Annotated in this window: 36 protein-coding genes, 1 pseudogene and 1 riboswitch (1 of these 38 only partly in view); of the genes and pseudogenes, 16 read left to right on the top strand and 21 right to left on the bottom strand. The window is 72.8% G+C overall.

Going from position 1 to position 47,478, the window contains the following annotated elements; genetic code table 11:
- The 11 genes and pseudogenes from IF02_RS0110005 to IF02_RS0109960 all read right to left on the bottom strand — a co-directional run.
- Window positions 1–306 (bottom strand): annotated as a pseudogene (locus tag IF02_RS0110005) (sulfate ABC transporter substrate-binding protein); the annotation flags it as partial.
- Between the two features lie 212 nt (window positions 307–518).
- The gene (locus tag IF02_RS0110000; RefSeq protein ID WP_030155442.1) at window positions 519–1,859 is read right to left on the bottom strand and encodes a sulfate adenylyltransferase subunit 1; all 1,341 of its coding nucleotides are present in this window, start codon (window positions 1,857–1,859) and stop codon (window positions 519–521) included.
- Between the two features lie 2 nt (window positions 1,860–1,861).
- Complete coding sequence (gene cysD / locus IF02_RS0109995; protein ID WP_030155441.1) at window positions 1,862–2,815, bottom strand: sulfate adenylyltransferase subunit CysD; 954 nt, start codon at window positions 2,813–2,815, stop codon at window positions 1,862–1,864.
- Window positions 2,812–3,399: an adenylyl-sulfate kinase gene (cysC, locus tag IF02_RS0109990; RefSeq protein ID WP_267880915.1), complete on the bottom strand. Its 588-nt coding sequence runs from the start codon at window positions 3,397–3,399 to the stop codon at window positions 2,812–2,814. The genes cysD and cysC overlap by 4 nt, the downstream gene beginning before the upstream one ends.
- Entirely contained in the window at window positions 3,399–4,097 is a 699-nt protein-coding gene (locus IF02_RS0109985) for a phosphoadenylyl-sulfate reductase (protein ID WP_030155437.1), read from the bottom strand. The genes cysC and IF02_RS0109985 overlap by 1 nt, the downstream gene beginning before the upstream one ends.
- The gene (locus IF02_RS0109980) at window positions 4,094–4,273 is read right to left on the bottom strand and encodes a hypothetical protein (RefSeq protein WP_030155436.1); all 180 of its coding nucleotides are present in this window, start codon (window positions 4,271–4,273) and stop codon (window positions 4,094–4,096) included. Before IF02_RS0109980 ends, IF02_RS0109985 begins: the two co-directional genes overlap by 4 nt.
- On the bottom strand, window positions 4,270–5,979 hold the full coding sequence (locus tag IF02_RS0109975) for a nitrite/sulfite reductase (RefSeq protein ID WP_030155434.1): 1,710 nt from the start codon (window positions 5,977–5,979) through the stop codon (window positions 4,270–4,272). The genes IF02_RS0109980 and IF02_RS0109975 overlap by 4 nt, the downstream gene beginning before the upstream one ends.
- Before the next feature lie 229 nt (window positions 5,980–6,208).
- Window positions 6,209–6,292: a putative leader peptide gene (locus tag IF02_RS36200; RefSeq protein ID WP_351782709.1), complete on the bottom strand. Its 84-nt coding sequence runs from the start codon at window positions 6,290–6,292 to the stop codon at window positions 6,209–6,211.
- Between the two features lie 162 nt (window positions 6,293–6,454).
- Window positions 6,455–7,018 (bottom strand): GNAT family N-acetyltransferase, encoded by a 564-nt coding sequence (locus IF02_RS0109970; protein ID WP_030155433.1) that lies wholly within the window; start codon window positions 7,016–7,018, stop codon window positions 6,455–6,457.
- Between the two features lie 5 nt (window positions 7,019–7,023).
- Complete coding sequence (locus tag IF02_RS0109965; RefSeq protein WP_051696086.1) at window positions 7,024–8,289, bottom strand: GAF domain-containing protein; 1,266 nt, start codon at window positions 8,287–8,289, stop codon at window positions 7,024–7,026.
- A gap of 358 nt (window positions 8,290–8,647) precedes the next feature.
- Entirely contained in the window at window positions 8,648–10,336 is a 1,689-nt protein-coding gene (locus tag IF02_RS0109960) for an acyl-CoA dehydrogenase family protein (RefSeq protein WP_030155431.1), read from the bottom strand.
- A gap of 17 nt (window positions 10,337–10,353) precedes the next feature.
- Here IF02_RS0109960 and IF02_RS0109955 point away from each other — a divergent pair, with 17 nt between their 5' ends.
- Entirely contained in the window at window positions 10,354–11,487 is a 1,134-nt protein-coding gene (locus tag IF02_RS0109955; RefSeq protein ID WP_030155430.1) for a YihY/virulence factor BrkB family protein, read from the top strand.
- A 37-nt stretch (window positions 11,488–11,524) separates the two neighbouring features.
- The gene (locus IF02_RS0109950) at window positions 11,525–12,277 is read left to right on the top strand and encodes a helix-turn-helix transcriptional regulator (RefSeq protein ID WP_037835902.1); all 753 of its coding nucleotides are present in this window, start codon (window positions 11,525–11,527) and stop codon (window positions 12,275–12,277) included.
- Here the strand turns inward: IF02_RS0109950 and IF02_RS0109945 are convergent.
- The gene (locus IF02_RS0109945) at window positions 12,214–12,633 is read right to left on the bottom strand and encodes a VOC family protein (protein ID WP_030155428.1); all 420 of its coding nucleotides are present in this window, start codon (window positions 12,631–12,633) and stop codon (window positions 12,214–12,216) included. The two genes, IF02_RS0109950 and IF02_RS0109945, sit on opposite strands and share 64 nt — an antisense overlap.
- A gap of 311 nt (window positions 12,634–12,944) precedes the next feature.
- Between IF02_RS0109945 and rsgA the strand changes: the two genes are divergently transcribed.
- Complete coding sequence (gene rsgA / locus IF02_RS0109940; RefSeq protein WP_030155426.1) at window positions 12,945–14,066, top strand: ribosome small subunit-dependent GTPase A; 1,122 nt, start codon at window positions 12,945–12,947, stop codon at window positions 14,064–14,066.
- A gap of 83 nt (window positions 14,067–14,149) precedes the next feature.
- On the opposite strand, the gene IF02_RS0109935 is transcribed toward rsgA, so the two are convergent.
- The 3 genes from IF02_RS0109935 to IF02_RS0109925 all read right to left on the bottom strand — a co-directional run bounded on the left by IF02_RS0109935 (window position 14,150) and on the right by IF02_RS0109925 (window position 16,173).
- Window positions 14,150–14,530, bottom strand: a complete 381-nt coding sequence (locus IF02_RS0109935) for a PPOX class F420-dependent oxidoreductase (protein WP_030155424.1) — start codon at window positions 14,528–14,530, stop codon at window positions 14,150–14,152.
- 94 nt (window positions 14,531–14,624) lie between these two features.
- The gene (locus IF02_RS0109930) at window positions 14,625–15,107 is read right to left on the bottom strand and encodes a DUF456 domain-containing protein (RefSeq protein ID WP_030155422.1); all 483 of its coding nucleotides are present in this window, start codon (window positions 15,105–15,107) and stop codon (window positions 14,625–14,627) included.
- A gap of 88 nt (window positions 15,108–15,195) precedes the next feature.
- Window positions 15,196–16,173: a helix-turn-helix domain-containing protein gene (locus IF02_RS0109925; protein ID WP_030155421.1), complete on the bottom strand. Its 978-nt coding sequence runs from the start codon at window positions 16,171–16,173 to the stop codon at window positions 15,196–15,198.
- A 199-nt stretch (window positions 16,174–16,372) separates the two neighbouring features.
- Between IF02_RS0109925 and IF02_RS0109920 the strand changes: the two genes are divergently transcribed.
- From IF02_RS0109920 to IF02_RS0109905, 4 genes are all read left to right on the top strand, one after another.
- A complete protein-coding gene (locus tag IF02_RS0109920; protein WP_030155419.1) occupies window positions 16,373–20,149 on the top strand; it encodes a S8 family peptidase in 3,777 nt (1,258 codons plus the stop codon).
- A gap of 1,232 nt (window positions 20,150–21,381) precedes the next feature.
- Window positions 21,382–22,293 carry a protein phosphatase 2C domain-containing protein gene (locus IF02_RS35435; protein WP_030155417.1) on the top strand — a complete coding sequence of 304 codons (912 nt, stop codon included), beginning with the start codon at window positions 21,382–21,384 and terminating at the stop codon, window positions 22,291–22,293.
- Window positions 22,294–22,354: 61 nt separating this feature from the next.
- Window positions 22,355–24,097, top strand: coding sequence for a pyruvate dehydrogenase (locus tag IF02_RS0109910; RefSeq protein WP_030155415.1), 1,743 nt, complete (start codon window positions 22,355–22,357; stop codon window positions 24,095–24,097).
- Between the two features lie 200 nt (window positions 24,098–24,297).
- Complete coding sequence (locus tag IF02_RS0109905) at window positions 24,298–24,717, top strand: ATP-binding protein (RefSeq protein WP_078621991.1); 420 nt, start codon at window positions 24,298–24,300, stop codon at window positions 24,715–24,717.
- 36 nt (window positions 24,718–24,753) lie between these two features.
- Here IF02_RS0109905 and IF02_RS0109900 read toward each other — a convergent pair whose 3' ends face one another.
- Both IF02_RS0109900 and IF02_RS0109895 read right to left on the bottom strand, forming a co-directional pair.
- Entirely contained in the window at window positions 24,754–25,815 is a 1,062-nt protein-coding gene (locus IF02_RS0109900; RefSeq protein WP_030155412.1) for a DUF2637 domain-containing protein, read from the bottom strand.
- A gap of 204 nt (window positions 25,816–26,019) precedes the next feature.
- Window positions 26,020–26,871 (bottom strand): (2Fe-2S)-binding protein, encoded by an 852-nt coding sequence (locus tag IF02_RS0109895; protein WP_030155410.1) that lies wholly within the window; start codon window positions 26,869–26,871, stop codon window positions 26,020–26,022.
- Window positions 26,872–26,951: 80 nt separating this feature from the next.
- On the opposite strand from IF02_RS0109895, the gene IF02_RS0109890 reads away from it, so the two are divergent.
- On the top strand, window positions 26,952–27,695 hold the full coding sequence (locus IF02_RS0109890) for a GntR family transcriptional regulator (protein WP_078621990.1): 744 nt from the start codon (window positions 26,952–26,954) through the stop codon (window positions 27,693–27,695).
- 45 nt (window positions 27,696–27,740) lie between these two features.
- Here IF02_RS0109890 and IF02_RS0109885 read toward each other — a convergent pair whose 3' ends face one another.
- Together IF02_RS0109885 and IF02_RS0109880 are read right to left on the bottom strand one after the other, a co-directional pair.
- Complete coding sequence (locus IF02_RS0109885; RefSeq protein WP_030155407.1) at window positions 27,741–28,529, bottom strand: hypothetical protein; 789 nt, start codon at window positions 28,527–28,529, stop codon at window positions 27,741–27,743.
- 178 nt (window positions 28,530–28,707) lie between these two features.
- On the bottom strand, window positions 28,708–30,387 hold the full coding sequence (locus IF02_RS0109880; protein WP_030155405.1) for a PucR family transcriptional regulator: 1,680 nt from the start codon (window positions 30,385–30,387) through the stop codon (window positions 28,708–28,710).
- A 255-nt stretch (window positions 30,388–30,642) separates the two neighbouring features.
- Here IF02_RS0109880 and IF02_RS0109875 point away from each other — a divergent pair, with 255 nt between their 5' ends.
- The 7 genes from IF02_RS0109875 to IF02_RS0109845 all read left to right on the top strand — a co-directional run bounded on the left by IF02_RS0109875 (window position 30,643) and on the right by IF02_RS0109845 (window position 40,364).
- Entirely contained in the window at window positions 30,643–31,539 is an 897-nt protein-coding gene (locus tag IF02_RS0109875; protein ID WP_030155403.1) for an FAD binding domain-containing protein, read from the top strand.
- Window positions 31,540–31,541: 2 nt separating this feature from the next.
- Window positions 31,542–32,150: a (2Fe-2S)-binding protein gene (locus tag IF02_RS0109870; RefSeq protein ID WP_030155401.1), complete on the top strand. Its 609-nt coding sequence runs from the start codon at window positions 31,542–31,544 to the stop codon at window positions 32,148–32,150.
- Window positions 32,151–32,152: 2 nt separating this feature from the next.
- Window positions 32,153–34,558 carry a xanthine dehydrogenase family protein molybdopterin-binding subunit gene (locus IF02_RS0109865; RefSeq protein WP_030155399.1) on the top strand — a complete coding sequence of 802 codons (2,406 nt, stop codon included), beginning with the start codon at window positions 32,153–32,155 and terminating at the stop codon, window positions 34,556–34,558.
- A gap of 368 nt (window positions 34,559–34,926) precedes the next feature.
- On the top strand, window positions 34,927–36,390 hold the full coding sequence (locus tag IF02_RS0109860; protein WP_030155397.1) for an NCS2 family permease: 1,464 nt from the start codon (window positions 34,927–34,929) through the stop codon (window positions 36,388–36,390).
- A gap of 74 nt (window positions 36,391–36,464) precedes the next feature.
- Entirely contained in the window at window positions 36,465–37,628 is a 1,164-nt protein-coding gene (locus IF02_RS0109855; protein ID WP_030155396.1) for an XdhC family protein, read from the top strand.
- A 103-nt stretch (window positions 37,629–37,731) separates the two neighbouring features.
- Window positions 37,732–39,057 carry a YncE family protein gene (locus IF02_RS0109850; protein WP_234318145.1) on the top strand — a complete coding sequence of 442 codons (1,326 nt, stop codon included), beginning with the start codon at window positions 37,732–37,734 and terminating at the stop codon, window positions 39,055–39,057.
- A gap of 68 nt (window positions 39,058–39,125) precedes the next feature.
- Window positions 39,126–40,364, top strand: a complete 1,239-nt coding sequence (locus tag IF02_RS0109845; RefSeq protein ID WP_030155392.1) for a GNAT family N-acetyltransferase — start codon at window positions 39,126–39,128, stop codon at window positions 40,362–40,364.
- A gap of 33 nt (window positions 40,365–40,397) precedes the next feature.
- Here the strand turns inward: IF02_RS0109845 and IF02_RS0109840 are convergent, their stop codons facing one another.
- Both IF02_RS0109840 and cobN read right to left on the bottom strand, forming a co-directional pair.
- Entirely contained in the window at window positions 40,398–42,629 is a 2,232-nt protein-coding gene (locus tag IF02_RS0109840; protein WP_030155390.1) for a terpene synthase family protein, read from the bottom strand.
- Window positions 42,630–42,872: 243 nt separating this feature from the next.
- Entirely contained in the window at window positions 42,873–46,484 is a 3,612-nt protein-coding gene (gene cobN / locus IF02_RS0109835; RefSeq protein ID WP_030155389.1) for a cobaltochelatase subunit CobN, read from the bottom strand.
- Window positions 46,485–46,516: 32 nt separating this feature from the next.
- Window positions 46,517–46,654, bottom strand: a riboswitch (cobalamin riboswitch).
- Window positions 46,655–46,793: 139 nt separating this feature from the next.
- On the opposite strand from cobN, the gene cobG reads away from it, so the two are divergent.
- Window positions 46,794–47,478: the 5' portion of a precorrin-3B synthase gene (gene cobG, locus IF02_RS0109830; protein WP_234318144.1), read on the top strand. 662 nt of this gene lie beyond the right edge of the window; only the first 685 of its 1,347 coding nucleotides appear in the window; its start codon is at window positions 46,794–46,796; its stop codon lies off the right edge, out of view.

Below are 47,478 nucleotides of genomic sequence, written 5' to 3'. Positions count from 1 at the left end.
GATCTCGGACGGGCCGGCGTTGAAGGACTGCGGCTTGATCGCGGTCGCGCCCAGTTCCTTCTGGATCAGGCCTTCCTGGAGACCGACCAGCGCGGTGGCATGCGTCAGGTTCGGGAAGTACCCGATACGCACCTCGGAAGCCGACAACTTCTTGTCGCCGGCGGGAGAAGCGGGCGTCTTCGCGTCCGCCTTCTCGGCCTGGGAGCCGTAGCCGCACGAGGCGAGCGCGCCGATCAGGAGCGGCAGGGCGGCAGCGGCGGCGATACCGCGGCGCACGGTCTTACTGGTGGTGCTGGTGGCAGGCACGGGAGGGCTTCCTCTCGTAGCGTCATCTCATGACGCACGTCTTCGTCTGTGCAGCAAGGACAGGTACGGCTGGTGGGGGGTGAGGGCGCGCATGCGGTGCGCGTACGTCATCGCGCACATCGCGCCACTCCTCCCTGGCCGCTGCCGAGGCGGCCGCTGCCCACGCGGCCGCCTTCCTTGGCGAACGTGGAGTAGATGTCCGAGGGCATGGGCTAGAAGTCCCAGCCTTCGTCATCCGCCTGGACGGTGGTCCGGGCCTGGGAGGCGAAGGACTCGCCGGCCATGCCCGCCGCCAGGGTCGTGCCGTCGGCCGGGTCGATGAGCAGGAAGGACCCGGTACGGCGCGAGTCGGCGTACGCGTCGAGCGCGAGCGGCTCGGCGGTCCGTACGACGACGCGGCCGATGTCGTTGGCCACCAGCTGCCCGGGGTTCGGGTGCTGGGAGAGGTCGTCCAGGGTCAGCCGCGAGGGGATCTCCTTGACGATGGCCTTGACCGTGCGCGTGGTGTGTTTGAGCAGCACCCGGGCGCCGACGGAGAGGGGCTGGTCCGCGACGTGGCAGACGGTCGCGATGACGTCCTGCGTGGTGGCGGGCGGGTTCGCGGACGGCGCGATCAGGTCGCCGCGCGAGATGTCGATGTCGTCCGCGAGACGGACCGTCACCGACTGCGGGGCCCACGCGATGTCAACGGACCCACCCAGGGCGTCGATCCCCGAGATGACCGACGTACGGCCCGACGGCAGGACGGTGACGGCCTCGCCGACGCGCAGCACGCCGGAGGCGATCTGGCCCGCGTAGCCGCGGTAGTCGGGGTGCTCGGCCGTCTGCGGGCGGATCACGTACTGCACCGGGAAACGCGCCGGGCAGGCCGTGAGGTCGTGGCTGACCGGGACGGTCTCCAGGTGCTCCAGCACGGTCGGGCCGCCGTACCAGTCCATGTGGGCGGACGGCTCGACCACGTTGTCCCCGGCGAGTGCCGAGATCGGGATCGCGGTGATCTCCGGGACGCCCAGGTCGGATGCGTACGCGGTGAACTCGGTGGCGATCTTCGCGAAGACCTGCTCCTCGTAGCCCACCAGGTCCATCTTGTTCACGGCCAGCACCACGTGCGGCACGCGCAGCAGGGCCGCGACGGCGGCGTGCCGGCGGGTCTGCTCGATCACGCCGTTGCGGGCGTCGACCAGGACCACGGCCAGGTCGGCGGTGGAGGCGCCGGTGACCATGTTCCGCGTGTACTGCACGTGCCCGGGGGTGTCGGCGAGGATGAACCGGCGCCGGGCGGTGGCGAAGTAGCGGTACGCGACGTCGATGGTGATGCCCTGCTCCCGCTCGGCCCGCAGGCCGTCGGTCAGCAGCGCCAGGTCCGGGGCGTCCTGGCCGCGCTGGGCGGAGACGGCCTCGACGGCCTCCAGCTGGTCCGTCAGGACCGACTTGGAGTCGTGCAGCAGCCGTCCGACCAGCGTGGACTTGCCGTCGTCGACGGAACCGGCGGTCGCGAAGCGCAGCAGCGTCGTCGTCGAGACGTCGGCGAACTGCTCGGTGGTGGAGGTCATGGCTAGAAGTACCCTTCGCGCTTGCGGTCTTCCATCGCGGCCTCGGACATCTTGTCGTCGGCGCGGGTCGCGCCCCGCTCGGTGAGCCGGGAGGCGGCGATCTCGGTGATCACGGCGTCCAGCGTGGTGGCGTCGGAGTCGACGGCACCGGTGCAGGACATGTCACCGACGGTGCGGTAGCGGATGAGGCGCGTCTCGGGCGTCTCGCCCTCCTTCGGGCCGCCCCACTCGCCGGCCGTCAGCCACATCCCGTTGCGCTTGAAGACCTCGCGCTCGTGTGCGAAGTAGATCTCCGGCAGTTCGATGGACTCGCGGGCGATGTACTGCCACACGTCCAGCTCGGTCCAGTTCGACAGCGGGAACACGCGGACGTGCTCGCCGGGTGCGTGGCGGCCGTTGTAGAGCTGCCACAGCTCGGGGCGCTGGCGGCGCGGGTCCCACTGGGAGAACTCGTCGCGCAGGGAGAACACGCGCTCCTTGGCGCGGGCCTTCTCCTCGTCGCGGCGCCCGCCGCCGAACACGGCGTCGAACTTGAGCTGCTGGATCGCCTCCGTGAGCGGGACGGTCTGCAGCGGGTTGCGGACCCCGTCCGGGCGCTCGCGCAGCTTGCCGGCGTCGATGTACTCCTGGACGGAGGCCACGTGCAGGCGCAGGTTGTGCTTGGCCACCGCGCGGTCGCGGTAGTCGAGGACCTCGGGGAAGTTGTGCCCGGTGTCCACGTGCAGCAGCGTGAACGGCACCGGCGCGGGCGCGAAGGCCTTGAGCGCCAGGTGCAGCATGACGATGGAGTCCTTGCCGCCGGAGAAGAGGATCACCGGCTTCTCGAACTCGCCCGCCACCTCGCGGAAGATGTGCACGGCCTCCGACTCGAGGGCGTCGAGGTGCGACAGCGCGTAGGGCGCGGAGCCCAGGGAATCGTCCGCTGCCTCGTGGACGTGTGCAACGGTGGCCGTCATGCCAGACCCCTCTCGGTGAGCAGCGCGTGCAGGGCCGAAGCCGACTCCTGCACGGTCTGCATGTGCGACTCGATGCGCAGGTCCGGGGAGTCCGGAGCCTCGTACGGGTCGTCGACGCCGGTCAGACCGGAGATCTCGCCCGCCGCCTGCTTGGCGTACAGGCCCTTCACGTCACGCTCGGAGCAGACCTCGACCGGGGTGGCCACGTGGACCTCCAGGTACGAGGTGCCCTCGGCGGAGTGCCGCTTGCGGACGGCCTCGCGGCTGTCCGCGAACGGCGCGATCACCGGTACGAGCGCCTTGACGCCGTTGCTCGCGAGGAGTTCGGCGACGAATCCGATCCGCTGCACGTTGGTGTGGCGGTCCTCCCGGGTGAAGCCCAGGCCGGCGGAGAGGAATTCGCGGATCTCGTCGCCGTCGAGGACCTCCACGCGGTGGCCCTCGGCGCGCAGCCGCTCGGCCAGCGCGTACGCGATGGTGGTCTTGCCCGCGCTCGGCAGCCCGGTCAGCCACACGGTGGCGCCCTGGTCGCTCACGCTCATCTGCTCGCTCTCCGCGTTCATGAGGGAAATGGGGTCGGTCATCAGCCGTGCAGTCCGCACTCGGTCTTGGCCCGGCCGGCCCAGCGGCCGGCGCGCGCGTCCTCGCCCTCCGCCACGCGGCGGGTGCAGGGGGCGCAGCCGACGGAGGCGTAGCCGTCCATCAGCAGCGGGTTGGTCAGGACCCCGTGCTCGGCGACGTACGCGTCGACGTCGTCCTGGGTCCAGCGGGCGATCGGGGAGACCTTGACCTTCCGCCGCTTCTCGTCCCAGCCGACCACCGGGGTGTTCGCCCGGGTGGGGGACTCGTCGCGGCGCAGGCCCGTCGCCCACGCGTCGTACGCGGTCAGGCCCTCTTCCAGCGGCTTGACCTTGCGCAGCGCGCAGCACAGGTCGGGGTCGCGGTCGTGCAGCTTCGGGCCGTACTCGGCGTCCTGCTCGGCGACCGTGCGGCGCGGGGTGAGGGTGATGAGGTTGACGTCCATCACGGCCTCGACCGCGTCGCGGGTGCCGATGGTCTCCTCGAAGTGGTAGCCGGTGTCGAGGAAGACGACGTCCACGCCGGGGAAGACGCGGGAGGCCAGGTGGGCGACGACCGCGTCCTCCATGGAGGAGGTGACGCAGAACTTCTTGCCGAAGGTGTCGGCCGCCCAGCGCAGGATCTCCAGCGCGGACGCGTCCTCGAGGTCGCGCCCGGCCTGCTCGGCGACGGCTTTGAGACTCACGTCTTGAGTCGTGGTCATATCTCGTCCCCTCCCGCGGTGTCGGACCGGACGCCCCGGGCCAGCAGCCCGAGGTACTTCAGCTGGAAGGCCCGGTTGCAGGCCCTGCACTCCCAGGCGCCGTGACCCGTCTCGTTCGGAAACAGGTCCTCGTCGCCGCAGTACGGGCAGTAGAACGGGGCCGCGCGCTCGCTCACGAGAGGTCCTCGTCCTTCGCACGGGTCACCCAGGCGGCGAAGCGCTCGCCGTCCTCGCGCTGCTGCTCGAAGCGCGTGACGACCCGCTCGACGTAGTCGGGCAGACCGGCCGAGGTGACCTTGAGGCCGCGGACCTTGCGGCCGAAGCCGGCCTCCAGGCCGAGCGCGCCGCCGAGGTGGACCTGGTACCCCTCGACCTGGTTGCCGTCGTCGTCCAGGACCAGCTGGCCCTTGAGACCGATGTCCGCCACCTGGATACGGGCGCAGGCGTTCGGGCAGCCGTTGATGTTGATGGTCAGCGGCTCCGCGAACTCCGGCAGGCGGCGCTCCAGTTCGTCGATCAGCGAGGCGCCGCGCGCCTTCGTCTCGACGATGGCCAGCTTGCAGAACTCGATGCCGGTGCAGGCCATCGTGCCGCGGCGGAACGGGGACGGCTTGACCCGCAGGTCCAGCGCCTCCAGCGCGGCGACGACGGAGTCGACCTTGTCCGCCTCGATGTCGAGGACGATCATCTTCTGCTCGGCGGTGGTGCGCAGGCGGCCGGAGCCGTGCTGCGCGGCGACGTCCGCGATCTTGGTGAGGGTGGCGCCGTCCACGCGGCCGACGCGGGGCGCGAAGCCGACGTAGAAGCGGCCGTCCTGCTGCTGGTGGACGCCGACGTGGTCGCGCCACTGGCCGCTGGGCTGCTCGGGCGCGGGGCCGTCGGTCAGCTTGCGCCCCAGGTACTCGTCCTCCAGGACCTGGCGGAACTTGGCCGGGCCCCAGTCGGCGACGAGGAACTTCAGCCGGGCGCGGGTGCGCAGGCGGCGGTAGCCGTAGTCGCGGAAGATCGAGATGACGCCCTCGTAGACGTCCGGGACCTCGTCGAGCGAGACCCAGGTGCCCAGGCGCACGCCCAGCTTGGGGTTGGTGGAGAGGCCGCCTCCGACCCAGACGTCGAAGCCGGGGCCGTGCTCGGGGTGGTTCACGCCCACGAAGGCGATGTCGTTGATCTCGTGCGCCACGTCGAGCAGCGGCGAGCCGGAGATCGCGGACTTGAACTTGCGGGGCAGGTTGGAGAAGTCCGGGTTGCCCACGATGCGGCGGTAGATCTCGTCGATGGCGGGGGTGCCGTCGATGATCTCGTCCTGGGCGATGCCGGCGACGGGCGAGCCGAGGATGACGCGGGGCGTGTCACCGCAGGCCTCGGTGGTGGAGAGGCCGACGGCCTCCAGACGGCGCCAGATCTCGGGGACGTCCTCGATCCGGATCCAGTGGTACTGCACGTTCTGCCGGTCGGTGAGGTCGGCGGTGCCGCGCGCGAACTCCTGCGAGATCTCGCCGATGACGCGGAGCTGCTCGGTGGTCAGCCGGCCGCCGTCGATGCGGACGCGCAGCATGAAGTACTTGTCGTCCAGCTCCTCCGGCTCCAGGATCGCGGTCTTGCCGCCGTCGATCCCGGGCTTGCGCTGGGTGTACAGACCCCACCAGCGCATGCGGCCGCGCAGGTCGTTGGGGTCGATCGAGTCGAAGCCCGTCTTGGAGTAGATCGTCTCAATGCGTGTCCGCACGTTGAGACCGTCGTCGTCCTTCTTGAACTGCTCGTTGCCGTTGAGGGGGGTGTGGTGTCCAACGGCCCACTGGCCCTCACCGCGGTGACGGCCGGTCTTGCGGCGCGCGGCGGCTGCGGGAGCTGCGGCTGCGGTCGTTTCGGGGGTGGCGGCCATGGCGGTACGTCCTTCTTCGGCGGCTCGATGCAAGGGCAGGGGGAGGGGCGGCGAGTGCCCCTGTCATCAGCCCTGCCGCTGAGCAGGTGTGGCCGATCGCCGCCCGATTTTCCGGTTGTGCCGGTGGTCAGGGCGGTGTTCTGCCTTCAGGGGACTGCGGGCTGCGGCGCCCCCGCGACGACGGTGTGCGGGGCGCTGTGCCGGGGCTGCGCGGCGGCGGCTGGTTCCGTCAGCGCGCCGAACAGATGGCACTGGACATGCGGCCGAGGTCGACGTGCCGCCGACTCACCAAGGCAATTCCAGCTCCATTCATGGCGGAAGCGTGTCATGTGCCGATTGGAGGAGTCCACTACTGTCCATTATTCGGACGATGTAGTCCCGCATCCCGAGACGAAGTGACGCCGGTCACGCCACGAGGGGCGCGAGATCCGGCCGGAAGCAGCCCCTCCACGCCGCCCGCGCCGCAGCCGCGGTCCTACGCGCCCGGCCAGGGGCCGGGGGCCGGGGTGTTCTCCTTCTGCTCCGTCTCCGTCCGGAAGAGCTTGAAGCCGCGGCGGAGGTAGTTGTCCATCGCCGTCGGGCCGTCCTGGCTGCACGTGTGGAGCCAGACCCGCGTCGTCGCCTCGCGCCCCGGCCAGCGGTCCGCCAGGGACCAGGCCGCCTCGACGCCCAGCGTCAGCAGGTGGCCCCCGATGCGGCGGCCCCGGAAGTCCGGGAGCAGCCCGAAGTACATGATCTCCACCACGCCGTCGTCCTGCGGGTCGAGCTCCACGTACCCCGCCGGGGTCCCGCGCTCGTACGCCACCCACGTCTCCACGCCGGGACGGCCCAGCTGCTCCACCCACTGCGCCCGGGTCAGCGACAGCCGGTCCGTCCAGTGGATGTCACCGCCCACCGAGGCGTAGAGGAAGCGGCTGAACTCCGGCGAGGGGACCTCCGCGCGCCGGACACTGATCTCAGGCCCCGGGACGGCCGCCCGGACCAGATCCTGCGGCGAGGCCATTTCCAGGGACCACGTGGTGAGTGTGATGGTGCTCATGCAGGTCAGGGAATCACGCCCACCCCGGCACGGCCCAGCCGGGCCCTGATCACCGCCGGCGCCGTCGAGTGCGGCAGCAGCGCCGCCGGGTCCTCGGGGCGGATCAGCTCCACCTCCACGTCGTCCGCGAAGCGGTACGGGCGGTGGGTCAGCACCCCGCCCAGGTGCCGCCGTACCCGGGACAGCTCCGCCCGCACCGTCACGGTCCGCGTCGGGTCCCCGAACAGCTCCGCGGCCAGCTCCGCCGCCGTCCGCCCCCGCGGGCTCTCCGCCAGCAGGAACAGCAGCTCCGCGTGGCGCGGGCTCAGCTCCTGGCACCAGCTCCCGGCGGCCCCGTACACCGTCGCCGACCACACGCGCGGACGGCTCAGGTCCAGGACCACCCGGCTCGCCGCCGCGGCCGTGCCCGGCGCCTGCGCGACGCGCAGCAGCCAGCCGCCCGGCAGCGGCTCCACCACGCAGTCCCCGAGCTGCGCCACCCACACCCGGCCCGGCCCGAACCCCTTCGGCAGCGCGATCCGGTCCGCCGGGGCCAGCCCCGTCACCGCCGCCGTCCAGCCGTGCGGGTCCACCGCCAGGGCCTGCCCCGGCAGCCGGGCCAGCAGCGGCGACGCGACCGCCCGCAGCCGCTCCAGCGACTCCAGGTGCCGGATCCGCAGCTCCCGCTCCGCGAGGCGGGCCACCGAGCTCACCCACGCGAGCGTGGCGGGGTGCATCGTGGCCAGCGGCCCGCTGACGTCCACCACGCCCAGCAGCCGCCCGTCCCGCGGGTCCCGCACCGGCGCCCCCGCACAGGTCCAGTCGTGGTGGCTGGAGACGAAGTGCTCCGCCGAGAACACCTGGACGGGCTGGCGGGCCACCAGAGCCGTACCCACGCCGTTCGTGCCGACCACCGCCTCGTCCCAGTCGGCGCCCACCGCGAACCCGAGCCGGTCCGCCTTGCGCAGGATCGAGGAGGCCCCCTCCCGCCACAGCAGCCGCCCCTCCGCGTCGGCGACGACCATGATGTGCAGCGCCGTGTCCAGCGCCGGCAGCAGCCCCTCGCGCAGCACCGGCAGGATCTCCCGCAGCGGCGAGACCTGCCGCCGCTCCTCCGTCTCGGCCGCCGACAGCATCCGCGAGCGCGCGTCCCGGTCCGGGTGCACCCCGCCGGCCAGCATCCGGCGCCAGGACTCGGCGATCTCCGGGCGGGGCTCCGCCGGCGGCCGGTCCCCGGCCAGCGCCGCCGCCCGTACCCCCTTGAGCAGACGCGCGGCCTCCCGCGCGTCCATGGCCGAGATGCGTGCCACATCGACCGTGCTGCCTGCGGTGTTGGCCACCGGAACCTCCCCGTGCGGAGCGAAACGCAGAGAACGCCGAGAACTCAGAGGACGCCGAGAACGCAGGGAGCGCCGAGAACCCAGAGGACTCAGAGGGTTGCAACGGTATGCAACTCTCGCCAAGTCCCGGTCACCCGACCGAAACTGTCCGGACGCCGCCTCGCGGCGTGACAGCTCCTCCTCGGGGCTTTCGGATCAGGGGTGGTGCCGAGTCGGCGCGGCGCCACCCCTGATCCCGGTCAACGGGCCCGGATCCCGGCCCGGATCCCGGCCCGGACCTGTTTGGGGACAGGTCCCGGAGTCCCGGAACCTAGCCCGCGATCCGCGCCCGTTCGACCAGCGCGCCCAGATGCAGGCTGTGCGGCAGCGTGCCGAAGGCCGCGCCCCAGTCGCCCCCCAGGCGCGAGGCGCAGAACGCGTCCGCCACCTCCGGCGGCGCCCAGCGCACCAGCAGCGATCCCTGCAGCACCAGGGCGATGCGCTCCACCACCCGGCGCGCCCGGGCCTCGATGCCCTCCAGGTCCGCGAGCTCCGTCAGCAGCCCCTTGATGGCCGAATCCAGCCGGTGATCGGCGCCGCGCGCCTGCCCCACCTCCTGGAGGAGCGCGTTCAGCGCCAGCGGCTCCCGCTGCAGCGCCCGCAGGACGTCCAGGGCCTGTACGTTGCCCGAACCCTCCCAGATCGAGTTCAGCGGGGACTCGCGCAGCAGCCTCGGCAGCCCGGACTCCTCGACGTAGCCGTTGCCGCCCAGACACTCCAGGGCCTCCGCCACCATCGGCGTACACCGCTTGGTCACCCAGTACTTCGCGGCGGGCACCGCGATGCGCAGGAAGGCCCGCTCCTGCTCCGTCCCGGCGTCGTACGCGGCCGCGAGGCGCAGCCCGAGCGTCGTCGCCGCCTCCGACTCCAGCGCGAGGTCGGCCAGCACGTTGCGCATCAGCGGCTGCTCGATGAGCCGTGCTCCGAAAGCAGAGCGGTGCTCCGCATGGTGCACGGCCTGCGTCAGCGCCTGCCGCATCAGCGCCGCAGAGCCCAGCACGCAGTCCAGCCGGGTCGCCGCGACCATCCCGATGATGGTCCGCACCCCCCGCCCCTCCTCGCCGACCCGCCGCGCCCACGTCCCGTCGAACTCCACCTCGGCCGACGCGTTCGACCGGTTGCCCAGTTTGTCCTTCAGCCGCTGGATCGCGAACACGTTGCGCGTACCGTCCGGCAGCACCCGCGGCACCAGGAAGCACGTCAGGCCGCCCGTCCCGGAGGAGGAGGACGAGGAGGAGGACGAGGAGGACGAGGCGGACGCCTGCGCCAGCACCAGGAACCCGTCCGACATCGGCGCCGAGCAGAACCACTTGTGCCCCGTCAGCAGGTACTCGCCCGCCGCGTCCAGCGGCTTCGCCGCCGTCGTGTTCGCCCGTACGTCGCTGCCGCCCTGCTTCTCCGTCATCCCCATGCCGAACAGCGCCCCGGCCTTCCGCCCCGCCGGCCGCAGCCCCTCCTCGTACGCGTGCGAGGTCAGCCGCGGCTCCCATTCGGCGGCCAGCTCCGGATCCGTCCGCAGCGCCGGTACGGCCGCATGGGTCATCGACACGGGGCAGCCGTGCCCCGCCTCGGCCTGCGACCACACGAAGAATCCGGCCGCGCGGCGCAGATGCCCGGCCGGCCGGCCCCACGCGTCGGTCAGCCCGGCGCCCACCGCGTGCCCGAGCAGCCGGTGCCACGCCGGGTGGAACTCCACCTCGTCGATCCGGTTGCCGTACCGGTCGTGCGTACGCAGTTCCGGCGGGTTCTCGTTCGCCTGCGCACCCCACCTCTGGGCCTGCGCCGAGCCCGCCGCCCGCCCCAGTTCCGCGAGCTCCTCCCGCACCTCGCCGACGAGTTCGGGCGCCGCGGCCGCCAGGTGCCGCTCCACACCCTCCCGCAGGACCCGGTCGGTGCCGTAGACGTCGTAGCCCGCCAGTGGAGGGGCCTGGTTGGAGACGGTGTGGGTGGTGGCTGCCATGCGGATACCGTAAGGACGTGCAGCCAGCAAAAGAAACACCCGAGCGGGTCCACGAGCGGGTCCCCGGGCGACTCCACCGGGCCCGTGCCCTGTACCGCAACGTCTCCAAGCGCAAGATGGCGTGGCTGCTGCTGAAAGACACCGTCAATTCGTGCGTCGAGTACCGGATCCTCGGCCTGGCCGCCGAGGCGGCGTTCTTCACGCTGCTCTCGCTGCCGCCGCTGTTCCTGGGCCTCCTGGGCCTCCTCGGGTACGTCGACGGCTGGACGGGCGGCACCTTCGTGGCCTCCATCGAGGAGAACATCCTCAACGCGGTCGGCACGGTCCTCTCCGACCGGGGCGTCAACGACATCGCGAAACCGATGCTCGACGACGTCACCAAGGCCGGCCGCCCGGACCTGATCTCCCTCGGCTTCGCCTTCGCCCTCTGGTCGGGCTCGCGGGCCGTCAACGTCTTCATCGACACCATCACCGTGATGTACGGGCTCGACGGCCAGCGCGGCATCGTCAAGACCCGGCTGCTCTCCTTCCTCCTGTACGTGGTCGCCCTGGTGATCGGCGCCGTCGTGCTGCCGCTGATGGTGGCGGGGCCCGACGCGGTCGTCAGCTGGGTGCCCTGGAGCGCCGAGGTGATCGCGGTCCTCTACTGGCCGACCGTCACCCTGCTGTCCATCGCCTTCCTGACCACGCTCTACCACGTGTCCGTACCCGTGCGCTCCCCGTGGATCGAGGACGTCCCGGGCGCGCTCGTGGCACTCGCCATGTGGGTGCTGGGCTCGTTCCTGCTGCGGATCTACCTCACGAACACCGTCGAGGGCCCGACCATCTACGGCTCGCTGGCCGCGCCCGTCGCCGTCCTGCTGTGGATCGGCGTGTCGGCCTTCGCCGTGCTCGTCGGCGCGGCCGTGAACGCCGCCATCGACCGCGTCTGGCCGTCCGTGGCCACCGCCGCGGCCCGCGAGGCCAACGAGCGGGCCCGCGAGGCGGAGGCCGCGCAGCTGATCGCGCGCGCCGCCGCGTGGCGGGCCCTCGCCGAGGGCGAGTCGGAGGACGACGAGGAGGGGGACGGCGCGATGCCCTCCGAGTTCCCGGAGCGCTGGTCGAAGTTCCTGCCGCCCGAGGACTACTCGGCCCGGCTGCGCAAGCACTGACCGGCACGGGACGGGGGCGCGGCGTAGCGTGGCGGCTGTGTACGAGGAGTGGCCGTCCGCGCTGGTGCCGGGCGCGATCGTCTGGCGGCGCACCGGAGCCCCCGGCGGGCCCGTACTGCCCGACGGGTGCATGGACCTGCTGTGGGTCGACGGGCGGCTGCTGGTCGCCGGCCCCGACACCGGGCCGCACCCCGCCGGGGAGGTGCCGGTCGGGGCCCGCGGCGCGATGTCGGGGCTGAGGTTCGCCCCCGGCACGGCGCCCGCGCTGCTCGGCGTACCGGCGTACGAGCTGCGTGACCGGCGGGTCGAGCTCGCCGACCTCTGGCCGGGGCCGCAGGTGCGCGAGCTCGCCGAGCGGATGAACGCGTACGAGGACCCCGGCTCGGGGCTGGAGCGGCTGGCCCGCACCCGCTCGGCGCGGAGCAAGCCCCCCGACCCCCTCGCCGCACGGGTGGCGGCCGGGCTCCGCGCGGGGGAGTCCGTGGCCGCCGTGGCGCAGGCCGTAGGCCTCGGGGAGCGCCAGCTGCACCGGCGCTCCCTCGACGCCTTCGGCTACGGACCCCGCACGCTCGGGCGGGTGCTGCGCCTCCAGCGGGCGCTGGAGCTGGCGCGGCGGGGGCTGCCGCAGGCCGAGGTGGCGTACCGGGCCGGGTACGCCGACCAGGCCCACCTCGCCCGCGAGGTCCGGGCGCTGGCCGGGACCACCCCGGGGGCCTACGCGGCGGCCTACGCCCCGGCGGCGGCGAACAGGGAGACCCCGCAGCCGTCCGGGTCGAGCACGACGGCGTAGCGCTGCCCCCAGAAGGCGTCCCAGGGCTCCAGATGGCCCTTGTACCCGGCGTCCGTCAGCTCGGCGTACACCGCGTCCACCTCGGCGGGGGACTCGCACGCGAATGCGAGCCCCAGCCGGTCGCCCCCGGCGGGGCGGGTCCAGGACGGGTCGAGGGAGCGGATCACCTCCTCCGTGTCCCAGCCGATCCGGAGCCCGCCGGGGAGGACGGCCTCCACGTGCGGCTGCTCCTCCGCCCCGGCCGGGACGTCCAGACCCAGGCGGCGGTAGAAGGCGAGCGAGGCGGCCATGTCGGAGACGACGAGGCCGATCATGTCGAGTCGGGGAGCCGTTCGAGGAGTCGTTGGGGAAGTCATGCGGCCAGGCTAGGAGCGGGCCGGCCCGCCGGTCTTGAACGAATCGGACATGCGCCCGCCGAAGTGGTCCGAAAAAGAATTGGCGTGCGCCGGAGCGCACTTGCTACGGTGATCGAGTTCCCGCCGATCCGCGCGGAACCGACCAGTACGTGCATGACCCGGAGGTGAGTTCATTGATGACTGTCGTGACGCAGGGCGCTGCCCGCACTCAGAAGACCATCAATGTCACTTCCGTGGTCTCCGGCTGACCTCACACCTCTTCGCGCGCCGCTGAGCGCGCGCTGCCGGGGCCACCCTGTGAAGGGTTCCCCTTGTCTTTCTCTTCTGCTCGCCTTTCTTCCTCCACCTCTTCTGCGTACGCGTCCGCCCTCGCCCCCTTCGGCTGGGACGAGGCGTGGGAGGCCGAGTTCGCCCCGTACGCCGCGCAGGGCCTGGTGCCCGGCCGCGTGGTGCGGGTGGACCGCGGCCAGTGCGACGTCATGACGGCCGACGGCATCGTCCACGCCGACACCGCGTTCGTCACCCCGCACGACCCGCTCCGCGTCATCTGCACCGGTGACTGGGCCGTCGTCGAGGCGGCCGGCAACCCCCGGTACGTCAAGACGTACCTGCCGCGCCGGACCGCCTTCGTACGCTCCACCTCCTCGAAGCGGTCCGAGGGGCAGATCCTCGCCGCCAACGTCGACCACGCGATCATCGCGGTCTCCCTGGCCGTCGAGCTGGACCTCGGCCGCATCGAGCGCTTCCTGGCCCTCGCCTGGGAGTCCGGGGCGCGGCCGCTGGTCGTCCTGACCAAGGCCGACCTCGTACCGGACCCGGTGACGCTCGGGCACCTGGTCCAGGACGTGGAGACCACGGCACCGGGCGTCGACGTCCTCACGGTCTCCTCCCACACCGGGGAGGGCACGGACGTACTGGCGGCGGTCGTCGCCGGCGGTACGAGCGTGCTGCTCGGCATCTCGGGCGCGGGCAAGTCCACCCTGGCGAACGCGCTGCTCGGCGCCGACGTCATGGAGGTCCAGGCCACCCGCGACGCGGACGGCAAGGGCCGGCACACGACGACCACCCGCAACCTGCTGGCCCTGCCCGGCGGGGGCGTCCTCATCGACACGCCCGGACTGCGGGGCGTCGGCCTGTGGGACGCCGGGACCGGGGTCGGCCAGGTCTTCTCGGAGATCGAGGAGTACGCGGCCGACTGCCGCTTCCACGACTGCGCGCACGAGGCCGAGCCGGGATGCGCGGTGCTCGAAGCGCTGGAGAGCGGCGCACTGCCGGAGCGGCGCCTGGAGAGCTACCGCAAGCTGCTCCGGGAGAACCAGCGGATCGTCGCCAAGACGGACGCCAGGCTCCGCAACGAGATCCGCCGGGACTGGCGGATCAAGTCGGCCGAGGGCCGGGCCAATTACGCGGCGAAGCGCAACGGCCGCTACTGAGCCCGCTACCGAGTCCGCTGACGGACGCCTGCCCCCTCCCCCGAGGAGGGGCAGGCGTCCGGGCCCATGGGCCCGCACCCGGGTCAGACGTCGTCCAGGCCCCAGGCGAACACCCGCTCCGGGTGGATCCGGATCACCTCCGGGCTGAAGTGCGGGCCCAGCGCGTGCGGGCCCACCTCCAGCGTGGCGCGGCCGCGGATCTCGACCCCGCGGACCTTCCACGGCCGGGTGCTCGCCAGATCGTCCACCACCAGGGCGAGCCGCGGGTTGTTCCCGAGGTTCCGCCACTTCTTCGTCGACCCCATGGCCATGCCGCCCACCAGGACCGTTCCGTCCTCCTGCGGGAAGAACCCCACCGGGTTCGCCTGCGGCTGCCCGGTCGCGTCCACCGTCGCCAGCCGCCCCAGCCGCTGCGACCGGAGGTACGCCAGCTGCGCCTCGCTGAAACCCTTGAACTCCGTCATGGAACCCACCCTCGCAGCGCCCCGCACCACCCGCATCGGGCCTCCGGCCGAACAGGCGTAGACCCATGGCCCTAAGCCACGCGCACCACCCGAGTCAGCCCGCCACCACCGCCCCGAGCCATGCGCCCACCACCATCAGGCACGCGAGCAGTTCCACCAGCACGCTCGTGCCCACCGCCCGCATCACCGCCCGTACCGAGGCCCAGGCCTCGCCGTGCGTGCCCAGCCGCAGCCGCTCGCACAGGTAGACGCCCCCCACGAACCCCGGAACCGCCCCCAGCACCGGCACCACGACGAAGCCGAGCAGCGCGCCCGCGCCCGCGTACACCGCCATCCGGCGGGTGACCCCCACCCCGCGCAGCCGCCGCGGCGGCAGCTGCCACTCGACCACCTGCACCACCAGCAGCAGAGCCGTCGCCGAGACCAGCAGGCACCACGCAAGCGTCGACCGCTCGTGCAGCGCCCACCACAGCACCCCCGCCCAGACCAGCCAGGTCCCCGGAACACCCGGGACCAGCACCCCGACCACCCCGAGCAGCAGCACCAGCCCCACCAGGAGCAGCTGAGGCAGATCCATGCGCTCAGCCTGACCGACCGGGACCCATCGGGCCACCCAGCCACGGGGCCGCCGCGCTACCGGGCCACCCGGCCACGGGGCCGCCGCGCTACCGGGCCACCCAGCCCCTTTCGTACGCGTGCCAGCCCAGCTGGAGCCGCGTCGTGACCCCCGACAGCTCCATCAGGCCCTTGACCCGCCGCTGCACCGTCCGCAGCCCCAGCTCCAGGTGCTTCGCCACGCTCGCGTCCGTCATCCCGGCCAGCAGCAGCGTCAGGATCTCCAGGTCCGTGGTGTCGGGCACGCCCCCCGACTCCTCCGCCGCGCCCGTCGCCCCCAGCCGCAGCGGCAGCGCCTCCCGCCACACCGCCTCGAACAGGCCCGTCAGGGATTCCAGCAGCCCCGACGCGTGCACCACCAGCGCCGCCGGCTCCGCCCCGCGCGCCGTCAGCGGGACCATCGCCAGGGACCGGTCCGCGATCACCAGCTTCGTCGGGACGTCGCCCGTCACCCGGACCTGTTCGCCCCGGGCGAGCGCCGTCGACGCCTCCCTGATCCCCGTCGGCAGGGTCAGTACCTCCCGCTCGATCACGACCCGGTACGCCACGCCCCGTACGGCGGCCCGCTCCTCCGCCTCGTTCTCCATCCCGGTGACCACCTGCGGCCGGCCGCTGACCAGGGCGCACACCTCCTCCGCCGCGCCCAGCTGGAGCTGGTGGAAGCGGTGCGCCACCGCGCTCGCGCCCGTCACCACCTCCACCAGGTCGTGCACCGCCGGCTCGGCCGCCTCCGCCCGGTACTCCTGCGCCAGCAGCGCCGCCGTCAGCTCCGCCTGCTCCAGCTCGTGCCGCTGCTGCGTCAGCAGCGCCCCCAGCGCCACCCCCGGCGGGGCCGCCACCCAGCGCCCCGGCCGGGTCGAGGACTGGGCCGCCAGTCCGTGCCGCTCCAGATGCCGCAGGGTCCGCTCGGTCTGCGGCACCGGCAGCGTCAGCCGGTGCGCGAGGTCGGGCACCTCCGCCGCCCCCAGCGCCACCAGCGCGCGGTACGCCGACTCCTGGCCCTCGTCCAGGCCTATCGCGTTCAGCAACCGGTCCACCCACCCTCTCCACGGCGCTCCTGGCGGGAAGCGGCCACGGCGCAAACCCGCCGCGGACATCATCGCCGCATCCCCCGCCTCTCTGCCAAGGTGACGCCACCGCAGCACCAACATCCGCCGGTCAGAAGCCACTTGCGGGCAGCTTTGCCGTGCAATGCAGCAGTTGGCCGGAATTCACCTGGGGAGAGCGATGCGCCCGATATCGCGTACGGCGGTGGGAGCGGCCACCGCGGCCGTCCTGGCCGTCACCGCCATCGGCCCGTCGGCGGCACAGCCGAGCGACGGAGCGCCTGGAGGCGCGGGGAAGAGACCGATCGCGGGGAGCGAAGCGGCCGGAAAGCAGCCCACGGCCCCGGTCACCGTGACCCTGGTCACCGGCGACCGGATCCTGGTCTCCACCGACCCGGCCGGGCGCACCGCCGCCACCGCGATGCCGCGCGAGGACGGCTCGCAGCCGCTCGTGCAGACCCGCCAGAACGGCAAGGACCTCTACGTCTACCCCGAGAGCGCGGTCAAGGCCCTCGCCTCCGGCCGGGTCGACCAGGAGCTCTTCAACGTCACCGGCCTGATCCGGCAGGGCTACGACGACGCCCGCGCCAAGAAGCTCCCGCTCATCGCCGTCTACGATGGCACCGCCGACCTGGCGCGCAGCGCACCCCCGGCCCCGCGCGGCGCCGAGCGCTCCCTCGTCCTCGGCTCCATCGGGGCCGTCGCCCTCGCCGCCGACAAACAGCAGGCCGCCGCCTTCTGGGCGGACGTCACCGACACCCGCTCCCGCGCCGCCGGCGGGCTGAAGAAGCTGTGGCTCGACGGCAAGGTCCAGGCGAACCTGGAACGGTCCACCAAGCAGGTGGGCGCCACCGCCGCCTGGGCGGCCGGGTACGACGGCAAGGGCACCAAGGTCGCCGTCCTCGACACCGGCACCGACCTGGAGCACCCCGACCTCAAGGGCCGCGTCGCCGCGTCGAAGAACTTCACCGACTCCGACACCGACGCGGACCGCCAGGGCCACGGCACCCACACCATCTCCACCGTCGGCGGCTCCGGAGCCGAGAGCGGCGGCGCCAAGAAGGGCGTCGCACCGGGCACCGGACTGCTCAGCGGCAAGGTGCTCAACGACCAGGGCTACGGCCTCGATTCGTGGATCATCGCCGGTATGGAGTGGGCCGTCGAGAGCAAGGCCGACGTGGTCTCCATGAGCCTCGGCGACCCCTCGCAGACCGCCTGCGACGATCCCATGTCGGCCGCCGCCGAGCGGCTCGCGCAGAGCAGCGGCACCCTCTTCGTGATCGCGGCCGGCAACTCCGGCCCCGGCAACAACACGGTCTCCTCGCCCGGTTGCGCGCCCAGCGTGCTGACCGTCGGCGCCGTCGACCGCGACGACACCACGGCCTCCTTCTCCAGCCGCGGCCCCGCCGGACTCCAGCACACCCTCAAGCCCGAGATCGCCGCCCCCGGCGTCGGGATCTCCGCCGCCGCGGCGGGCGGCCGCGGGGTGTACGCCTACCAGTCCATGTCCGGTACGTCGATGGCCACCCCGCACGTCGCCGGCGCCGCCGCGATCGTCAAGCAGCGCCACCCCGACTGGACCGCCCAGCAGGTCAAGGCCGCCCTCGTCGGCTCCGCGAACTCCGCCGTCCCCGGGGACGTACGCCAGACCGGCGGCGGCCGCCTCGACGTCAAGGCCGCCGTCGACACCACCGTGACCGGCGCCCCCGCCGTGCAGGGCGGCTCGTACCACTGGCCGCAGGAACGCGGTGACCGGACGAGCGTCGAGATCCCGTACACCAACGGCGGCACCCGGCCCGTCACGCTGAACCTCGCCGTCGAGAAGGTCACCGGCAACGACGGCTCGGCCGTCCGCAGCCGGATCGCGGGCCTGGACCGCCGCACGGTGACCGTCCCGGCCGGGGCCACCGTCAAGGTGCCGCTCGCCCTCGACCCGGCGGCCCGGCTGGAGCGCTCCCAGTACGGGGACGTCACCGGGCGCGTCGTCGCCACCGCGGACGGCGTGCACGTCTCCACGCCCTTCTCGCTGTACGTGGAGCCGGAGACCGTCACCCTGCGCGTCAAGCTGATCGACCGCGCGGGCAAGCCCGCCGCCGGACCCTCCTCCCTCGACGTCATCGGCACCGACGACGCCAGCGGGGAGCGCCGCTTCAACGACGGCGCCGCGGACCAGGTCTACCGGGTGCGCCCGGGCTCGTACTTCCTCTCCGCCTTCGTCGGCACGCTCGACGCGGGTGACGGGGCCGCGCTGTACGACTCCCTCACCTACCTGGGCCGCCCCCAGGTGGAGGTCAAGAAGGACACCGTGATCGTGCTGGACGCCCGCAAGGCGGCCCGGCTCTCGATCGCCACCGACCGGCCCACCGAGGCCCGCAGCACCACCCTCGCCTTCTCCCGGTACTGGGACGAGTCCTGGCTGCACGCGGGCACCGCGATGGGCGGACGGACGATCCGCGGCTACTACGCCTCGGTCGAAGGCCGGGCGAGCGAAGGCGAGTTCGAGTTCGGCAGCTACTGGCGCGCGGCCGCGCCGCTGATCTCCGAGCTGAAGGTCGCCGGCCCCGGCGGCCCGGCGCTGCACCCGATCACCGCCTCCACGGGCAGCGACAACCTCGATGGAACGGGCAGCGCGCCGCTGGTCAACGCGGGCGCCGGTACCCCGGAGGAGCTCGCCGCCGCGGGGGCCAGGGGCGCGATCGTCCTGATCAAGGCGGAGGACGGCTCGCTGTACGAGGTCGCGGACAACGCCAAGGCGGCCGGTGCCAAGGCCGTCCTCGCCTTCCGCGACGCCCCCGGCCGCTGGGCCGGCTTCACCGGCTACGCGGGCGGCTCGCTCCCGGCGCTGACCATCGAGCAGCCGGAGGCGAAGGCGCTGCTGGCGCGGCTCGCGGCCGGCAGGGTCACGCTGAACTGGAAGGGCAATGCCAAGAGCCCGTACGTCTACAACCTGGCGCAGGTGGAGAAGGGCACGGTGCAGGGGGACCGGACCTACCGGGTGCGCGACCGGGACCTCGGCTCCGTCGAGTCCACGTACCACGCGATGGGCGTGGCCGCCGACTTCAGCGACCTGACCGGCGCCTACCGTCCGCTGGGCAACGCCGTGTACTTCGGCGGCCTGGACACGGTCGCCGTGCCGGGCAAGCGCACCGAGTTCTACTCCGCCGGGGACACGGCCTGGGACCACTTGGTCTCCAGCAGCTTCCCGTGGGGCGAGTTCATGACCGACCAGCAGCGTACGTACACCAAGGGCGGCAAGCGCGGCGAGAGTTGGTACGACGGGGTCATCGGCCCGGTCGCCGGCCGCGACCTCGCCGGCAGGCCGCAGCTGGCCGCCGAGCGGCAGGGCAACCTGATCGGCTTCGCCTCCGCGATGTGGGGGGACAGCGGGCACTACGCGCAGCAGGGCTCCTTCGGGGACGCCGGCGGGCTGGTCCTGAAGCGCAACGGCGAGCAGATCGGCGACAGCTGGTACCCGTCGGGGGTCTTCGAGGTCCCGGCCGAGGAGGCCACGTACGAACTGACGCAGCAGATCGAGAAGTTCGGCGCCCCGGCGCGGACCTGGCAGCGCTCGCAGGCGGTGGCGACGACGTGGACCTTCCGGTCGAAGCAGGACCCGGCGCAGTACTCGCAGGCCCTCCCGATCCTGTTCCCGTCGATCTCGATCCCGGCGGACGGCATGAAGACGCTGCCGGCGGCGAACGGGCAGTCGATCGGGCTGGGGGTCACGGGGCACGCGGGGTACGTGCCCGGGGCGCTGAAGTCGGTGAAGCTGGCGTACTCGTACGACGGTGAGCACTGGACGCAGGCGGCCGTCACCGAGCGCAGCGGGCGGTGGTCGGCGGTCGTGGACCACGCCGGGGCCGAGGCCGGCCGGCAGGTTTCGCTGAAGGTGGAGCTCACCGACGCGAACGGCGCGGCCGTCACCCAGACGGTCGTGCGGGCGTACGACATCCGTTAGGTCGTACGAGAGATACGAAAAGGGGTCCACCGGGCGGCGGCCCGGTGGACCCCTTTTCGCGTATTCGGCGTTTTCTGCCGCTGCGGGGGGCCGAGAATGAGCCCATGAGTCAGCAGGGCGCGGACGACTGGTGGCAGAAGCTGTACGAAACCCCGGACCCGGAACCGGCTCCCACCCCGGACCCGGGCGACACCCTGGACACCCGCTTCCACTCGGCGTCGTCCGTCACCACCCGGGTCCCACCCCAGGGGCCGCCCGGGCCACCGCAGGAGGCCGCGCCGGCGGCGGGCCCGGTGGGCTCGCCACCCGTGCCACCTGAGCCGCCCGCGCCACCCGCGCCACCCGCGCCCCCCGTGTCACCTGTGCGGGCGGGGCAGAACCCCGCCCCGCCCGCGCCCCCGGGGCCGCCCGGGGCGGGGCCGGGGTCCATGCCGCCGGTACCGCCGGGGCCCGCGCCCTTCGAGCCGCCGCAGGGGCCCGCGGCGCCCCCGCACGCCGTGCTGCCGAGGCCGCGTCGGGAGCCCGGCCCGGAGTCGGCGCCGCCGCCCCGGGACCCCCGGGAACCCGGGACGACGGGATACGGCCTGGGCAGCGTGACCGTGCCGCCGGCCCTCCCCGAGGCACCGCCCGAACTGCCGGTCTGGCGCTGGGGCGCCCCGCCCGAGGCCCCGCCCGGGCCCCCGCCCTGGGAAGCGCCCCCCGAGCGGACCCCCGCCGGGGACACCGGTACGCGACCCGGGCCCGTCCCGGGAGCGGATCGGGCCTCCAATCCCTGGCCCGCCCCGGGTCCCGACACCGAACGGCCCGGAGCCGGAACCGGAGCAGCGGCCGGGGCGGGCACGTGGCCCGCCCCGGGTCCCGGCGCGCCCCCTTCCGCTGCCGAGCCCGGTTCCTGGCCCGGCGCGGGCGGCTCGGGCCCCTCCACGGCCGATGCCGCCGCACCAGCACCCGACCTTGAACCCGACCCCGACCCCGGCCCCGACCCCGGCTCCGGCCCCGGAACCTGGCCCGGCGGCGAGCCGTGGCCCGGCTCCGACTCCGTGCCGGATCCGCGTTCCGGTGCGGAGCCTTCGGCTCCGTGGGAAGCCCCCGGCGCCGGGCAGGCCGCCGCCCGGCCGCCGGGCGGGTCAGGGGCTCCGGTTGCCGGTGAGCCCTGGTCCGGGTCCGCAGACGCAGCAGGAGCCGGTGCCGGCGGGGAGGCGGCGGCGGTGTGGGGCGGGGAGCGGCCCGTCGTGGAGTTCCTCGGGGACCGGGCGCCCACCTACGCCGCCGAGCCCGGGGCGCTGCCCCTCGCCGATCCGGGGGCGCTCGAGGAGCTCGTGCCCGACACCGTGCTCGAAGGGGCCCGGCACGGGGCGTACACCCTGCGTGCCACCTCCGTGCGCGGGGACTCGGCCCGGTTCCGCGGCGAGGCCCGGCGGGACTTCCTGCTGACCGCCCGCTTCGGCACCGGCGACGACGCCCTCGTCCTCGTCGCCCTCGCCGGAGGCGACCGCGCCGCCCCCGGCGCCGCCGAGGCCGCCGCCGAGCTGTGCCGGTGGATCGCTTCGGCCGTCGGCCGGAGCCGGGAGCGGCTGGCCGACGACATCCGCGCCGGCCGGCGCGACGCCCTGCGCTCGGGGCTCCAGCGCCTCACCGACCGGGGCTACGGGCGCCTGCGCGCCCACGCCGCCGAGCTCGGGCTCCCGGAGGAGGCGTACACCGCCGGCCTGCGCGTCCTGCTGCTCCCCATCGACCCCGAGTGCAAGACCCGGATCTCCTTCGGCGCGGGCGCCGGCGGCCTGTTCCGGCTCCGGGGCGGGGCCTGGGAGGACCTGGAGCCGCAGCCGCAGCCCCATCCGGACTCGGGCTCGGGATCGGACGCGGGCTCGGGGTCGGGCTCGGGCTCGGGGTCGGGCTCGGCCGAGACCGCCGCGGACGGGTTCCGGTTCCGTGCCGCCGTGGCCCGGCCCCGCGACACCCTGCTCCTGTGCTCCGGCGGGCTCGCCGACCCCATGCGCGAGGAGGGTCTCCTTTCGGCCGAACTCGCGGCCCGCTGGGACGGCTCCGAGCCCCCCGGCCTCGCCGCTTTCCTCGCGGACACCCAGCTCCGCCTCAAGGGCTACGCCGACGACCGGACAGCCGCCGCCGTCTGGGAGGCGTAACCGCGCGGAGTGTGGATGGATGGACGGGCGTACCCGGCGGGCAACGAAAGGGCGCCTCTCCATGGGCAAGCAGAACGTGGCCGAGCAGTTCGTCGACATCCTCGTACGCGCCGGCGTGCGCCGGATGTACGGAGTCGTCGGCGACAGCCTGAACCCCGTCGTCGACGCCATCCGCCGGACCGGCGGCATCGAGTGGATCCAGGTCCGGCACGAGGAGACCGCCGCCTTCGCCGCCGGGGCCGAGGCCCAGATCACCGGCCGGCTCGCCGCCTGCGCGGGCTCCTGCGGCCCCGGCAACCTGCACCTGATCAACGGCCTCTACGACGCCCACCGCTCGATGGCCCCGGTCCTCGCGCTCGCCTCCCACATCCCCTCGGGCGAGATCGGCCTCGGCTACTTCCAGGAGACCCACCCCGACCGGCTGTTCACCGAGTGCAGCCACTACAACGAGCTGATCTCCAACCCGCAGCAGATGCCCCGCGTGCTCCAGACCGCGATCCAGCACGCCATCGGCCGCAGCGGCGTCGGCGTGGTCGCGCTGCCCGGCGACATCGCCTCCCTCCCGGCCCCGGAGAAGAGCATCGAGCACGCGCTCGTGACCGCCCGGCCGACCGTACGCCCCGGCGACGGGGAGATCGAGAAGCTGGTCCGGCTGATCGACGAGGCCGACAAGGTCACCCTGTTCTGCGGCAGCGGCACCGCCGGGGCGCACGCCGAGGTCATGGAGTTCGCGGGCCGGGTCAAGGCGCCCGTCGGGCACGCCCTGCGCGGCAAGGAGTGGATCCAGTACGACAACCCGTACGACGTCGGCATGAGCGGGCTGCTCGGCTACGGCGCCGCCTACGAGGCCACGCACGAGTGCGATCTGCTGATCCTGCTCGGCACGGACTTCCCGTACAACGCCTTCCTGCCCGACGACGTGAAGATCGTCCAAGTGGACATCCGCCCCGAACACCTGGGCCGTCGCTCGCAGTTGGACTTCGGCGTCTGGGGCGACGTACGGGAGACCCTGCGCGCGCTGAACACCCGGGTCAAGGCCAAGACGGACCGCCGCTTCCTGGACCGGATGCTGAAGAAGCACGCGGACGCCCTGGAAGGCGTGGTGAAGGCGTACACCCGCAAGGTGGAGAAGCACACTCCGATCCACCCCGAGTACGTGGCCTCCGTCGTCGACGAACTCGCGGACGAGGACGCCGTGTTCACCGTCGACACGGGCATGTGCAACGTGTGGGCGGCGCGCTATCTTTCCCCGAACGGCAAGCGGCGCATCATCGGTTCCTTCAGCCACGGCTCCATGGCCAATGCCCTCCCGCAGGCCATCGGCGCACAGTTCACCGACCGCGGCCGTCAAGTGGTGTCGATGTCGGGCGACGGCGGTTTCTCGATGCTGATGGGAGATTTCCTCACCCTGGTGCAGTACGACCTGCCCGTCAAAGTGGTCCTCTTCAACAACTCATCGCTCGGGATGGTCGAGTTGGAGATGCTGGTTTCCGGCCTACCTTCGTACGGAACGACCAACCACAACCCGGATTTCGCGGCGATCGCCCGCGCGGCGGGCGCGTTCGGGGTCCGCGTCGAGAAGCCCAGGCAGCTCGCGGGGGCTCTGAAGGAGGCGTTCCGGCACAAGGGACCCGCATTGGTGGACGTGGTGACCGATCCCAACGCCCTGTCCATTCCACCGAGGATCAGCGCCGAAATGGTGACCGGGTTCGCACTTTCCGCCAGCAAGATCGTGCTGGACGGTGGCGTGGGAAGGATGATCCAGATGGCTCGATCCAACCTGCGCAACGTGCCGCGCCCGTAAGCCCGCAGGAGTGCGGATTGCCCCGGCGGGCATGCATCCCCGTAGACCAGTTCGAGATCCACGGGAACTTGCGGGGGAGGGACATCGCCGTGCGGGTGGGGGCGAAGACCGGGAAGCAGTGGGGGAGAGGGCGGCCCGAACCGCGTGAACCGTCCGTCGAGGACGGGAGAGCGGTGGACGCGGTGGAGATCACCCGGAGCATACGCCGGGCGGATCTCAAGGCGGTGGGCGAAGTGCGCCGGGCGTTACGGGAGTTGATGCGCCACCGGTGCCCGGCCGACACCGCGGAGGTGGCGGAGCTGCTGATCACCGAGCTCGTCACCAACGCCCTGGTCCACACCGACCAGGGCGCGGAGGTGTCCGCGAGCCTCGCCGCGGACCGGCTGAGGGTGGAGGTCCGGGACTACGCCGCGCGCCGGCCCCGGCCGTACGTACCGACCGCCGACGACGGTACGCACGGCCGCGGACTGATGCTGGTGCAGGCCCTCGCCGACGCCTGGGGCGTGGACGCGTCCGTGCAGGCCGGCGGCAAGGTGGTCTGGTTCGAGCTGGACGGCGCCCTCGGCGGCCGGGCCTACGGCGCTGCGTTCGGCGGCGGCTACGGCGGAGGGCCCGCCTGAGCGGCGGGCCCTCCGGGTCGGTCCTGATGGCAGTCGTCAGCCGAACTGCTGCTCCAGGTCCTTGAGTTTGCGTTCGAGCGAGTCGAGGCGGGGGATCGTCTGGGTGTCGTCCTCGGCGGTGAGGTCCACCGTCCGGGTGCCGGTCACCTCAGCGATCTCCGGTCCCTGCACGGCCTGCAGGGAGGGCCGGCGGCGCGGGGCGGGCAGCTGTCCCGTTTCCGCTATGGCCGGCTCCGCGCCGACCGGCGCGGAGCCCGATCCGGGGGTCAGCCCCGGTACGTCGACCTGGCGGGCGCGGGAGCGTCCGAACGCCCGGTTCTGCCGGCCCAGGGCCTTGATGCGGGCCCGGTCCAGCCGGTTCTGGTCGCGCCGGCGGTGGCGGTCCTGCTCCCGCTCGCGCTTGTCCTCGCGTACCTCGTCGACGGCCTCGTCGAGGGTGCGGACCCCCTCCAGCAGCATGAGGGACCATGCGCCGAAGGTCTCTCGGGGGGCCCGCAGCCAGCGGACCATCCGGATCTGCGGCAACGGCCGCGGGATCAGGCCCTGTTCGCGCAGCGCGGCCCGGCGGGTCTGCTTGAGTGCGCGGTCGAAGAGGACGGCCGCCGAGAGCGACATCCCGGCGAAGAACTGCGGGGCGCCGTCGTGGCCCATGCCGCGCGGCGCGTGCACCCAGTTGAACCACGCGGCCGCGCCCGCGAACAGCCAGACCAGCATGCGGGAGCCGAGGGCCGCGTCGCCGTGGCTCGCCTCGCGGACGGCGAGCACCGAGCAGAACATGGCGGCGCCGTCGAGGCCGAAGGGGACCAGGTACTCCCAGCCGCCGGAGAGGTTCAGGTTCTGCCGGCCGAAGCCGACCAGTCCGTGGAAGGAGAGCGCGGCGGCGACCGCCGCGCAGCAGAACAGCAGGACGTAGGAGGCGGTTCCGTAGACGGCTTCCTTGCGCCGCCGCCGCTCTTCGCTGCGCTCCCAGGTGTCCTCGGCCGCGGCCTTGTCGCCTTCCCGCTTGCCCCGGGCCAGTACCGCAACTGCCGCAAGTACGCCCAGGATCAGCAGGCTGCCGGGCAGTAGCCAGTCCAGCGATATGTCGGTCAGTCTCATGCGGATGTCCCTTGCCTCTGCCTCGCGTGTGCGGCCTTCCGGGAGCCATGGTGACGCAGGAGATCGGCCCGGCACGCGGGTTTCGGGGCAAGTGGACGCCATCGGGGGGTGGGGCCCGCCGGATAGGGTGTTGTGGCTCGAACTGCCGCTCGTACGACCAGAGTTGTGTTCGATTATGGTCAGTCGTACGAGTGGGTTCAGAGGTCAGGCGGCAGCCGTGAGGCGGACGATGCGGTCCGCGTCGCAGGTGCGGGGACAGGTGGTGCAGGTGTCCTCGGGCCGGATCGTGTAGAAGAGGCAGCAGCTGGCCCGGTCCCGGGTGGGGAGCTGCTCGCCGCGCGGGCCTTCGAGCGTGCGGAACGCCGCGCCGGCGGTGTAAGGGGCCGTCCGGCCGGGCAGCAGCGCCTCCAGCTCGGCCATGGCCCGGTGCTCCTCGTCCACGAGCTTCCCCAGGTGCCAGACGCCGGAGACGATCTCGTCGGTCACCATGCCCCACAGGGCGCGGCGGCCGCGCCGCGTGCGCGGGCCGAATCCCTCCAGCACCGGTTCGAGGAGGTGGGCCACCGCAGCCCGTACCCCGGCGCGCAGCGCCTCCTCGTCGGGCACGACACGGGCCCCGGGGAGAGCGGCCGCGGGATCGTCCGGCAGGCAGGAGAAGGACTCGACGCGCACGCTCATGCGCCCCTGGGTCCGGTGGAACGCCACGTCCCGCGCCGACAGGTGGGGCACCCGGCGGTCGAGGAACCAGGGGGCCGTGACGAGCAGGCACGCGGGCCACGCGTACCGGTGCAGCCCGAAGGTGGCCACCACGTCGGGGCGGGCCTGGCGGCCGTAGTCCCGCAGCACCTGGGCGTCGTCCCAGGCGAGGTAGCCGTCCACCTCGGCCCCGCCGGCCGCGAGCGCGTCCGCGCCGATCCACCCCACACCGCGAGGGGCGGGCTCGTGCGCCGCGCGCTCGACGACCTGGAGGCGGCCGTACGCCCGCGACAGGCGTGCGTACGCGTCCGCCACCGGAGAGCCGGCCGGGGGCGGGGCGACGACGGAGCTGTCGGGCATGGCGGGACCACCGATTCGCACGGTCGAAAGAGGGAAAGGTAAGCCTTACCTTATCTGATCTAGGGTGGCCGCGCCAGCACCTGCCGGACCGATTCGCCTATTCTCGGGACGGCGCAAGGTCAGGTCGAGACCCCGAGGAGGACCGAGTGCACGAGGCGGCCCACGGCAGGGTGGCGGCGCTGATCCCGGCGCAGAAGGTGCTCCGGCACTCGGTGCGCGGGCAGGTGCTCGACGCGCTGCGCGCGGCCCTCGTCGAGGGGGAGCTGGTGCCGGGGGAGATCTACTCCGGGCCGGCCCTGGGCGAGCGCTTCGGGGTCTCCGCGACCCCCGTGCGCGAGGCGATGCAGCAGCTGGCGCTGGAGGGGGCGGTGGAATGCCTCCCGAACCGGGGTTTCCGGGTGCTGTCGCGTACGCCGCGGGCCCTGGCGGAGCTGGCGGAGGTACGGGCGCTGCTGGAGGTGCCGGTGGTGCTGGGCCTGGCCCGTACGGTCCCGGCCGAGGCCTGGGCGGCGCTGCGGCCCGCGGCGGCCGCTGCGGCCGAGGCCGCCGAGGCCGGCGACCTGGCGGGGTACGCGGACGCGGACCGGGCCTTCCACCGGGAGATGCTCTCCCTGGGCGGGAACGAGCAGCTGGTCTCGGTGGCGCAGGAACTCCACCGCCGCTCCCAGTGGCCCCTGCCCGGAACCCCGCGCACCCGCCGGGCGGAGCTCGTCGCGGACGCCGCGGAGCACACGGCCCTCCTGGAGGCCCTGATCACGGGTGACCTCGCGTTGATCGAACCCCTGCTCCGGGTCCACTTCACCGCCCGCTCCACCGCCCGCTGAGCGGGGAGCCGCCGGAAGCCGCCGGGCTCCCGACGGAAGCCGCCCTCACACCCCGGCGGGGCTGGGCTCGCCCGGGTGGAGCTGGTCGGCCAGCCAGGTGGGGATGCCGCCCAGGAGGTGGAACAGGCGGCGGGCCTCCGCCCGCAGGCGGGCCGCCTCCGGCTCCGGCTCGGCTTCGGCCAGCGCCGCCAGCGCGGGGGCCGTGCCGATCAGGAAGCCGAGGTCCTCCCGGATGCGCAGGGACTCCGCGAAGCCCTTGCGGGCCTCCGCCACCTCCCCGTCCCGCAGGGACAGCGCCGCGAGGTGGCGCCAGGTGAAGGACAGCAGCAGCGTGTCCCCGTGCGCCAGCGCCCCGGCATGGGCCCGGCGGTACGCGGGACGGGCCGACTGCGGGGCGTCCGCGAGGTGCTCCGCGACCAGTCCCCGCCGGAAGTCCAGCAGCGGCCGCGTCCGGGAACCGGGGGAGAGCAGCGCCGCCGCCCGGCCCAGGGCGGAGCGGGCCTCGTCCGAGCGGTCGCGGACCCCGAGCACGGTCGCCGCGTACGCCAGCTGCCCCCGCTCGCACGCCGCCGCGCCCCGCTCGTCGTCGTCGTGCGCCACCGCCTCCGCGACCCGCAGCGCGTCCTCCGCCTCCGCCCAGCCCTGCCCGGTGAACAGGCACCGCTCGACCAGCAGCGCGGTCCGCTGCACGGCGGCGCCGGCGTCGTGCAGGTGGGGCGTCAGCAGGGCTGCCGCGTCGGTCCAACAGCCGCGCGAGCGCAGCCGCCATATCGCCCGCTGGAGGGGGTCGTCTCCCCCGGTAGTTCCGGCACCGGACATGGCGGTATCCGCCACATTGCCCTCCCCAAAGCAACCAAGCAGCACGTCGTTGAGCCCCTGGGGCGAAATGAGAGCACGGATCGGAGCCTTCGGCCAAGGGGTCGGGTGAACTCTTTCACAAAGTCCGGACGACGTGTCAGGCTCATGGTCGTCACCGCTCGGCCGTGCGGGGGGCGGCCCCGGCCGGATCCGCTCAGCTCATCCGCAGGGCCAGGAAGAAGTCGAGCTTGTCCTCCAGCCGCGAGAGGTCACGCCCCGTCAACTGCTCGATTCGCCCGACCCGGTAACGCAGCGTGTTGACGTGCAGGTGCAGCCGCGTCGCGCAGCGCGTCCACGAGCCGTCGCAGTCCAGGAACGCCTCCAGCGTCGGGATGAGCTCCGCGCGGTGGCGGCGGTCGTAGTCCCGCAGCGGGTCCAGCAGGCGCGCCGTGAAGGCGCGGCGCACGTCGTCCGGGACGAACGGCAGCAGCAGCACGTGCGAGGCCAGCTCGTGGTGGCCCGCCGCGCAGACCCGGCCCGGGCGCGCCGCGGCGACCCGGCGGGCGTGCCGGGCCTCCTCCAGCGCCCCGCGCAGCCCCTCCGCGGAGTGCACGGCGGCGCTGACGCCCAGGGTGAGCCGGCCGTCGTCGGCGAGGCCCGCCTGCAGGGGCTCCCGTACGGCGGAGAGCAGCTCGTCGGCGTGCAGGGCACGGTCCGGGCCCTTCTCCTCGCCGGGCTCCGCGGGGAGCGCGGGCAGCGGTACGAGAGCGATGGCCTCGTCGCCCGCGTGGGCCACGGCGATCCGGTCCGAGGGCTCGGGCCCCGAGACGGACGGGTCGACCAGGATCTCCTCCAGCAGCGACTGGGCCACCGGGCCGCCGGGGATGTCCCCGCCGTCCCAGTCGACCCGGGCCACGACGACCTGCCAGTGCGGGGCGGTGCCCAGCCCGGGCAGCAGCACCGGGGCCGCGACCCGCAGGCGGGCGGCGATCTCGGCGGGCGGGGCGCCCGTCTGGACCAGCTCCAGCACCTCCTGGGCGAGGCGGCGGCGCACCGTGCGGGCCGCGTCGCGCCGGTCGCGCTCGACGGCGATCAGCTGGGTCACGCCCTGGAGCAGGTCCAGCCGCTCGGCGGGCCAGTCCCCGGCGTCCGCCTCGACGGCCAGCAGCCAGTCCGAGAGCACGCTTTCCCGCACGTCACGGGCCCCGGGGCCGCCCGGGCCCCGGCCCGCTCCCCTGATCGGGAAGAGGGAGTACGTAATACCCTGGATGGAGATCCGGTGCGGGCCCCTGCGCCCGGTGCGGACCGCCGCCAGGTGCTCGCCGGCCAGGGTCGCACAGACGCCCGGAGCCAGGGGTTCTCCCGCGCCGGCGATCTGCCGGCCTGTGGGGGACAGCACCCAGGCGCGCAGATCGAGGTCGGTGGTGAGCAGATCGAGCACCACATCGGGTCCGCCACCGGCGGGGCCCGACGTCATCAGGCGGCGGTGCCGGTCCACCACGGCCGCGAGATCGCCCGCGCGCTCACCGGAGACCTGCCGCACCACGTACTCGGTGATCGTGGCGAATGCAACGTCTTCGTTCACGGCGAACAGCGGCAGCCGGTTGCGCCGACAGGCTGAAACGAGATCGTCGGGGATGTCCCCCAGCTCCGCCTCGCCGGCCGCGAGGCCGGCGACGCCCGCGCTCGCCAGGATTCGTACGAACGGCTCGGAGTCGGCCGAATTTCTTCGCCAGGCCAGGCCGGTGAGGACGAGTTCGCCCCCCGTGAGGTATCGGCTGGGATCCCGTAGGTCGGTCGTCATGACGCCGCGGACCGTCCGGTCGAGTTCGTCCTCGCCGCCCAGCAGCCGCAGCCCCAGCGCCTCGGTTTCCAGCAGTGCGCGCAGCCGCATGGTGTCGCCGCCGATCTGTCTCGAATGTTGCCGTTGGAAATCGGGCAGGTCGTTGCATCCTGCCTTTCATACGAATCTACAAGACGAGGGAGGCCGCCAGCCAACTCCTTCATGGTTTCGGTGACTGCACCCGAAGGACGCACGGCTTGTGTACTGACTCCACACCGCGTTAACAGCACGTGAACGACCAGTCGAGGGCCCCCCGGGCCTCCTGGCTTGAAGTGAACGACACGATGAAGAAGAAGAGAGCCGCACATGGACTTCCTTCGCCCCGCCAGCTGGGAGGAGGCGCTCGCCGCTAAGGCCGAGTACCCCACAGCTGTGCCGATTGCGGGTGGCACCGACATCATGGTCGAGATCAACTTCGACCACCGTCGGCCGGAGTACCTCCTGGACCTGAACCGCATCGGTCTGCTGCGGGAGTGGGAGGTCGGCGAGGACGTGGTCCGGCTGGGCGCCTCCGTTCCGTACACGCAGATCATGGAGAACCTCCGGACGGAGCTCCCGGGTCTCGCGCTCGCCTCGCACACGGTCGCGTCCCCGCAGATCCGCAACCGCGGCGGCGTCGGCGGCAACCTCGGTTGCGCCTCGCCGGCCGGCGACTCCCACCCCGCGCTGCTCGCGGCGGGCGCCGAGGTCGAGGTGGAGTCCGTACGCGGCTCGCGCCTGATCCCGATCGACGAGTTCTACACCGGCGTGAAGCGCAACGCGCTCGCCGCCGACGAGCTCATCAAGACCGTCCACGTCAAGAAGGCGGACGGTCCCCAGCAGTACTCCAAGGTCGGCTCCCGCAACGCGATGGTCATCGCCGTCTGCGCGTTCGGCCTTGCGCTGCACCCCGAGACCCGCACGGTCCGCACGGGCATCGGATCGGCCGCGCCGACGCCGATCCGTGCCAAGGCCGCCGAGGAGTTCCTGAACGCCGCGCTCGAAGAGGGCGGTTTCTGGGAGTCCGGCAAGGTCATCACCCCGTCGATCGCCAAGCAGTTCGGTGACCTCGCCACCGGCGCGGCCAACCCGATCGACGACGTCCGCGGCACGGCGAAGTACCGCCGTCACGCGGTCGGCATCATGGCTCGCCGCCAGCTCGTCTGGACCTGGGAGCAGTACCGCGGAACCGGCCACGGCCGCTCGCTCGAAGGGGCTGCGTAATCATGCGCGTCAATTTCACCGTCAACGGCCGTCAGCAGGAAGCCGACGACGTCTGGGAGGGCGAGTCCCTCCTCTACGTGCTGCGCGAGCGGCTCGGCCTGCCGGGCTCGAAGAACGCCTGTGAGCAGGGCGAGTGCGGTTCCTGCACCGTCCGTCTCGACGGCGTGCCGGTCTGTTCCTGTCTGGTGGCGGCCGGGCAGGTCGAGGGCCGCGACGTCGTGACCGTCGAAGGTCTGGCGGAGTTCGCCAAGCAGCGCGAGGAGCACGGCCACGGCGGTGCGTGCGGCACCGGCGGCGGCTGCGGCTCCAAGACCGGCGTCACCCTGGACGCGGCCAAGCAGTGGCAGGCCAAGCCTGCCGACTCCCAGACCGGCGAGGGCGTCGAACTCTCCAACATCCAGCAGGCGTTCATCGACGCCGGCGCCGTGCAGTGCGGTTTCTGCACCCCCGGTCTGCTGGTGCAGGCCGACGCGCTGCTCGAACAGAACAGCTCCCCGTCCGACCAGGACATCCGTGAGGCCCTGTCCGGCAACCTCTGCCGCTGCACGGGCTACGAGAAGATCCTCGACGCGGTCCGCCTGGCGGCCGCCCGTCAGGGAGAGGCGGTCTGACCATGGCTCAGAACACCCGCACGGTACCGGCCGGCACGCCGACCAACGTCACCCAGAAGCACAACAAGGGCGGCATCGGCGAGTCCACGCTCCGCCCGGACGGCACCCTCAAGGTCACCGGAGAGTTCGCGTACTCCTCGGACATGTGGCACGAGGACATGCTCTGGGGCCAGACCCTGCGCAGCACCGTCGCCCACGCCGAGATCGCCTCGATCGACATCTCCGAGGCCCTCGCGATGCCGGGCGTCTACTCGGTGCTCACGTACGACGACCTGCCGGCCGCGATGAAGAACTACGGCCTGGAGATCCAGGACACCCCGGTCCTCGCCAACGGCCGGGTGCGCCACCACGGTGAGCCGGTCGCCCTCGTGGCCGCCGACCACCCGGAGACCGCCCGCCGCGCGGCCGCCAAGATCAAGATCGACTACCGGGAGCTGCCGGTCGTCACGGACGAGGCCTCCGCCCTCGCCGAGGACGCGCCGCTGATCCACCCGGGCCGCGACGACCACCACTCCGGTCACGTCCCGCACCCGAACATCGTGCACCGCCAGCCGATCATCCGCGGCAACGTGGAAGAGGCCCGCAAGCGCGCCGACGTCATCGTCGAGGGCGAGTACACCTTCGGCATGCAGGACCAGGCCTTCCTCGGCCCGGAGTCCGGCCTCGCCGTACCCGCCGAGGACGGCGGTGTCGACCTCTACGTCGCCACCCAGTGGCTGCACTCGGACCTCAAGCAGATCGCCCCGGTCCTCGGTCTCCCCGAGGAGAAGGTCCGCATGACGCTCTCGGGCGTCGGCGGTGCCTTCGGCGGCCGCGAGGACATCTCGATGCAGATCCACGCCTGCCTCCTGGCCCTGGCCACGAACAAGCCGGTCAAGATCGTCTACAACCGGTTCGAGTCCTTCTTCGGCCACGTGCACCGCCACCCGGCGAAGCTGTACTACGAGCACGGCGCCACCAAGGACGGCAAGCTCACGCACATGAAGTGCAAGATCGTCCTGGACGGCGGCGCGTACGCGTCCGCCTCCCCGGCGGTCGTGGGCAACGCCTCCTCGCTGTCGGTCGGCCCGTACGTCCTCGAGGACGTCGACATCGAGGCGGTCGCGCTCTACACGAACAACCCGCCCTGCGGCGCGATGCGCGGCTTCGGCGCCGTCCAGGCCTGCTTCGCGTACGAGGCCCAGATGGACAAGCTCGCGGCGAAGCTCGGCATGGACCCGGTCGAGTTCCGCCAGCTGAACGCCATGGAGATGGGCACGATCATGCCCACCGGCCAGGTCGTGGACTCCCCGGCGCCCGTCGCCGAGCTGCTGCGCCGGGTCAAGGCCCGCCCGCTGCCGCCGGAGCGCCAGTGGGAGACCGCCGGCGAGGGCGCGGACGTCCGCGCACTGCCCGGCGGCCTGTCCAACACCACCCACGGCGAGGGCGTCGTACGCGGCGTCGGCTACGCGGTCGGCATCAAGAACGTCGGCTTCTCCGAGGGCTTCGACGACTACTCCACCGCCCGCGTGCGCCTGGAGGTCATCAACGGCGAGCCCGTCGCGATGGTCCACACGGCCATGGCGGAGGTCGGCCAGGGCGGTGTCACCGTCCACGCGCAGATCGCCCGTACGGAGCTGGGCGTCACGCAGGTGACCATCCACCCGGCCGACACGCAGGTCGGCTCCGCCGGTTCCACGTCCGCCTCGCGGCAGACGTACATGACCGGTGGCGCCGTGAAGAACACCTGCGAGGCCGTCCGCGAGGCGGCCCTGGAGATCGGCCGCCGCAAGAACGGGTCCTACCACCCCGCGTGGGCGACCGCCGAGCTGCTCCTCGAAGGCGGCAAGGTCGTCACCGACGGCGGAGAGGTCCTCGCGGACCTCGCCGACATCCTGGAGGGCGAGGACGCGATCGACCTGGAGCTGGAGTTCCGGCACCGGCCGACCGTCGCCTTCGACCTGAAGACCGGCCAGGGCGACGGCCACGTCCAGTACACCTTCGCCGCCCACCGCGCGGTGGTCGAGGTGGACACCGAGCTCGGCCTGGTCAAGGTCGTCGAGCTGGCGACCGCGCAGGACGTCGGCAAGGCCCTGAACATGCTCTCCGTGGTCGGCCAGATCCAGGGTGGCACCACCCAGGGCCTGGGCGTCGCGATCATGGAGGAGATCATCGTGGACCCGAAGACCGCGAAGGTGCGCAACCCCTCCTTCACGGACTACCTGATCCCGACCATCCTCGACACCCCGACCATCCCGGTCGACGTCCTGGAGCTCGCCGACCCGAACGCGCCGTACGGCCTTCGCGGGATGGGCGAGGCCCCCACCCTCTCGTCCACCCCGGCCGTCATCGCGGCGATCCGGGCGGCGACCGGTCTGGAGATCAACAAGACCCCGATCCGTCCGGAAGCCCTCACCGGCACCCTCTAGGACGGCCTGGTCCGGGGGCCGCGAGGCCCCCGGACCCCCACAGACTCTCCGGGCGGTGTGACACCGGGAACGTCACACTTCCTGTCGCACCGCCCGGAGCCAGAAGTCCGGAGTACGAAAAGACCGCACCGCTCGCGGTCCGTTCCACCGGCAGTACCCCCACGGAACACCCGGTGGCCCCGGCACCCCGGAGCCGCCACCAGCACCACACCAGTACCGCAGAACCCCCGCAGTACCCGCAGTAAACGCAGTGCATTTCGCGTCGCCTCGGGCCGTCACCCCGGGTCGTGCAGCCAAACGGAGTTTCCCAAATCCCGCGTCTCCAATCTCCATGCGGGTGCCCCTTTGAACCTTGGGAGTTAGGCACCATGACCCAGTCGTCTGTAGAGCCCAAGACCACCGCGGAAGAGGCCGGCGACGGCTCTCGCACCCCCGCCGGGCGTTCTTGGCTCGACCGGTACTTTCACATCACGCACAGAGGTTCCAACGTCGGCAATGAGGTTCGTGGCGGAGTCACGACCTTCATGGCCATGGCGTACATCCTCTTGCTCAACCCGTTGATCCTCTCCGGCAAGGACGTCGCCGGAGACACCATGAGCCAGAAGGCCCTCATCACCGCCACGGCCTTCGCCGCGGCCCTGACCACGCTCCTCATGGGCTTCGTCGGCAAGGTCCCGCTGGCCCTGGCCGCGGGCCTGTCGGTCTCCGGCGTGCTCTCCTCGCAGGTCGCCCCCCAGATGACCTGGCCGCAGGCCATGGGCATGTGCGTGATGTACGGCGTCGTGATCTGTCTCCTGGTCGTCACCGGCCTCCGAGAGATGATCATGAACGCGATCCCCCTCGCGCTCAAGCACGCGATCACCATGGGCATCGGCATGTTCGTCGCCCTGATCGGGCTGGTGAAGGCGGGCTTCGTCGGCAACGGTGGGGAGTTCGCTCCGCCGGTCCAGCTCGGTGCGGTCGGCCAGCTCTCCGGGTGGCCCGTCCTGATCTTCTGCATCACCCTGCTCACCATCTTCATGCTGCAGGCCCGCAAGGTCCGCGGCGCGATCCTCATCGGCATCATCGGCGGCACCGTGATCGCCGCGATCGTCAACGCCGTCGCCGACGTCGACGCGAAGGCCTGGCGCAACGGCCCGCCCACGCTGGACGGCTCCGCCGTCTCGATGCCGGACTTCTCGCTCTTCGGCGAGGTCTCCTTCGGCGGCTGGGGCGAGGTCGGGGCCATGACGGTCGGCATGATCGTCTTCACCCTCGTGCTCGCCGGCTTCTTCGACGCGATGGCCACCATCATCGGCGTCGGCACCGAGGCCAAGCTGGCCGACGACAAGGGCCGCATGCCGGGCCTGTCCAAGGCCCTGTTCATCGACGGCGCCGGTGGCGCCATCGGTGGCATCGCGGGCGGCTCCGGCCAGACCGTGTTCGTCGAGTCCGCCACCGGCGTCGGCGAGGGAGCCCGTACGGGCCTCGCCTCCGTCGTCACCGGCCTCTTCTTCGCCGCCTGCCTCTTCTTCACCCCGATCACGCAGATCGTCCCGGGTGAGGTCGCCTCCGCGGCCCTGGTCGTCATCGGCGCGATGATGATGCAGAACGCCCGCCACGTGGACTGGGCCGACAGCGCCACCGCCATCCCGGTCTTCCTGACCGTGGCGATCATGCCCTTCACGTACTCGATCACCGCAGGTGTCGCCGCCGGTGTGATCTCCTACGTCGCCATCAAGATCGCACAGGGCAAGGCCCGCGAGATCGGCGCCTTCATGTGGGCACTGACCGTGATCTTCGTGATCTTCTTCGCGGAGCACCCCATCGAGGCGTGGCTCGGGGTGAAGTAAGGCGGGGCCGGTGATCAGGCCCTGACCCTCCACGCATCCGATACTGGTAACCGAACCTCTCCGAGGAGGCCGCAATGCTGGACATCGCCGAAGAACTGAACCGGTGGGTCGAGCAGGGACGTGACTTCGCCGTCGCCACCGTGGTGGCGGTCGGCGGGAGCGCACCCCGGCAGCCCGGAGCCGCACTCGCCGTCGACAGCGAGGGCACGGCCATCGGATCGGTCTCCGGCGGATGCGTGGAGGGCGCGGTGTACGAGCTGTGCCAGCAGGCGCTGGAGGACGGCGAGACCGTCCGGGAGCGCTTCGGGTACAGCGACGACGATGCCTTCGCCGTGGGCCTGACCTGCGGCGGGATCATCGACATCCTCATCACCCCGGTGCCGGTGGGATCCCCCGGGCGGGAGGTGTTCGCGGCCGCGCTGGCGGCGGCTTCCCGCGGGGAGGCTGCGGCGGTGGCCCGGATCGCGGAGGGTCCGGCCGAGCTCCTGGGCCGCGCCGTGCTCGTCCGGGGCGAGGGCGGCCACGAGGGCGGTTTCGGGGGCCACCCCGAGCTGGACCGCACCATCGCCGAAGAGGCCCGCGCCATGCTCGACGCCGGCCGCACGGGCGTGCTGGAGATCGGCGCCGACGGCCGGCTCTGCGGGGAGCCGCTGAAGGTGCTCGTCGAGTCCAGCGTCCCGCCGCCGCGGATGATCGTCTTCGGGGCGATCGACTTCGCGTCCGCCCTGGTGCGGATCGGCAAGTTCCTCGGCTACCACGTGACCCTGTGTGACGCCCGGCCCGTTTTCGCGACGAAGAACCGTTTCCCCGAGGCGGACGAGATCGTCGTCGAATGGCCGCACCGCTATCTGGAAGCCCAGTCCTCGGCGGGCTCGCTCGACGGCCGGACCGTCCTGTGCGTGCTCACCCACGACGCCAAGTTCGACGTGCCGCTCCTGGAGCTGGCCCTCAAACTGCCCGTCGCCTACGTCGGCGCCATGGGCTCCCGCCGCACCCACGAGGACCGCAACAAGCGGCTCCGGGACGTCGGCGTGACCGAGCTGGAGCTGGCCCGGCTGCGCTCCCCGATCGGCCTGGACCTCGGTGCCCGCTCCCCGGAGGAGACCGCGCTGTCCATCGCCGCCGAGATCGTCGCGAACCGCCGCGGCGGGTCGGGCGCGGCCCTCACCGGGGCGCACATACCGATCCACCCGGACACCTCGAAGGCCGTGATCGGCCGGATCGGCTCGGTCGCCTGAAGGGGAGAGTCGTAGGGCGCAACCCCGTGAGGGTTGCGCCCTTTTGTTGTTGCGCCTATTTTACCGGCCGGTAACAGCGCCTTCCTGCAACGGAGTTGAGCGGATGTCCCGGACCGCACGTACCGCCCGCACGGCCCGCACCCCCCGTACGGCACGCACCGCCCGCACCCCCGTCCGTACGCTCCTCGCCGGCTGTGCGCTGGTCGCGGCCTCGCTGGCGGGAGGACCGGCCTCGGCCTCGGCCTCGGCGCCGCCCCCGGCCGCGGGTGCCGCCGCCGTCGGCCCCGGCGTCCGCGAGGTGCTGTTCGTCGGGAACAACTGGGAGGGCACCGCCGATGTGCTCGCCTCCACCGGCGACCTCGCGAAGGTCGGCCGGCTCAACATGATCCCCGACAAGGAGGAGCGGCTCCGGGAGATCTACCTCAATCCGGTCAAGCTCGCCTTCTTCCTCGGCATCCGGGGCGGCGCGGGCGAGGGCCACGACCAGTTCGTCGACGACATGTACACCACCCCCGACGGCTCCGCCGTGGTCGCCTCCCGCCCCAGCTTCGCCGACGTCGTCTCGATCGACGTGCGCACGGGCCGGATCAACTGGCGCTTCCCCGTCTCCGGCTACCGCTCCGACCACATGGCGGTCTCGCCCGACGGCACCCGGGTCGCGGTCTCCGCCTCCACCGCCAACACCGTGCACGTCCTCGACATCGCCACCGGGCGGCAGCTCGGCTCCTTCCCCACCGGCGACAAACCGCACGAGAACACCTTCAGCCGGGACGGCCGCTTCCTGTGGAACAGCTCCATCGGGGACGTGACCTCCGCCCTCGACGCGCCGTGGCTGGACTGGACGAAGGGCGACCGGAAGATCACCGTCGTCGACGCGCAGACCTTCCGCACGGTCCGGGTGATCGACATGCGCGAGCGGCTGGACGCCTTCGGCCGCCCGGACCTGTCCGACGCCGTCCGGCCGATGTCCTTCAGCCCCGACGAGTCGAAGCTCTACTTCCAGGTGTCCTTCTTCAACGGGGTCGTCGAGTACGACGTGGCCACCGACCGGATCACCCGGATCAAGGAGCTTCCCCGCAACCCCGCCACCAACGCGGACCGCACCACCTGGGTCAACGACTCCCGCCACCACGGCATGTCCATGAGCCCGGACGGGACCAGGCTCTGCGTCGCGGGCACCATGGACGACTACGTCACCGTCGTGGACCGCGCCTCCCTCACCGAAGGGCCGCTGGTGCCCGCCGACAAGCCGTACTGGGCCACCGTCGACGGGGACGGCACGGCGTGCGTGATCTCCGAGAGCGGCGCCGACCGGGTCACCGCCATCGACTTCGCCACCGGGACCAAGCGGGTGTCCGTCCCCGTCGGCGACCACCCGCAGCGCGTCCGCCTCGGCCACGTCCCGACGGGCTGGACGGGCCCGCAGTAGCGGTACCCGTCGGCCACCCCGGCCCATATGGGGTGACCGGTCCGCGATGACCGATTAGTCTCCCGATCATGGTGGACATCCGCGAGGTACCCGAAGCCGACATCGACCGCGCTCTGGAGCTCGCGTACCTGGTCTTCCACGACCGCCCCGAACCGGAGGGCCGCGAACGCCACCACGCCCTCCTGCGCCACTGCGCACGCCTCGGGGCCTACGACGGGGACGCGCTGGTCGGGTTCATGGCCGCGCACGACTTCCGGCTCTCGGTGCCCGGGGCGGACCTGCCCTGCCCCGGGCTCACCTTCGTCAGCGTCGCCCCCACCCACCGCCGCCGGGGCGTGCTCACCGCGCTGATGGACGAGCAGCTGCGGCGCACGGGGGCCGCGGGCAGCCCGATCGCCGCCCTGTGGGCCTCCGAATCCGCCATCTACGGCCGCTTCGGCTACGGTCCGGCCACCCAGGGCGCCACCATCGAGATCGACTCGACGCGGCCGCTGGCCCTGCGCATCGCCCCGGACCCGCGCCCGCTGCGCCTGGTCGGCCCAAAGGACGCGCTCGGGGTGATCGGGCCGTACCACGAGGCCGCCCGCGCCGGGCGGGCCGGCCGCCCGACCCGCGACGCGGAGCGCTGGAACGAGTCGTGGCTCTGCGAACAGGACGAGGAGGACGACGAGTTGGGCCCGCCCCGGATCATCGTCCTCGGCGATCCGGGCGAACCGATCGCGGGGTACGTGCTCTACCGCACGAAGCACGAGGCCGACGGAGGCCCCGCCCGCAGCCCCGGCCTGGTCCGCGTCGACGAACTGGAGGCGGACACCCCGGCGGTGGCCGCCGCCCTGTGGGACTGCCTGGCCGGCCTCGACCTCACCGGCAGGGTCTCCGCGTGGGGCCGGCCGCTGGACGACCCGCTGCTCCGGTTCGCCGCCGACCGGGACCAGGTCAGGGTCACCGCCCAGTTCCCGGCGCTCTGGCTGCGCCTGGTCGACGTACGGGCGGCGCTGACCCGGCGGTCCTGGGCCGCGCCGGTGGAGCTGGTGCTGGAGGTGGCCGACGTACGGCTGCCCGCGAACGCGGGGCGGTTCCGGCTGAAGGCGGGGCCGGGCGGGGCGACCTGCGAGCGCGCCGCCGCCGCGGACCCCGCCGACCTGGAGCTCGACGTACGGGACCTCGCGGCCTGCTACCTGGGCGGGACCCGGGTCGCCGAGCTGGTCGCCGCCGGGCTGGTGGCGGAGCGGACACCCGGCGCGGCGGCGGCCCTGGACGCGGCCCTGCACACCCCCCTGCTGCCGCACACGGCGGACGAGTTCTGAGGCGTACCGCCCCCGCGGCCGGGCTCCGCGGGATCAGGCGGGCAGCGAGATCCGGGCCGCCGCCATGCCGAACGAGGAACTCCAGCCGAGCCGTGCCCCCGGGGCCGGGTCGGCGCTCTTCGGGTGCAGGTCCTCGTCGCGGTAACGGCTCACGCTCTGGTGCCAGTTGAGGACCGCGGCCATCCAGTCCTGCAACTCCCGTACGTACGCGTCGAGCGAGGCCCGCGCCTCCTGTCCGAGGCCGTAGTCCTCGTACAGCACCGGCAGTTGGTGGTCGCGGATGTGCTCGAACTCCTTCGTGCGCTGCACCATCAGGTCGGCGACGATCCGATGCGCCTGCGGGTAGTCGATGTCGAAGAAGTTCTGGGTGACGAGGACGTGGTTGTGCACCTCGCCCTCGACCTCGATCTCCTTCTGGTACGAGAAGAGGTCGTTGGTGATGCACCCGACGTCCGCCGCCGCGCTCTCCAGCGAGCGCATCACCCCGTCCCGGTACACCTCGGGCGGGACGCCGTCGCCCTCGTGGCCGAACTTGGCCAGGAACATCGTCAGGTACGAGCCGAACGTGAAGCGGCGCATCTCGGCGTAGTCGACCGGGTCCGGGATCCGGTTCACGACGGCGTTGCCGATCTCCCAGACCCAGCTGTCCAGCATCCCGATGACGTGCCCGCGAAACTCCGCGCGCATCGCGGAGCTCATCCCCGCGACGGTCCGGGCCCACAGGTCCTTCAGGCTCCGCTCCATCGCGGTGACCGGCTCCGGGGCCTCGGCCGGGTCGACCGGGATCATGGAGATCAGCCGGTCCGTCGCCGCCCGGGCCGCGCCGGGGGACTTCGATCCGGCGAACACCTTGGGGTAGTAGTCGTCCGCGTACGTGCCCCAGGCCAGCCACTGCGCGCTCAGGCACAGGGCCTCGGCGGTGGCGTCGGGGTCGATGCCCGCCGAGCACAGGGCGAAGTCCATGCGGACCAGCTTGTCCTCGTCCCAGATGTCGGAGCCGGGATCGCCGGGCTGCGGCTGGAGCAGGCCCATCTCCCGGCACCAGACCACCAGTTCACGCCGCGCCCGGTCCAGGTGACGGCTGAGGGTGAGGGGGAAGGGCATGTAGAAGTCGGGCAGCAGCGAAGGGCCCACCTTCCGGAACGGCACGTGCGTGAAGCTGCGGCGGCGCATCTCCATGGCGCGGGGGTTGAGCAGCGAGCGCAGGTCGAGGGCGGCGGTGCCCCGCCCGCCGGGCAGGAAGGGCAGGGTGAGCGGGGTCGCGCCCGCCGCCTTGGCCTCCCCGTTCATGTAGCGGCTGGAGACCATGTGCCATTCGTGGCCGCCGGACTGCCAGTCCTGAAGGCCCTTCGCGTACGCGAGTACGGACGCCGTCTCGAGGGGGTCGAGGCCGTGCCGGGCGGCGAGCGCGGGGACCTCGGCGAGGGCCGTGTACTCGAACTGCTGGAGCCGCGAGGTCAGCAGGTCGTTCGACAGGTCGGCGGCCTCCTGGGTGGTGCAGTCCAGGAAGGTCTCCAGGACCAGGACGGCGTTGGAGAGCTCGCCCTCCTGCTCCACCTCGCGCTGGTACGAGAAGATGTCGTTGCGGATGTGGACCGCGTCGGAGAACGCGTCGCGGAGCACTTCGAGGGGGCGCGCGTGCGCCACCCGGGCCGGCACCTCGGCGGACACGTACTCGATCAGCCCGGCCGACCAGGGGGCGCCGCCGACCTTGCGGCGCATCTCGATGTATTCGAGGGGGTTGGCCACGCGGCCGATGTTGATGTTGTGGAGCTCCCACATCGACTCGTTGAGGAGGTTCCGCGTCGACTCGGAGAACCGTTCCCTCCAGTCCATCGACATCGCGGGCACGGTGCGCGACCACAGGTCCTTGAGGCCCGCCTCGACCGGGTTCGCCGGCTCGGGGAACCCGTCGGCGAGGTCCATCGGCATGAAGGCGGCCAGCCCGTCGAGGTACTTCTTGGCGCCCTCGCGGTCCTGGGTGCGCTTGTAGACCTCCAGGAAGTGATCGTCGAAGAAGAACACCCACACGTACCAGTCGGTGACCAGGTTCAGCGCGTCACCGCCGCAGTCGGGGTGGGTGTACGAGCACAGCAGCGCGTAGTCGTGCGAGTCGAGGTCCCGCTCCTCCCAGACGCCGGACCCCTCCAGCATTCCGAAGCCGCGGGCCCACTGCTTGGTGTGCGCCCGCGCGGCCTCCAGGTGGGGGTTGCGGCGCGCCGGATACGGCACATAGAAATCCGGCAGTTGAAACGGCTGTGTCACGGCGGGCTGGACCTTTCCGTCCGAGGGCGTGGGGCCCTTGCCTGCGACCCCCCCGCACGAGATCAGCACCCCTCCACCCCTGCCGCCGCCGGGACAGGGAAGAGTTCACCGCTTCAGGTGACGGACGAACCGTTCCGGGGCGCAGGCGCCGCGTGGGGGATACGGGCACGAAGAATGCCGTCCGCCTCGCCCGGGGCAGGGGCGAGGCGGACGGCATCTGTGGTGCGGGGCCTGCGGAGCGGACTACTCCGAGTCGGCCTCGAGGTTGCCTTCCGTGTCCAGGTAGACCTGGCGGAGGGATTCGAGGATCTGGGGGTCCGGCTTTTCCCACATGCCGCGGGACTCGGCCTCCAGGAGGCGTTCCGCGATGCCGTGGAGGGCCCAGGGGTTGGCCTCCTCCAGGAAGGCGCGGTTCTCCGGGTCCAGGACGTACGTCTCCGTCAGCTTGTCGTACATCCAGTCCGCCACCACGCCCGTCGTGGCGTCGTAGCCGAAGAGGTAGTCCACCGTCGCCGCCAGCTCGAAGGCGCCCTTGTAGCCGTGGCGGCGCATCGCCTCGATCCACTTCGGGTTCACCACGCGGGCCCGGAAGACGCGGGACGTCTCCTCCACCAGCGTGCGGGTCTTGACCGTCTCCGGGCGGGTCGAGTCGCCGATGTACGCCTCCGGGGCCGTGCCGCGCAGGGCGCGGACCGTGGCCACCATGCCGCCGTGGTACTGGAAGTAGTCGTCCGAGTCGGCGATGTCGTGCTCGCGGGTGTCCGTGTTCTTCGCGGCCACCGTGATCCGCTTGTACGCGGTCTCCATCTCCTCGCGCGCCGCCCGGCCCTCCAGGCCGCGGCCGTACGCGTAGCCGCCCCAGACCGTGTAGACCTCCGCCAGGTCGGCGTCCGTACGCCAGTCGCGGGAGTCGATCAGCTGGAGGATGCCGGCGCCGTACGTGCCCGGGCGCGAGCCGAAGATGCGGGTCGTCGCGCGGCGCTCGTCACCGTGGACGGCCAGGTCGGCCTCCGCGTGCGCCCGGATGAAGTTCTGGTCCGCGGGCTCGTCCAGGCTCGCCGCCAGCCGGACCGCGTCGTCCAGCAGGCCGATGACGTGCGGGAACGCGTCCCGGAAGAAGCCCGAGATGCGGAGGGTGACGTCGATCCGGGGGCGCGCGAGCTCCGCCAGGGGGATCGCTTCGAGCCCGGTGACGCGGCGCGAGGCCTCGTCCCAGACCGGGCGGACGCCGAGCAGGGCGAGGGCCTCGGCGACGTCGTCGCCGGAGGTGCGCATCGCGCTCGTGCCCCACAGGGACAGCCCGACGGAGGCCGGCCACTCGCCGTTGTCCGTGCGGTAGCGGGTGAGGAGGGAGTCGGCCAGGGCCTGGCCCGTCTCCCACGCGAGGCGGGAGGGGACGGCCTTCGGGTCCACGGAGTAGAAGTTGCGGCCCGTGGGCAGGACGTTCACCAGGCCCCGCAGGGGGGAGCCCGAGGGGCCCGCCGGGACGAAGCGCCCGTCCAGGGCCGAGACGACGTGGGCGATCTCGTCCGTCGTGCCGGCCAGCCGCGGGACGACCTCGCGCGCGGCGAAGTCCAGTACGGCCGCCACGTCCGCCGAGTACCCGACCGCGACCGAAGCCACCGCCTCCGGCGCCCAGTTCGCGTCCTCCATCGCCTGCACCAGCGCGCGGGCCGCCTCCTCCGCCTCGTCGGCGGTCGTGCGGGTGGCCGCGGACTCGTCCAGGCCGAGCGCCTCGCGCAGGCCGGGCAGGGCCGTCGTACCGCCCCAGATCTGGCGGGCGCGCAGGATCGCGAGGACCAGGTTGACCCGGGCCTCGCCGGTCGGCGCGCCGCCCAGGACGTGCAGGCCGTCGCGGATCTGGGCGTCCTTGACCTCGCACAGCCAGCCGTCGACGTGCAGCAGGAAGTCGTCGAAGCCGTCGTCGTCCGGGCGCTCCGCCAGCCCCAGGTCGTGGTCGAGCTTCGCGGCCTGGATCAGCGTCCAGATCTGGGCGCGGATGGCCGGCAGCTTCGCCGGGTCCATCGCGGAGATCTGCGCGTACTCGTCGAGGTGCTGCTCCAGGCGCGCGATGTCGCCGTACGACTCCGCGCGCGCCATCGGCGGCACCAGGTGGTCGACCAGCGTGGCGTGCACGCGGCGCTTGGCCTGGGTGCCCTCGCCCGGGTCGTTGACCAGGAAGGGGTAGATGAGGGGGAGGTCGCCGAGCGCGGCGTCCGGCGCGCAGGCCGCGGACAGGCCGGCGTTCTTGCCGGGCAGCCACTCCAGGTTGCCGTGCTTGCCCAGGTGGATCATCGCGTCGGCGCCGAAGCCGCCGTCCTGCGCGCTCGCCTGGATCCAGCGGTACGCGGCCAGGTAGTGGTGCGAGGGCGGCAGGTCCGGGTCGTGGTAGATCGCGATCGGGTTCTCGCCGAAGCCGCGCGGCGGCTGGATCAGGATGAGCAGGTTCCCGCGGCGCAGGGCCGCGAGGACGATGTCGCCCTCCGGGTTGGCCGAGCGGTCCACGAACATGTTGCCCGGGGCCTCACCCCAGTGCTGCTCCACGCTGCCGCGCAGCTCGGCCGGGAGCTCGGCGAACCACCGCTTGTAGTCGGCGGCCGGGATGCGGACCGGGTTGCGGGCCAGCTGCTCCTCGGTCAGCCAGTCCTGGTCGTGGCCGCCGGCCTCGATCAGGGCGCGGATCAGCTCGTCGCCGTCGCCGGAGACCAGGCCCGGGATGTCCTCGACGGGGCCGAAGTCGTAACCGCCCGCGATGAGGGTGCGCAGCAGCTCCACGGCGCTGGCCGGGGTGTCGAGGCCGACCGCGTTGCCGATGCGGGAGTGCTTGGTCGGGTACGCGGACAGGACGAGCGCGACCTTCTTGTCGCGGCGCGAGATGTGCCGCAGCCGGGCGTGCCGCACGGCGATGCCGGCGACGCGGGCGGCGCGCTCGGGGTCGGCCACGTACGCCGGCAGCCCGTCCTCGTCGAACTCCTTGAAGGAGAACGGGACGGTGATCAGGCGGCCGTCGAACTCGGGCACGGCGACCTGCGTCGCGGCGTCGAGCGGGGACAGGCCCTCGTCGTTCTCCTCCCAGGCGCTGCGCGAGCCGGTCAGGCACAGGGCCTGGAGGACCGGGACGCCCAGCGCGGCGAGCGCGCCCGCGTCCCAGGACTCGTCGTCGCCGCCGGCCGAGGCCGTGGCGGGCTTGGTGCCGCCGGCCGCCAGGACCGTGGTGACGATCGCGTCCGCCGACTCCAGCTCGGCGATCAGCTCCGGCTCGGGGCTGCGCAGGGAGGACACGTACAGCGGTACGGGCGTGCCGCCGGTCTCCACGATCGCGTCGCACAGGGCGTGCACGAAGGCGGTGTTGCCGCTCATCTGGTGGGCTCGGTAGTAGAGCACCGCGATGCGCGGGCCGTACGGGCGCATGGGAGCGCGCTCCAGCGGGCCCCAGGTGGGCGCGGCGGCGGGCGGCTCGAAGCCGTGGCCGGTGAGCAGCACGGTGTCGGACAGGAACCGGGCCAGCTGGTCGAGGTTGGCGGGGCCGCCGTGCGCGAGGTAGCCGTGCGCCTCGGCCGCGATGCCGATCGGGACCGTCGAGGCCTCCATCAGCTGGGCGTCCGGGGCCTGTTCGCCGGTGAGGACGACCACCGGGCGGGTCTGGGCCGGCGCCAGGAGCAGGTCGAGGCCGTCCTGCCAGGCGCGCAGGCCGCCGAGGAGGCGTACGACGACCAGGTCGACGCCGTCGAGCAGGGCGGGGAGGTCGTCGAGGGGAAGGCGGGAGGGGTTCGCGAACCGGTACGGCACGGGGCCGTCCGCGGCGGCGCGGGCGCTGAGCAGATCGGTGTCGGACGTCGACAGCAGCAGGATCATGCGGCGGCATGCCTTCCTCGGGGTTTCCGCGCCCCGGGCAGTGTGGACAGCGGGAGTTCCTGACTCACCCGGCGGATCGCTCCGCGGGTTCACAGTGGCGGGACCGCGCCGGATTCGCACCGGGCTTCCTCCCAGCGGGCCACGTGGCTCCGCCGGTGGTCATCTTAGGTGGCGTTCTCCCTGGCCGGGAGTGGGGGTGGCCCGTGCCCGGGGAACGGATCCGGGCAGGTCGGGCGGAGGGTGGGGCGCAGGGGGCGGGTGGTGACGGACACAGGTCGGGGTCGGGGAATCGTGGGTATGCTCGCCGCCATGCCGCCCCAGCCCCCTTCCGCCGCATCGCGGGACGAACCGGTCATACGTGACCGCGGTGACGCCTGCCCCGGTGCGCTGCGCCTGCACGCGGCGGACGACGGGCACCTGGCCCGGATCCGGATACCCGGCGGGATGCTCGACGCGGACGCGGCCCTGCTGCTGGCCGATGCGGCGGACCGGCTCGGCGACGGGCACGTCGACCTCACCTCGCGCGGCAACGCGCAGCTGCGCGGGCTCGGCGCGAGCTGCGGCGGCGAGCTGCAGGCCGTGCTCGTGCGCGCCGGGCTGCTGCCCGCCCCCACCCACGAGCGGGTCCGCAACATCGTCGCCTCGCCGCTGACCGGCCTGGACCGGCGCGGTCTGCCCGACGTGGCGCCCTGGGTCGCGGAGCTGGACCGGCTGCTGTGCGCGAGCGCGTCGGCGGCCGGGCTGTCCGGGCGCTTCCTGTTCGCCCTCGACGACGGCCGCGGGGACGTGACCTCGCTGGCCGCCGATGTGAACCTGGCCGCCGTCCGAGACGGGGGCCGGGCCCTGCTGTGGACGGCCGACGCGGCGGACGCCCTGCTCGTGGCCGCCGCCGATGCGCCGCGGGCCGCGCTCGTCGCCGCCTCGTACTTCCTCGACGCCGTCCGCCGGGCCGGGACGCGGGCCTGGCGGGTCTCCGAGCTGCCCGCAGAACAGG

This window comes from Streptomyces sp. NRRL S-244 (assembly GCF_000717915.1).
Taxonomy (GTDB): domain Bacteria; phylum Actinomycetota; class Actinomycetes; order Streptomycetales; family Streptomycetaceae; genus Streptomyces.
Note: the sequence above shows the minus strand (reverse complement) of the source record. Positions and strands in the feature narration are given on the sequence as shown.

Bases quoted from the DNA above. Each gene is read 5' to 3' on its own strand.
- IF02_RS0109865 (WP_030155399.1), top strand. From the start codon at position 32,153: ATGGCTCAGAACACCCGCACGGTACCGGCCGGCACGCCGACCAACGTC.
- IF02_RS0109900 (WP_030155412.1), bottom strand. From the start codon at position 25,815: ATGAGACTGACCGACATATCGCTGGACTGGCTACTGCCCGGCAGCCTG.
- IF02_RS0110000 (WP_030155442.1), bottom strand. From the start codon at position 1,859: ATGACCTCCACCACCGAGCAGTTCGCCGACGTCTCGACGACGACGCTG.
- IF02_RS0109930 (WP_030155422.1), bottom strand. From the start codon at position 15,107: ATGGATCTGCCTCAGCTGCTCCTGGTGGGGCTGGTGCTGCTGCTCGGG.
- IF02_RS0109975 (WP_030155434.1), bottom strand. From the start codon at position 5,979: ATGGCCGCCACCCCCGAAACGACCGCAGCCGCAGCTCCCGCAGCCGCC.
- cysD (WP_030155441.1), bottom strand. From the start codon at position 2,815: ATGACGGCCACCGTTGCACACGTCCACGAGGCAGCGGACGATTCCCTG.
- IF02_RS0109850 (WP_234318145.1), top strand. From the start codon at position 37,732: ATGTCCCGGACCGCACGTACCGCCCGCACGGCCCGCACCCCCCGTACG.
- IF02_RS0109870 (WP_030155401.1), top strand. From the start codon at position 31,542: ATGCGCGTCAATTTCACCGTCAACGGCCGTCAGCAGGAAGCCGACGAC.
- IF02_RS0109965 (WP_051696086.1), bottom strand. From the start codon at position 8,289: ATGGACGCGCGGGAGGCCGCGCGTCTGCTCAAGGGGGTACGGGCGGCG.
- IF02_RS0109960 (WP_030155431.1), bottom strand. From the start codon at position 10,336: ATGGCAGCCACCACCCACACCGTCTCCAACCAGGCCCCTCCACTGGCG.
- IF02_RS0109910 (WP_030155415.1), top strand. From the start codon at position 22,355: ATGGGCAAGCAGAACGTGGCCGAGCAGTTCGTCGACATCCTCGTACGC.
- IF02_RS0109970 (WP_030155433.1), bottom strand. From the start codon at position 7,018: ATGAGCACCATCACACTCACCACGTGGTCCCTGGAAATGGCCTCGCCG.
- IF02_RS0109945 (WP_030155428.1), bottom strand. From the start codon at position 12,633: ATGACTTCCCCAACGACTCCTCGAACGGCTCCCCGACTCGACATGATC.
- IF02_RS0109860 (WP_030155397.1), top strand. From the start codon at position 34,927: ATGACCCAGTCGTCTGTAGAGCCCAAGACCACCGCGGAAGAGGCCGGC.
- cobN (WP_030155389.1), bottom strand. From the start codon at position 46,484: ATGATCCTGCTGCTGTCGACGTCCGACACCGATCTGCTCAGCGCCCGC.
- IF02_RS0109935 (WP_030155424.1), bottom strand. From the start codon at position 14,530: ATGACGGAGTTCAAGGGTTTCAGCGAGGCGCAGCTGGCGTACCTCCGG.
- IF02_RS0109855 (WP_030155396.1), top strand. From the start codon at position 36,465: ATGCTGGACATCGCCGAAGAACTGAACCGGTGGGTCGAGCAGGGACGT.
- IF02_RS0109920 (WP_030155419.1), top strand. From the start codon at position 16,373: ATGCGCCCGATATCGCGTACGGCGGTGGGAGCGGCCACCGCGGCCGTC.
- IF02_RS36200 (WP_351782709.1), bottom strand. From the start codon at position 6,292: ATGAATGGAGCTGGAATTGCCTTGGTGAGTCGGCGGCACGTCGACCTC.
- IF02_RS0109875 (WP_030155403.1), top strand. From the start codon at position 30,643: ATGGACTTCCTTCGCCCCGCCAGCTGGGAGGAGGCGCTCGCCGCTAAG.
- IF02_RS0109895 (WP_030155410.1), bottom strand. From the start codon at position 26,871: ATGCCCGACAGCTCCGTCGTCGCCCCGCCCCCGGCCGGCTCTCCGGTG.
- IF02_RS0109845 (WP_030155392.1), top strand. From the start codon at position 39,126: ATGGTGGACATCCGCGAGGTACCCGAAGCCGACATCGACCGCGCTCTG.
- IF02_RS0109985 (WP_030155437.1), bottom strand. From the start codon at position 4,097: ATGACCACGACTCAAGACGTGAGTCTCAAAGCCGTCGCCGAGCAGGCC.
- IF02_RS0109880 (WP_030155405.1), bottom strand. From the start codon at position 30,387: ATGCGGCTGCGCGCACTGCTGGAAACCGAGGCGCTGGGGCTGCGGCTG.
- cysC (WP_267880915.1), bottom strand. From the start codon at position 3,399: ATGACCGACCCCATTTCCCTCATGAACGCGGAGAGCGAGCAGATGAGC.